Below are 53,750 nucleotides of genomic sequence, written 5' to 3' on the forward strand. Positions count from 1 at the left end.
CCGTGCGGGCCGCCCTGGCCGGCCGCACCAGCTCGCCGTCGGTGGGCCTGGCCAACGTCGACGAGCGGCTGCGCACGGTCTACGGCAACGACCACGGGCTGGTCGTGGAGACCGCCCCCGGCATGGGCACGAAGGTCACGCTCCGGATCCCGAAATTCACTCCCACCACGGTGGACTGAACGTCCGTAGACTTGCGCGGTGAGGTTTCTCAACGATCTGCAGCCCAGTCACGACCTGACCTACAACGACGTCTTCATGGTGCCGGGACGCTCGGACGTGGCGTCGCGCTTCGACGTCGACCTGTCCACGACCGACGGCACCGGGGCGACGCTGCCCCTCGTGGTCTCCAACATGACGGCCGTCTCGGGTCGACGCATGGCCGAGACGGTGGCCCGCCGCGGCGGCATCGCGATCCTCCCGCAGGACATCCCCCTCGACATCGTCGCCGAGACGGTCGGCCGGGTGAAGGCCGCGCACACCGTCTACGACACCCCGGTCGTGCTCACGCCCACGATGACCGTCGGCGAGGCGCTGAGCCTCGTCCCCAAGCGGGCACACGGCGGTGCGGTCGTGGTCGACTCGCTGAGTGGTCCCGAGCTGAAGGTCGTCGGGGTGTTCACCCCGAACCAGGCACACGAGATCGACCGTTTCGCCCAGGTTCGCGAGGTCATGCTGACGGATCCCTTCGTGCTGGAGGCCGGCGGCGACCCGCGCGAGATGTTCAACCAGCTGTCGGAGCAGCACGTCCCGTTCGCCCCGGTCGTCGACGGGGGCGCGCTGGTCGGCGTGCTGACCCGCAAGGGGGCGTTGCGCTCGACGATCTACACCCCCGCCACCGACCCCGACGGCCGGTTGGTCGTCGGCGGCGCGATCGGCATCAACGGCGACGTCCGGGCCAAGACGGAGGCGCTGATCGAGATCGGCGTCGACGTGCTGGTCGTCGACACCGCCCACGGTCACCAGGCCAAGATGTTCGACGCCCTGCCGCTCGTGGTCGAGGTGCGTGAGGCGCACGAGGCCGCCACCGGGCGCCGGCTGCCCATCGCCGCCGGCAACGTGGTCTCGGCCGACGGGGTGCGCGACCTGGTGGCCGCCGGTGCCGACATCGCCAAGGTGGGCGTCGGGCCGGGCGCGATGTGCACGACCCGCATGATGACCGGCGTCGGCCGACCGCAGTTCTCGGCCGTGCTCGAGTGCTCCGCGGCCGCGGCCGAGCTGGGCGCCCACGTGTGGGCCGACGGAGGCGTGCGCTGGCCGCGCGACGTCGCCCTCGCCCTGGCCGCCGGTGCTGGCAGCGTCATGATCGGGTCCTGGTTCGCGGGCACCCACGAGAGCCCCGGCGACCTCAAGCTCGGCGCCGACGGACGGGCCTACAAGGAGTCGTTCGGGATGGCGTCCTCGCGCGCCGTGGCCAACCGCACGCGTGACGCGGCCGGCTTCGAGCGTGCCCGGATGGCACTGTTCGAAGAGGGCATCTCGACCTCGCGGATGTTCCTCGATCCCGAGCGTCCCGGCGTCGAGGACCTGATCGATCAGATCACCGCCGGCGTCCGCTCGTCCTTCACGTACGCCGGCGCCCGCACCCTGGTCGACTTCGCCGAGCGCGCCACCGTCGGCCTGCAGTCCAGCGCCGGCTACGACGAGGGCCGCCCCCTGCACGCCTCCTGGTGAGCCGCCGGGGGGCGGTGAGTTGGGTCCCACCACCCCGCGGAGGGCGGTGAGCTGAGTCCCACGGAGACCGGCCCAGTGGGACTCAGCGCACCGCCCCTCGAGCGGTGCCGACCACCGGGACCGGACCGAAGAGCGAGAACCAGGTCCCGCCGAACACCGGCGCCGATCCGTCGTAGCCCCGCTCGGCGAGTCGACGATGGATCTGCGTCATCGTCGCGCGGGGTGACGCCAGCATCGCTGCGGTGACCTGGAGGTAGTCGACTCCCAGCCTCCGCAGGTCCGCGTACCGGGCGATGTCCCGGGCGAACTGACGCACGTCCTCGGCGTGCTGCCGTCCCTCGTACTCCAACGCGAACCGCCAGCGCGGGAACAGGTGGTCGACGACGGCCACCTCTCGCCCGACCTCGTCGATGACCGGAGCGTTGATCTCCGGCTCGGGCAGGCCGCAGGCCACGATCAGCGCGCGCAGCTCCGACTCCTTCGGTGAGCGCGACCGCTCCTGGAGCCACGGGAGCACGGCGTGGACCTGTTGGGCTCCCGGACGCCACGGGTGCTTGAGCGCGACGTGATGGATCTCGTCGATCGTGGCGTGCTCCTGGGCGAGCAACCAGTCACCGATCACGACCAGATCGAGCAGTCGGAGATCGGCGCAGCACTGCACGAAGGCCGCCGCCGGGGTCACTCCCAGGCCGTCGCGTGGCGGCATCGCCACCGTCCGGTGCAGGAAGATGCCTTCGGTGTCGATGTGATGGTCGCCCATGACCGTGAAGTGCAGCGGATCGGTCGGGCCGCGCTCCAACCCCAGTGCCTGGATGCGCGTCACGTGACTCAGTGCTGCACGTGGCGTCAGGGAGAGGACCGCCGCCTGGATGCGCTGCTCGTGCGTGAGCGCCGTCGCGGTCCACACGTTCGGGAACACGCGCGTGAAACGCCGGCCGACGAGCAGCTTCGGCGAGAGGCCGGCTTCGACGAACTGATCTCGGCGGAAGGGCCCGGAGAGGAACCGAGCAGGGACGGGGCTGGGAGCAGGCATGGACCGATCAGACGCCACGCGGAAGCTCGGGAACAGAGCAGCAGACGCCCTTGTGGAGGACGTCCTCGCGGCCGGCCCGCCTGTGGATCCGCCGAGGGCGGTGAGTTGAGTCCCACCCGGGCTACGTCGGTGGGAGCACGCTCACCGCTACTCCGGGAGCCGTGGGACCAGGCTCACCGCCCTCGGCGGGACCGTCAGCGCAGGATGAGGGCAAGCCCGCGGGCGAAGGAGGCGTCGAGGTCGGGGTCCTCGGAGAGGATGCCGACCTGGGCGGCCTGCCGGTGCATCTGCGTGGCCTGGGTGTGGCCGAAGACGTAGAGCAGCACGGTGCGCGCCACGTCGGCGGACGTCAGCGCCGCGAGCTCGTTCTCGAGGCGTGAGTCGCCCAGCCGGAAGGCGGACGCCGTCGCCACGACGTCGGCGCCGTCGCGCACCGCGAGCATCGCGTCGCGCAGGGCGTGGGCGGCCTTCTCGGGGTCGGACCCGACCTCGACGCCGGCGACGATGCGGTCGGCCATGAGGGCCAGCAGCGTCTGCTTGTCCGGGACGTGGTGGTAGAGCGCGCTCGGCTGGACGCCCAGCTCGCCCGCCACGCGTCGCATCGAGCAGAACTCGAGGCCGTACTGGCCCAGGACGCGCAACGCCCCGGAGACGACGTCGTCGAGGGAGTTGGCCATGCACCCACTGTATCGGCTAGCCTGAACACCGTTCAGGTGAACACCGTTCAGGAGACCTCATGCCCCGCACCGCCACGGCGAGCCGCCGACTCACGACCACCGACATCGCCCTCGTCGCGGCGTTCGCCGCCCTCATCGCCGCCTGCGCCCTGCTGCCCGCACTGCACGTCGGCGCCGGCCTCGTGCCGATCACGCTGCAGACCTTCGCCGTCCTGCTGTCGGGTGCCGTCCTGGGCGCCAAGCGCGGCTTCCTCGCCGTGCTGCTCTACCTCGCCCTCGGTGCAGCCGGCCTCCCGGTGTTCTCCGGCGGCGCCGCCGGACTGGCCGTCTTCGCCGGCCCCTCGATGGGCTACCTGGTCGGCTTCCCGTTCGCGGCGGCCCTGTGCGGGTTCATCGTCGAGCGGCTGCCCCGGGACAAGGTCGCCACGAGCATCCCGCTGATCTTCGTCGCAGGCCTGTCGTCCAGCGCCCTGCTGATCCACACCTTGGGCATCCTCGGGATGGCCTGGCGCGTCCCGATGGACCTGGGTGCGGCAGCGACGGTCGACCTCGCCTTCTGGCCCGGCGACGTGATCAAGAACCTCGCGATGGCGTCGGTCGCCACGGCCGTGCACCGCGCCTTCCCCGACCTGTTGCCGGCACGCCGGAAGTGATCGAGCTCGTCGAGGCCGGCGTCGAGGGACGCCTGGAGCCGACCTCGCTGCGCCTCGCCGAGCGGCGCGTCGCGGTCATCGGCTCGAACGGGTCGGGCAAGTCCACGCTCGCCCGCCTGCTCAACGGGCTCGTCGAGCCGACGAGCGGACGCGTCCTGGTCGACGGCCTCGACACCCGCCGCGACGGCCGCGAGGTCCGCCGGCGCGTCGGCTTCGTCTTCACCGACCCGAACGCCCAGCTGGTGATGCCGACGGTCGCCGAGGACGTCGAGCTCTCGCTGCGCAAGACCCACCGCGAGAAGGCGTCGCGGACGGCGGCCGCCCTCGCCGTACTGGAGCGCTTCGGCCTCGCCGATCTCGCGCAGCGCAGCGTCCACGCCCTCTCCGGCGGCCAGCGGCAGCTGCTCGCGATCGCGACGGTGCTGGCCACCGATCCCGCCGTGCTCGTCGCCGACGAGCCGACCACGCTGCTGGACCTGGCCAACACCCGCCGCGTCGGCGAGGTGCTGCTGGGGCTCGAGCAGCAGCTGGTCCTGGTCACCCACGATCTCGAGCTCGCGGCGCGGTGCGATCGTGCCCTCGTCGTCCACGCGGGCGCGATCGCCTTCGACGGCCCGGCCGCCACCGCGGTCGACCGGTACCGGACGCTGGTGTCGTGAGCGCCCCGCTGGGCGTCCACCAACCGGGGACGTCGCTGCTGCACCGCACCACGCCCGGCCCGAAGCTGGTCGCCCTCCTGCTGTTCAGCGTCGTCGTGCTGATGGTCCACGGCCCGTGGTCCGCCGTCGGGTTCGTGGCGGGGACGCTCGTCCTGGCCACCGTCGCCGGCCTCTCCGCGCGGTCGGTCCTCGCGGCGCTGCGCCGCTTCGCCGTCGTGGCCGCCCTGCTCCTCGCGTTCAACGCGTGGCAGAACGGCTGGCCGCGCGCGATCGAGGTGGTCGGCGACCTGACGGCCCTGATCCTGGCGGCGACCGTCCTGACGGCGACCACCGCGGTCAACGACCTGCTCGACACGATCGTGCGGGCGCTCGGCCCGTTCCGACGCCTCGGCGTCGACCCCGAGCGCGTCGGACTGGCCTTCTCGCTGACGCTGCGCGCCCTGCCGGGAACGCTCGAGCTGGCCGCCGAGACACGCGACGCCGCCCGCGCCCGCGGGCTCGAGCGCAGCCTCCGAGCCCGCACGACTCCCCTGGTCCTGCGGGTGGTCGCCCGCGCCCGCGACACGGGCGACGCCCTGCACGCGCGCGGCATCGCCGACTGACGTCGTCCGTCCACCGCAGTGACTAGGCTCACTCCCATGGGGCGCGCACTGCGGACGCTGGTGGTCGACGACGAGCAGCCGGTGCTCGACGAGCTCGTGTGGCTGCTGGGCCGCGACGACCGGATCGGCACGATCGACACGGCCCGGTCCGGCACGGAGGCGCTGCGCCGCCTCGACTCCGGCGACATCGACCTCTTGTTCCTCGACATCGCGATGCCCGGGCTGACCGGGATCGACATCGCGCGGCTGCTGGGCAAGTTCAAGTCGCCGCCGCAGATCATCTTCGTCACGGCTCACGACGCGCACGCCGTCGAGGCGTTCGACCTCAACGCCGTCGACTACCTGCTCAAGCCGATCCGCGAGGAGCGCCTGCGCGAGAGCGTGCGCCGGGCGGTCGCCGACTCCGACGGCGGCGGCGCGGAGTCCGACGACACGATCGCGGTCGAGCTGGCCGGCGTCACGCGCTTCGTCTCGCGCTCGAAGGTCACCCACGCCGAGGCGCAGGGCGACTACGTCCGCCTGCACACGCTGGACGGGTCCAGCCACCTGATCCGCACGCCGCTGGGCTCGCTGGCCGAGGACTGGGCCGACGCCGGCTTCCTGAGGATCCACCGCAGCCTCGTCGTGAACCGCGCGCACATCGTCGAGGTCCGGATGTCCTCGGGCCGCGCGAGCGTCGTCGTCCCCGCTCCCGGTGGCGGCACGACCGAACTGCAGGTGGCCCGGCGGCACACGCGTGCGCTCCGCGAGCTGATCGGCGAGCACACGCCGTGACGGAGCCGACCCCTCCGGCGGAGCCGTCGACCGGCCGGGTCCGGATCACCAGCCCGCTCTCGACGGCGTCGACCCATGTGCGCCGCACGGTGGGCCAGGAGATCGACGAGGCCACCGGCGTCGGCGAGGTCTACATGCAGTCCCTCATCCGGTCCCAACTGCGCGCGGCGGCCACGGTCGCGATCACGCTGCTGCTGACCGTCGTCAGCCTGCCCCTGGTCTTCCTGTGGGTCCCGGGCCTGAACGACGGCCGGGTCCTCGGCATCCCGCTGCCGTGGCTCGTCCTCGGGGGCGGGGTCCATGCCGGCGTCATCGTGCTGGGCTGGCTGTACGTGCGCCACGTCGAGCGTGCCGAGCGCCTCTTCACGCACCTGGTCGAGCCGAGCGACGGCCGTCCATGAGCCCCACGTGGGGGATCGTCGCGGTCTCGCTGGTCTCCATCGCAACGCTCGCCATCGGCGCCTTCGGCCTGCGGATCAGCCGGACCACGAGCGACTTCTACGTCGCCTCGCGGTCGGTCTCGCCGGTCCTCAACGGGTCGGCGATCAGCGGCGAGTACCTGTCGGCCGCCTCCTACCTGGGCATCGCGGGACTCGTCCTCACCCACGGCGCCGACATGCTCTGGTACCCGATCGGGTGGACGGCGGGGTACCTGCTGCTGCTGGTGTTCGTCGCCGCACCGCTGCGGCGCTCGGGCGCCTACACGATCCCCGACTTCGCCCAGGTGCGCCTGCAGTCGGTCGCGGTGCGGCGGGTGTCGACCGCGCTCGTCGTGGCGGTCGGGTGGCTGTACCTGCTGCCGCAGTTCCAGGGAGCCGGGCTGACCCTGCAGGCCGTCCTCGACGCGCCGCGCTGGGTCGGCACCGTGCTGGTGGCGGCCATCGTGACCCTCAACGTCGTCCTGGGTGGCATGCGCTCGATCACGTTCGTGCAGGCTTTCCAGTACTGGCTGAAGCTGACCGCGCTGCTCGTGCCGCTGATGTTCCTGCTGCTGGCGTGGTCGCGCGACGGCCGGCCGGCCGCGCAGGCGTCGGCCGACTGGTGGACCCCGCTCGGCGTCGCCACCCCCGAGGCGATCTACGGCACCTACGCCGTCATCGTCGCGACCTTTTTGGGCACGATGGGCCTGCCCCACGTCGTGGTGCGCTTCTACACGAACCCCGACGGCCGGGCCGCGCGACGCACGACGCTGATCGTGATGGTGCTGATCTCGGCCTTCTACCTGCTGCCGACGTTCTACGGCGTGCTCGGACGGGTCTACGCCTTCGACCTGATCGCCTCCGGCCGCGCCGACACCGTCGCCCTCGAGCTGCCGAGCCGGCTGATCGCCGGGTCGGGCGGCGAGCTCCTGACCGCCCTGGTCACGGCCGGGGCGTTCGCCGCGTTCCTCTCGACCTCGTCGGGCGTGACGATGGCACTCGCGGGCGTGGTCGGCCAGGGCCTGAGCGACCACGGGCCGTGGCGCGGCCGGCTGTCGTCGATCGCGGCGCTGCGCATCGCGGCCGCGGCGTGCGTGGCCGTGCCGCTGAGCCTGGCGTTCGTCGCCGAGCCGATCCCCGTGGCCAGCTCGGTGGTCTTCGCCTTCGCTCTGGCGGCCTCGACGTTCTGCCCCCTGCTGGTGCTCGGGATCTGGTGGCGGGGGCTCACCTCGGCCGGCGCGATCGCCGGACTGATCGGCGGCGGCGTGTGCGCCGGTGCCGCGCCCTTCGTCACCCTGGCCCTCGACGTCGACGGCTGGTGGGGCACGCTCATGAGCCAGCCGGCCGTCTGGTCGGTCCCGATCGGGTTCGGGCTGATGATCGCCGTGTCACTCGCGACGCGATCACGGATCCCCGCCACCGTGGGGCGCACGATGGTGCGCCTGCACACGCCGGAGCGGGTGCAGGTCGACCGGCGGTTCTGAGTCAGACGCGGCGCGAGGTGTCGAGCCGGTCGAAGGCATCGAGGACCTGGCCCATCGTCGGCTTCTCGATCGTCGCGACCGGCGCCTCGGCGCGGCCCTCGCGCTCCTGGCGCAGGTGCCGCTTCACCGTCGACGTGGAGCAGCCCAGGCGCTGGGCCAGCTCGCGGCAGGTCTCGTCGGGATGGGCCTTGCGGGCCCCCATCACCTCGGCGTGGTCGACCGGTCCGCCGCCCACGCGGGCGGTGCCGTACGGGCTGGTGTCGACCTGGACCTCGATGCCGAGCTCGCGGCGCATCGTGCGGCGCTCGGCCTCGCTGGTGCACGCGAGGAACCCGGCGACGTCGACGTCGACGACGGCACGGTAGAGGCAGTCGGCCAGGACCGCGCAGCCGGCGCAACGGCGGTGGGCCGCGTCGCGCTTGGAGAGGTAGTCACGCCACTGCTCGACGGTGACGTCGCGGCGGCCCGGCGGGTTCAGCAGGGTCTCGTCCTGGTACATCGCCGGCGCCATGGCGCACGGTGGGAGGGTGGGCCTCATTGCCATCTCCTGGAGTTGCTGATGACTCCAGTCTAGAGGTACATTCCGCTCGTTTCGGAAGGTGTGACCTGTTCGTTGCCGTCGGTTCCGTCACCCTGGGGGCCGCCGGGAAGGGCGAGCCGCATGTTCTGCAGCTGGCTCTGCGCCTGCACCTGCTGGGCGTACAGCGCGGCCTGGATCCCGTGGAAGAGTCCCTCGAGCCAGCCGACCAGCTGGGCCTGGGCGACCCGCAGCTCGGCGTCGCTCGGAGCCTCGGCACCGAAGGGGAGGCTGAGCCGCTCGAGCTCGTCGACCAGCTCGGGCGCCAGGCCGTCCTTGAGCTCGTCGATCGACTGGTGGTGGATCTCGCGCAGCCGGGACCGGCTGGCCTCGTCGAGCGGAGCGGACTTCACCTCGTCGAGCAGCTGGCGGATCATGCCGCCGATGCGCATCACCTTCGCGGGCTGCTCGACCAGGTCGGTGAGCGGCGTGCGGGTGGGCTCGGAGTCCTGCGCGGCGGCCACGGGCTGGCCCTGGGGGTCGATGATCCGGTCGTCGGTCATGGGCCCCAGCCTAGGCCGGGGAACCAGACCGCACGTCTCGACCTCAGCCGCGCAGGTCGAGCACGACCTTGCCCACGTGCGACGACTCCTCGAGGATCCGGTGGGCGTCGGCCACCCGCGACAGGGGCACGACCTCGTGGACGATCGGCCCCAGCCGGCCGGCCTCGATGAGCGGCCAGACCTGCTCGACGAGCTCGGCCACGATGGCCGCCTTCTCCTCCGCGGGACGGAAGCGCAGCGACGTCGCCGAGATCGTGCCCTGCTTCGCCAGCAGCGCGCCGAGGTTCAGCTCGCCCTTCATCCCGCCCTGCATCCCGATGACGACGATCCGTCCCCCGCGAGCCAGCGCGGCGACGTTCTGGGCCAGGTACCTGCCGCCGATGATGTCCAGGACGACGTCGGCGCCGCCGACCTCGCGGCACGCCTCGACGAAGTCGTCCTCGCGGTAGTTGACGACGACGTCCGCACCCAGGCCGCGCACGACCTCGGCCTTCTCGGCACTGCCGACCGTGGTGACCACGGTGGCGCCGAAGGCCTTCGCCAGGGGGACCAGCGTCGTGCCGATGCCGCTGCCGCCGCCGTGCACGAGCAGCGTCTGGCCCTCGGACAGCCCGGCCAGCATGAAGACGTTCGACCAGACGGTCGCGTAGGTCTCGGGGATGGCGGCTGCATCCACCAGCGAGACACCCGCCGGCACGCGCGCGACCTGACCCGCCGGAACGACGACCCGCTCGGCGTACCCGCCGCCGCTGAGCAGCGCGCAGACCTCGTCACCCACGGCGACGGACGTCACGCCCTCGCCGACCTCGGCCACGACGCCGGAGCACTCGAGGCCGATGACGTCGGTCGTGCCGGGCGGCGGCGGGTAGTGCCCCTGCCGCTGCAGCAGGTCGGCCCGGTTGACCCCGGCCGCGGCGACGGTGATCGCCACCTCGCCCGGTCCGGGCTGGGGGTCGGGCAGTTCGGCGACGACGAGGCTGTCGGGGCCTCCGGGTTCTTCGACGATCACGGCTCGCATGGCCTCCACGGTAGTGACCGGCACACTGGTGCGTATGCAGGTGACGCTCGTGCAGCTGGCCGCTGACCTCGACCCGGCCGCCAACCGTGAACTCGTCGTGGACTCGTTGCGCACCGTCGACGGACAGGACCTCGTGGTGCTGCCGGAGGCGATGATGCACGACTTCGGCCCGCCGGAGCACGACCTCGCCGCCGCGGCCGAGCCGCTGGACGGGCCGTTCGTGAACCTCCTGTCGCAGCAGGCGAGGCGCCTCGGCTCCACCATCGTCGCGGGCATGTTCGAGCGGACCGACGACCTGCCGTACAACACCCTCGTCGTGCTCGGCCCGGACGGCGAACTGGTCACGACGTACCGCAAGATCCACCTCTACGACTCGTTCGGCTACCGGGAGTCCGAGCGGCTGCGCGCCGCCGACATCGCCCCGGTCGTGATCCCGGTCGGCGACCTCTCCCTGGGCCTGATGACCTGTTACGACCTGCGGTTCCCGGAGCTGTCACGGGCGTTGGTGGACGCCGGCGCCGAGGCGTTCGTCGTGCCCGCCGCCTGGGTCGCGGGCGAGCACAAGGTCGAGCACTGGCGCACGCTGCTGCGCGCGCGGGCGATCGAGAACACGGTCTGGGTCGCGGCCGCCGGGCAGGGCGGGTCGCGCTACAGCGGCCACTCCTTGGTCGCCGATCCGTGGGGAACTATCGTGGTCGAAGCCGCCGGGGGGAACGAGCAGGTCACCGCGCAGATGACGGTGGACGCCGTGCGGCGGTCCCGCGAGGTCAACCCCTCGCTCGCCAACCGGAGGATGCAGACGCCGTGACGATCGCCCAGCCGGGCCGACGACGCCTCGACACGTCGGTCCCGACCCCGTACGAGGTCGCGACCCGCGAGCCGCGCGTCGCCTCCCGTCGATGGTCGCGCCTGCTGATCCTCGCGACGTTCGTCCTGTGGGTGCTCAGCACCGCGGGTGCGGCGACGTCGATCGCCGACGTGAACGCACCGTCGTGGCTGTGGCGGCCGTCGGCTGCCGCGCTGCTGGTGGCGTTCTCCCTGATCCTCACGCACCGGGTCGGCGGGTACATGCGCATCTGGGTCAGCCTCGCGATCGTCCTGGCCGCGCTCGCCGTCGTCACCGAGGTCAACGGGCTCCTCGCGGCGGCTGCGGGGGCCACGGCCGTGCTGTCGGCCGTGACGTCGGTGGTCTTCACCCGACCCGCCGACAGCCTGCTCGAGGTGCTGCGGGAGTACGTCGTGATGCTGTCCCTGGCGCTCAGCGGCGCCGCCGGCGTCGCCGCGTGGAACGCCACGGTGGAGGTCCGCCCGTTCGGCCTCATGGTCATGGCCGTCTCGGTGACCTTGGCCGTCGCGATCGTGTGGCGGCTCGGATCCGGCCTCCACGGGCTGGGCCGCAACCAACTGAAGATCCTCATCGTCGTCGCCGTGCTGGCCGTCGGCCTGTTCTACTACGGCAGCTTCGTCCGCACGGCCGGCTCGCCCGCGCTGAAGAACCTGCTGGACGACACGATCGTGTGGCTGCGCCAGAACATCGGCGGCGTGCCGCGCCCGTACGAGTTCCTCATCGGCTTCCCGGCCCTGGTGGTCGGCACCTCGATGCGCTCCCGGTACCGCGAGGGCTGGTGGGTCTGCGTCTTCGCCGTCGTCGGCACCGTGATCGTGGCGAACTCGCTCATCGACCCGCGGGCCTACCCCTCGTACTTCGCGCTCTCGACGCTCTACAGCGCGATCATCGGCCTCGTGCTCGGGCTCGTCGTGCGCGCCGTGTTCTTCCGGCCGCGCGGCGGTCGTGCGGCCCGAGCGGTGCAGCAGTCCCGCCGTTCCGAGCCGAAGCGGCTCGCACCCCTGCGCTGACCCCCGCGGACGCGCACCACCTTCCGCCGCCGCTGCCCACTTTTGGAACTCGTTCCACGTCGGATGGGACGTTCACGGTGAAACGAGTTCCAAAAGTGGGGGTGGGGCGATCCCGCATCCGGACGTCTCACGGCCGCTCTGCGAGAATCGCTCCAGGAGTCGTCGCCTCGGCGGTGGCCCTGGAGGGGTGCCGGAGTGGCCGATCGGAACCGCCTTGAAAGCGGTCGCTGGCAGCGATGTCAGCCGCGGGTTCGAATCCCGCCCCCTCTGCGTGACTCGTTACCGACTCGACCGGGCGCACCTGATGGTGCTCGCCGGCGCGTGCTTCATCGTGGCCGCCATCAGCGTGGTCGTGGCCTTCCTCGCGGCGGGCGGGGGCACCCTGTCCACCGGGGTGGTCATCGTGGCCGCGATCGTCGCCGTCGTGGCGCTGCTCGTGGCCGCGATCGCCAACCTGCGGCCTCCCGTGGTGCTGACCCTGGACCTCGCCGGCTACCGCGCGCGCGGCCGCCACGGCGACGGCACCTGGAAGCAGGTCGAGTCGGTCGAGGTCGACGACGGCCTGCTGCGCTTCACCGACGGCGCGGGCGCCGTCACCGCGTTCCCGCTCAGCCTCATCGACCGCACGCGCCGGGCCGAGCTGATCCGCGAGGTCTACGACCGGCTCAACACCGCGAACGGCTACCGCCGCTTCGATCCCACCGGCGGCAGCTGACCCGGGAACGACAAAGGTGGAGCAGGATCACCTGCTCCACCCTTGGTTGGCGGAGATGGAGGGATTTGAACCCTCGAGAGGTTTGAACCTCAACCCGCTTAGCAGGCGGGCGCACTAGGCCACTATGCGACATCTCCAGACAACCGGATCAGGATACCCACCCCGACCCCCAGTCACCGAATCAGGGCGAGCGCTTGACGATCGAGGAGCCTCGCTCGTGGAATTCCGAGGGCAGCTCCGCCAACGGCGTGGCCTCGTGGGGATGGTTCCGCATCCCGTCCAGGAGCAGGGCGCGCATCCGCTGGGCGAGCCATTCGCGGTTCTCCGGCGCGGCCGTGTGGACCGCGCCGAGCATGAGCGGAGCGGCGCTGAGGTCGGCGACCGACAGGTCGGGGCGTGCCATGCCCTCGGCGATGGCCCGTTCCACCAGCGACCGCAGGGTGCCCACCCACCGGTCGGTGGGACGGTAGTCCGGGTCGTTGATCGCCTGACGGCGCATGACCTCGGCCACGATGCGCCGGTCGATCATCACCTGCGTGGCCTCGTCGAGGACGAGCTCGATCCCCTCCCAGCCCGACTCGATGAGCAAGGCCCGCTCGGCGATCTCGTCGAAGAGCGCGATGTGCCGGTCGTAGAGCGCGCGCCACAGCTCCTCCTGCGAGGCGAAGTTGCGGTAGAGGGTGCCCGTGCCGACCTTCGCCGCCGCCGCGAGCCCGTGCATGGGTGCGTCGAGGCCGTTCGCGGCGAAGTAGACCTCGGCGGTGTCGATGATGCGTTCCCGGTTGGCCACGGCGTCGCGGCGCATCGGAACACGGGGCGTTTCTGACATCGGATCCAACCTAGCGCGAGAGCGCGGAACGGGAGTTGCCTCACCCAATTTCGCACCTCGGCAGGGTTCACGGTAGACTCGTCGAGGCCCGTGAGGGCGTGCGCCCGTAGCTCAACGGATAGAGCATCTGACTACGGATCAGAAGGTTAGGGGTTCGAATCCCTTCGGGCGCACCACGACCCCCGGTCGACCATCAGGTCGGCCGGGGGTTTCTTCGTTTCCAGCTCTTCGCCACCGTGGAACATCCTTGGCGGTCCTTGTCAGTGACTCCTGAGCAACACGCGCATTCCGTCACGAGCGAGGAAAGGTCTGTGTCAGCCTCTTCGCATGGAAACCGCTGCCATCACCGCCTGGACCCTGATCCAGGAGATCCCCATCCCCGCCGACGTGACCAATCTCCTCGTCGAGGGCGAGCAGGCGGTCGCGGCGTTCAAGACGTTCCGCGACTCCGCCGTATTCACCACCAAGCGCCTCATCGTGCGTGATGCCCAGGGGATGACGGGCAAGAAGGTCGAGGTCTACTCGCTTCCGTACAGCCGCATCGACATGTGGTCCTCCGAGAACGCCGGAGGGGTGTTCGACCGCAACTCTGAGCTGGAGCTGTGGACCAAGGCCGGTCACATCAAGATCAAGCTCGACAAGAAGATCGACATCCGCCGACTCGACCAGCTCATCGCCTGGGCAGTGCTCAACGCCTGAGACATGGCGCCCGCCGGGTCCTTCTCGAGATGCGACCGCTGACCATCCGTGTTGGCATGGAAGCGAAAGCAGAGTCGAGAGGAAGGCTGGAGTCATGGGACTTGATGACAAGTTGAAGAACACCGCTGAAGACCTCACCGGCAAGGGCAAGGAAGCCACCGGCAAGGCGACCGACGACGAGAAGCTCGAAGCCGAAGGCAAGGGCGACCAGGCCAAGTCCGACCTCAAGCAGGCCGGCGAGAACGTGAAGGACGCGTTCAAGCACTGAGCCGCACCCCCACGACGAGGGCCCCGGGAATCGCTTCCCGGGGCCCTCGTCGTTGCGCTCGTGGCGCGGATCAGATCGTCGGCGGCGCCGTCGTCCCGGTCGCGCCGGTCGGACCGGTCGGGGTCGTCGGGTACGTGGTGCCGGCCGTCGGCTGGCCCGGCGTCGTGTACGTCGAGGCGGTGTACGTCTGGTCGTCGGCCATCTTGGCCTTGACGAAGGCCGCGATGCCCGCCACGCCAGCCGTCAACAGGCCGACGAACGCGAACTTCCGCAGGCCGACGAACCGCTGGCGCTTCTGGATCGGGAGCTTGTCGCTGACCTCGTTCGGCAGCTTGTCGACCAAGCCGTCGCGCAGGTCGAGGAGCTCGTTCTTGTCCGGGAGACGCTCGATGAGGTCGTCGCGCAGCGCCAGCCATTCGGACCGGTCGGGGAGTCGCTCGATGAGCTGATCCTTCAGCTCGCGCAACTCGGCCGCGTCCGGCAGCTGCTCCACGACGGTGTCGACGTGGTCCTTCACGCTCTTCTTGCCCTTGCCCACAATGGCTCCTTCGCACAGATGTCGTCGGACTTCCATCGTGGCTCACGACGGGGTCAGTCGCACCTCGGCTCCCTCGATGACGACGTCGGCGGGGTCCTTGTCGGGCCGCAATCCGCGCCAGCTGGCGTGCCGCAGGCTCCCGTTCGGCGACCAGTCTCCGTAGACGACCTCGCCGACGACCCGGGGCGTCACCCACGTCGCGTCGCGGGACGCCGCGGTCTCCACCTCGTCGACGAAGGGTGACGTCTTGCGGGTCAGACCGTCGAGGAGCTGGCGCAGGCGCAGGCGCTCGGCCTCGGTGAATCCGGTGCCGACGCGACCGATGTACCGCAGGCCTCCCTCGACGGGGATCCCGAGCAGCAGCGAGCCGATCCCCCGCCCGCCCTTGCTGGGCCGCCACCCGCCGATCACGACCTCCTGCGCGTCCTGGTTCTTGATCTTGAGCCAGTCCGTCGAGCGCGCTCCCGGCACGTACGGCGCGGCACGGCGCTTGGCCACGATCCCCTCGAGCTTGTGGCGCCGACTCAGCGCGACGGCGTCCTCGAGCGACCCGCCGTGCGCCGGCGGCACCTGGACCAGCTCGCCGTCGAGCTCCAGCTCCTCGAGCGCCTCGCGCCGGTCGTCGTAGGAGAGGTCGCGCAACGAGGCCCCGTCGTGCTCGAGCAGGTCGAACAGCATCATCCGCGCCGGCACGGTGCGTCGCAGCCGCGCGACGTCGGCCGACTTCGTGACCCCCATCCGCTGCTGGAGGCGGCCGAAGCTGGGCACCCCCGCGTCGTCGAGCGCCACGATCTCCCCGTCGAGGACCGCGTCGAGGCCGAGCGCCGCGAGCTCTTCGACGAGCTCGGGATAGCTGGCGCTCACGTCGTTGTGGTTGCGCGAGTACAGCCGCACGCTCTCTCCGTTGACGACCGCGACGCACCGGATCCCGTCCCATTTCAGCTCGTACGCCCACCCGTCGGCGGACGCGTCCCTGCCCCCGGCGAGCACCGCGAGCATCGGCGGGACGAAGCCCGCACGGCCGGACTCCGTGGCCGACGCACCCCGGGACGGGGTGGCGGGAGCCGGGGGCGACGCGGCGGGCTGCTTCGCGACCGACTGCTCCTTCATCAGGTGGATGAGCCAGTTCTCACCGGTCTTGATCAGGGCGAGGCGCTTCGATCCGCCGAGGCCGCCGTCCGGCGACCCGTGCAGGGTGGCGATCACCTCGTGGTCGTTCCACTTCTCCAGGTCGTAGTGGCCGTGGTCCCAGATGGTGACGTGGCCGGCGCCGTACTCGCCCTTCGGGATGTCGCCGGCGAAGGTCGCGTACTCCAGCGGATGGTCCTCGGTCTGGACCGCGAGGTGGTTGCCCTTGGCCGAGTCGGGGACGCCCTTCGGCAGGGCCCACGACACGAGGACGCCGTCGCGCTCCAGGCGGAAGTCCCAGTGCAGACGGCTCGCGTGGTGCTCCTGGATGACGAAGATCGGGTCACCGGTCCGTCCGCGGACCACCGAGTCCGGCACGGGCTCGGGCGTCTTCGCCGCATCGCGCATCGAGCGGTAGGTCGCGAGCCGGTCGGTCACCGGCGCCGCCAGGGACGCCATCGGGTCGCCCCGCTCGGCGAGTCGTGCCGGCACCTCGTCGATCGTCAGGTGGCGGAGGTCGTCGTCGAGCTCGTCCCAGTCGCGCGGCACGGCCACCGTCGGATGGTCGCGCCCCCGCAGCGAGTACGGCGAGATCGTCGTCTTGTTGCCGTTGTTCTGGCTCCAGTCGACCAGGACCTTGCCGTGCCGCTTCGCCTTGGACATGTCACTGACGACCAGCTCGGGCATGACGCCCTCCAGCGCCTGGGCCACCTGCTTGGCGAACGCGTTGATGTAGTCGGAGTCGTGCTCGCCGTCCAGGGGGGCGAACAGGTGGATCCCCTTGCTGCCGCTGGTGACCGGCACGCACTCGAGCCCGACGTCGGACATCAGCTCGCGGGCGGCGTGGGCGACCTCGACGCACTCGGGCAGGCCGGCGCCCGGCCCGGGGTCGAGGTCGATGACGAGTCGGTCGGGGTTCTGGGCGACACCGGTGGCGTCCACCCGCCACTGCGGGACGTGCAGCTCCAGCGCCGCCACCTGACCGGCCCAGGCGAGGTCGGCCACGGACTCGAAGATCGGGTAGGTGTTCGTGCTCGTGCGGTGCTTGATCGAGACCCTGCGGATCCAGCTGGGGGCCGAGTCCGGCAGGTTCTTCTCGAAGAACACCTGCGCGTCGGAGCCGGTGCCGTTGACCCAGCGCTTGCGCGTGATGGGCCGTCCCGCCAGGTGCGGCAGCAGCCACGGCGCGACCTGGACGTAGTAGGCGATGACGTCGGCCTTGGTGGTTCCCGTGGCGGGATACATGACCTTGTCGCTGTTGGTCAGTCGCAACAGGCGACCGTCGACCGACACGGTCTGGGGAGACGTCCCTGCCATCGATCGTCCCCCTTCCCCGTACGATTGCCTTTCCACATTCTGAAGGAGCGGCCGTGAACGTGCCCGATTTCTTCTCCGAGGTCGCGCTCGACCTGCACGAGCAGCCGACGACGGAGAAGACCGTCGAGTTGATCACCGAGTACGCGAAGGTCGCGGCCGAGTGTGACGACGCCGGCATCATGCTCGTGCACAGCCGCACCCGCATCGAGACCGCAGCGTCGACGTCCGATCGTGTCGCCCTCTCACACCACCTGCAGCGCGACCTCGACGAGGGACCGTGCCTCGACGCCCTCGAGTCCGGGGGGAGCTTCGTCACGAACGACGTCCGGCTGGACCCACGCTGGCCGAAGTGGGGACCCGCGGTGGCCGACCTCGGGATCCACAGCGCCATGAGCGTGCTGCTGGAGACGCGCGACCGCCGCTACGGCTCCCTCAACCTCTACGCGGAGCGATCCGGCGCGTTCGACGGCAACGACCTCGCCACCGCCATGATCTTCGCCCGGCACGCATCGGTGGCCCTGGCCAACGCCCATCAGGAGCAGGGCCTGCTGACCGCGATCGACGCCCGCAAGGTGATCGGCCAGGCGCAGGGCATCCTCATGGAGCGGTTCGACATCGATCCCGACCGTGCCTTCGACGTGCTGCGCCGCTACTCGCAGAACCACAACCAGAAGCTGCACGCCGTCGCGTCCTGGGTGGTCGACAACCGCAAGCGGTCCGTCCACGAGTTCCCCGACGACGTGGCCGCCCAGGGCATCATCACCACCTGAGTCAGGCCGACGACTTCTTCTTGGCGGCCTTCTTCTTGGGCTTCTCGGCGTCGCCCTTGCGCGCCTCGACGCTGCGCCGCAGCGCCTCCATCAGGTCGACGACCTCGCCGCCCTCGTCCTCCTGCTCGCCGAAGGTCGCCTCGGTGTCGATGCCCTCGCCGGCCTTCTGCTTGGCCTCGATGAGGGTCTTGAGCTGCTCCTGGTAGTCGTCGGTGAACTGGCTGGCGTCGAAGTCGCCCGCGAGCGACTCGATCAGCTGCCCCGCCATCGCGAGCTCCTTCTGGGTGACCTTCGTGGCGTTCTCCAGCACCGGGAAGTCGGCCGTGCGCACCTCGTCGTCCCAGAGCAGGGTCTGCAGCACCAGCACGTTGTCGCGCACGCGCAGGGCGCCCAGGCGGGTGCGCTGGCGCAGGGCGAAGGTGACGACCGCCGTCCGCTCGGTCTCCTCGAGCGCCTGGCGCAGCAGCGCGTAGGGCTTGAGCGCCTTCTCCTCGGGCTCGAGGAAGTACGGGTTGCCCAGCCGCAGCACGTCGATCTGGTCGTCCGGCACGAACTCCACGACGTCGATCTCGTGGCTGCGCTCGGCCGGGAGCGACTTGAGGTCCTCGTCGGTCAGGACGATCGTCTTCTCGCCGGCGTCGTAGGCCTTGTCGATGTTCTTGTAGGCCACGATCTCCTTGCAGATCTCGCACCGGCGCTCGTAGCGGATGCGCCCGCCGTCCTCGTCGTGCACCTGGTGCAGCGACACGTCGTGGCTCTCGGTGGCGGAGTACACCTTCACCGGCACGTGGACCAGGCCGAAGCTGATGGCACCCTTCCAGATGGCTCGCATCTGGTCAGTATCCGCCCTCAGCGCCGCCAGCGCGAGCGCTTGGACGCGGCACCGGCCGGCCGCTCGATCGGGACGAAGCCCGGCGCGTAGGGCTCGAGATCGCCGACACGCTCCTCCAGCTGCGCGACGGCCCGCGGGAGGTCGTCGAACGTGACGCCCGCCAGCTGGTTGGGCGAGAACCGCCACCACGCCAGCTCCAGCAGCCGGTCGCGGGTCTCGGGGTCGACCCGGTCCCGGATCGGTCTGGCGGGGACGCCGCCCACGATCGAGTACGGCGCGACGTCCTCGGTGACGACCGCGCCGGCGGCCACCACGGCGCCGTCGCCGATCGTCACGTCGCGCAGGATCACGACCTTCGCGCCGATCCACACGTCGTTGCCGACGACGGACGGCTCGCCGCGGAACGACGGGCGGCCATCGGCCTCGGGGTCGATCACCTCGGAGGCGTCGGCGGAGAGGTGCCAGCCCCACGTCGCCTTCTTGTACTGGAACGAGTTCACGCCCAGCCACGTCAGCGGGTGGCCCGTGGCCCCGATCAGCACGTCGGGCGCGAACTCGCAGTACCGGCCGATCGTCGCGGACTGCGACTCCATCCCGTGGGCCAGGCTGGTGAACGCACCGACGGTGGTCAGGCCGCCGCGGACCACGAGGTCGCCGAGCATCCGGATGGGCGGCTCGGCCAGGAGCCGTGACGATCCGACGAGCCGCAGTCCCTCGGTTCCTCGCGCATGCTCAGCCACGTCCGTCAGCCTAGGGGCTGCGGCGCGCCCGTGGCCCGCGTTACACCGCCGCAACCCGGGCACGGAACAATGAGTCCCATGGCGTTCCTGCTGCGCGTGGAGCTTCCCGACGTCCCGGGCTCCCTCGGCGCACTCGCGACGGCCCTCGGTGGGGCCGGAGCCGACATCGAGGCGATCGAGATCGTCGAGCACCGCTCGGACGGCGTCGCGGTCGACGACGTCCTGCTGGAGCTCCCCCCGACCGTGATGCCTGACGCGCTGATCACGGCCTGTCAGGGCCTCGAGGGCGTGCACGTGCACTGGATCAGCCGGTACACCGCGGGCGCCAACCTGAGCATGGACCTCGAGGCGGTCGAGGCGTTCACCGACGAGCCCGACCTCGCCATCGAGCGGCTCATCGAGGTCATCCCGTCGACGTTCCGCACCGACTGGGCGCTCGCCGTCGGCCCGGGTGAGGACGGCGCCGCGTTCCTGTTCGGGTCGCCGGCCGCCCCGCGCGTCGTGCCCGAGTGCGACGCGTGGCTGGCCATCGAGCACGCGCGGTCGCTGGACGAGGTCGCGGCCTGGGACTCCACCGTGCTGGCGGGCTCCCCGGGCTCGACGCGCTCGGGCACCCCGTTCTTCGTCGCCGTGGGCCGACACGGGGGCCCGGAGTTCCTGGCCTCCGAGATCGCCCGCCTCGGCCACATGGTGTCGCTGGCCGCCTCGGTGCAGACCGAGGGCGACTGACCTACCGCTGGTCGGTGACCGGCGTGTGGGCGTGGTGGTAGCGACCCAGCGCGTTGACCTCGGCCTCCATCGCCGGCACGGTCTTGCGCGTCAGCAGCCGGATGTACGGCGTGGTCGCCGGTGAGTTCACGAACGCCTTCATCCAGTTCGCCAGCAGCACGGCCTTCGGCACGTAGACCCGGCTCTTGCGCTTGGCCAGACCGATGAGGATCTTCTCCGCGCAGGTCTCGACGTCGGTGGTGGTGTTGGCCGGGTACGGCAGCTTGCCGCGGATCGCCTTGAACGACGGCAGGTCGGCCTCGGCGTTGCGGACGATGTCGGTGTCGATCCACGACGGGTGGCAGATGCCGACCTTGATGCCCAGGTGCGCGACCTCCTGGCGCAGCGCGACGCCGAGCGCCTCGTTGCCGGCCTTGCTGGCGCTGTAGGCGCTCAGGCCCGCGATGTTGGAGAACGCCGCGAGCGAGGACACGACCAGCAGGTAGCCCTTCGTGCGCTCGAGGTGCGGCACCGCGTACTTGGCCGTGCGGAACACCCCGTTGAGGTTCACGTCGATCACGCGCTCGAAGGCGGCGTCGTCGATCTGGCGCACGGTGCCGTACGAGGCGATGCCCGCGTTGGCGACGACGTGGTCGAGGCGGCCGAAGTAGGCGGCCGCGGCGTCGATCGCGGTCCTGACCTCGTCGCTGCTGCGGACGTCGGCCTCCCACCAGGCGGCCGACTCGCCCAGCTCATCGGCCAGTTGGGTCATGAGCTCGGGCTCGAGCCCGACGAGGGCGACCCGGCCGCCGTGCGCGACGTACGCGCGGGCGACGTGGGCGCCGATGCCGCGAGCCGCGCCGGTGATGAGGGCGACTTTGCCGCGGAACTGCTGGGGCTTCAGAGAGGACATGCGGTCAAGATACCGTCGGTATGTGGAATGTGTCACCCTCGATGTCATATTGGCGCCCCTTCCCGGGTGAATCACGTAACGCAGGGTTAACGTGACCCACCTCATGTCCGGGGCCCTGACGATCCCGGCTATCCTCTGCGGGATGAGCACCCCTCCACCCGAGCTCGGCTCGATGCGGATCGGCGTCGTCAAGGAATCCGCCCCCGGCGAGACGCGAGTTGCGGCGACCCCGGCGACGGTGAAGCAGCTGACGGGCCTCGGTTACGTCGTCACCGTCGAACGCGGCGCTGGTGAGGCCTCGAGCTTCACCGACGCGGCGTACGAGGCCGCCGGAGCGAACATCAGCGACAAGCCCGACACCTGGGCCAGCGACGTGATCTTCAAGGTCAACGCTCCCACCGAGATCGAGATCGCCCTCATGCTCGACGGCGCGACGCTGATCAGCATGATCAGCCCGGGCCTCAACCCGAAGCTCGTCGACACGCTCGCGACCCGCCCCATCACCGTCATGGCCATGGACGCGGTGCCGCGCATCTCGCGCGCCCAGTCGATGGACGTGCTGTCGTCGATGGCCAACATCGCGGGCTACCGCGCAGTGGTCGAGGCGGCCCACGAGTTCGGCCGCTTCTTCACCGGTCAGGTCACCGCGGCGGGCAAGGTGCCTCCGGCCAAGGTCCTGGTCGCCGGCGCCGGCGTGGCCGGCCTCGCCGCGATCGGCGCGGCCTCCAGCCTCGGCGCGATCGTCCGCGCCACCGACCCCCGTCCCGAGGTCGCCGACCAGGTCAAGTCGATCGGCGGCGAGTACCTCGAGGTCGTCGTCCCCGACGAGGACAAGGAGGTCTCCTCCGACGGCTACGCCAAGGCCACCAGCGAGGCCTACGACAAGCGCGCCGCCGAGATCTACTCCGAGCAGGCGGCCGACGTCGACATCGTCATCACCACGGCCCTGATCCCGGGCCGTCCCGCGCCTCGGCTCATCACCGCCGCCGACGTGGCGACCATGAAGGCCGGCAGCGTCATCGTCGACATGGCCGCCGCCCAGGGTGGGAACGTCGAGGGCTCGGTCGCCGGCCAGAAGATCGTCACCGACAACGGCGTGACGATCCTGGGCTACACCGACCTTGCGGGCCGCCTGCCCACCCAGGCCTCGCAGTTGTACGGCACCAACCTCGTCAACCTGATGAAGCTGCTGACGCCCGGCAAGGACGGCCAGATCGTCCTCGACTGGGACGACGTCGTCCAGCGCGGCGTCACCGTCGTGCGCGACGGTGAGAAGACGTGGCCCCCGCCGCCCGTGCAGGTCTCGGCGGCCCCGGCGCCTGCGCCCGCCGCCGAGCCCAAGCCGGCGCCCGAGCCGAAGAAGCCGGTCAGCCCCGCGGTCAAGATCGGCGCGGCCACCATCGGCGTGCTGGTGTTCCTGTGGGTCCTGGCCACCGCGCCGGGCGAGCTGCCCCAGCACTTCACCGTCCTGGCCCTGTCGATCGTGATCGGCTACTACGTGATCGGCAAGGTGCACCACGCGCTGCACACCCCGCTGATGAGCGTCACGAACGCGATCAGCGGCATCATCGTGGTCGGTGCCATGCTCCAGATCGGCGACGACGACGCGGTGATCCGCGCGCTGGCCTTCGTGGCCGTCCTCGTCGCCAGCATCAACGTCTTCGGTGGTTTCGCCGTGACCCGACGCATGCTCAGCATGTTCTCGAAGTGAAGGGCTGACCTGTGACCGCCTTGTCCCTGGCCAATGCCGCGTACCTCGTCGCGGCCCTGTTGTTCATCCTCAGCCTCGCCGGCCTGAGCAAGCACGAGACCGCCCGCCGTGGTGTCGCCTTCGGCATCGCCGGCATGGCGATCGCGCTGGTCGCGACGTTCATCCTCGTCGCGAAGTCCGAGCCCGGCATCGGGCTCGTGCTGCTCATCGTCGCCATGGTGATCGGCGCCGCGATCGGCCTGTGGCGCGCGCGCATCGTCGAGATGACGGGCATGCCCGAGCTGATCGCCCTGCTGCACTCGTTCGTGGGCCTCGCGGCCGTCCTGGTCGGCTGGAACGGCTACCTCGAGTACCGCGACGAGCCCAACGACCTGCCCGGCGACGCCGGCACCTTGCTCGACATCCACAACGCAGAGGTCTTCATCGGCGTCTTCATCGGTGCCGTCACGCTGACCGGCTCGATCGTGGCCTACCTCAAGCTGAGCGCCAAGATGAAGAGCGCCCCGCTCGTGCTGCCGGGCAAGAACTGGATCAACCTCGGCGCCCTGGTGCTGTTCGTCGCGCTGACGATCTGGTTCGTCGTCAGCCCCGCCCTGTGGCTGCTGATCCTGGTCACGGTCGTCGCGCTCGCCCTCGGCTGGCACCTGGTCGCCTCGATCGGCGGCGGCGACATGCCGGTCGTCGTCTCGATGCTCAACAGCTACTCCGGCTGGGCCGCGGCCGCGTCGGGCTTCCTGCTCGGCAACGACCTGCTGATCATCACCGGCGCGCTCGTGGGCTCCTCGGGTGCCTACCTGTCGTACATCATGTGCAAGGCGATGAACCGCTCGTTCATCTCCGTGATCGCGGGCGGCTTCGGCATCGAGGCGGGCCCGTCCGACGACACCGACTACGGCGAGCACCGTGAGATCACGGCCGAGTCGGCCGCCGAGCTGCTGGCCGGCGCGAAGAGCGTCGTCATCACGCCCGGCTACGGCATGGCCGTGGCGCAGGCGCAGTACCCGGTCGCCGACCTGACCGCGCGCCTGCGCGAGAAGGGCGTCGACGTCCGGTTCGGCATCCACCCGGTCGCGGGCCGCCTGCCGGGGCACATGAACGTGCTGCTGGCCGAGGCCAAGGTCCCGTACGACATCGTCCTGGAGATGGACGAGATCAACGACGACCTCGCCGAGACCGACGTCGTGCTCGTCATCGGCGCCAACGACACGGTCAACCCGGCCGCCGCCGAGGACCCGACCAGCCCCATCGCCGGCATGCCCGTCCTGCACGTGTGGGAGGCCAAGCACGTCATCGTGTTCAAACGCTCGATGGCGGCCGGCTACGCGGGCGTCCAGAACCCGCTGTTCTTCCGTGAGAACAGCCAGATGCTGTTCGGTGACGCCAAGGACCGCGTCGAGGACATCATCAAGGCCCTCTGACCGCTACCCGCCTCCGGCGGGCCAGATGTGTAGCGCTCCCCACCTGTTTCGGCCCCTCGAGGCCGGATCCGGGTGGGGAGCGCTTCACATCTCAGCCGTTCGCGGCCTGCAGCTGCGAGCGCACGGAGACGGCCAGGGCCAGGGCAAGCACGCCCGCGGACGTCAGGAGCGCGACCCGTAGGCCCGCGTCGCCCCCGTGGCTCGACGCCGTGAGGCCGTAGACGGTCATCAGCGCGGCCGTGCCGAGGGCCGAGCCGATCCGCTGACCCGTCTGCAGGGCACCGCCGGCGGCGCCGCCCACGCTCGGCGGCACGTCCCGGAGCGTCAGCGCCTGGTTCGGGGAGACGACGCCGCCGCCGCCCAGCCCGGCGATGAACAGCAGCGGGGCGAACGTCCACCACAGGGCCGTGGTGCTCTGCCCCGGGGCGACGACGGCGATCGCGACGAAGCCGAGGATGATCACCGCCAGCGCGGCGAGCGTGACCTTGCGACCCACGCGACTGACCAGCCGCCCCGCGGGCGTCGACGTGAGTGCGGCGCCGAGCGCGAACGGGGTGAGCAGGAGTCCGGTCTGCAGGGCGCTCAGGTCGCGCTCGCCCTGGAGCCACACCGACGAGACCAGGAAGACCCCCGTGAAGCCCGCGAAGTACAGCGCCCCGATCACCACCCCGCTGCCGTAGGTGGGCAGCTCGCCGAGCATCTCGACGTCCAGCAGCGGCGCGCGATTGCGGGACCGCACGGACCGCTCCCACCGCACGAACCCGAATGCCAGGGGCGGCACCGCCAGCACCAGCAGCAGCGGCAGCCCAGCGCCCGACTCGGCCTCGATGAGCGGGAACAGCAGGCACAGCACGGTCAGTCCGAGGAGGACGGCGCCGACCACGTCGACGCGCTCCCGGTCGGCGTCGCCGCGGGCGACCGGCACCAGGCGTCGCACCGCGACCAGGGCGACCAGGCCGACCGGGACGTTGATCAGGAAGATCAGCCGCCACCCCAGATCGTCCCCTGCGAGCGCGATGACGGCGCCGCCGAGGACCGGACCGATCCCGGACGCCACCGAGACGGTCAGACCGAAGTAGCCGAACGCGCGACCTCGCTCCGCCCCGGAGAAGAGCTCCTGGATCAGCCCCGAGCTCTGGGGCGTGAGGAGCCCGGCGGCTGCCCCCTGCACCAGCCGCGCTGCGACGACCAGGCCCGCACTCGGCGCCAGGCCGACCGCGGCACTGGCGAGCACGAAGGCGATGAGGCCGACCGTCATCAACCGACGGCGACCGTACGCGTCTCCGAGGTGTCCGCCGGCCACGAGGACGAGACCGAACGTCAGGGCGTAGCCGGAGACGACCCACTGCACCGTGCCGGTCGTGGAGTCGAGGCCCTCCCGGATGGACGGGACCGCGACGTTGACGACCGTGACGTCCAGCAGGGTCATGAACCCGACCACGAGCGTCACGGCCAGGATCCGCCAGCGGCGAGGGTCGGGCTCGTCGACCGCGATCGGCTCGGGGCCGCCGCCCGTCGTCTCGTCGCCCACCCGACCACTGTGCCGCCGGGCGCGTCACCTGTCCTGTCGAGCGCCCGCGATCTCGTCGCGCAGGTGGGCCTTCATCGGCTCGGGGGCGAAGCTGGCATCGACCGCGGCCGTGGCCAGCGCCCGCAGTCCGGCCTCGTCGAGGTCGAGCAGCTCGGCCGCGATGGCGTACTCGTCGTTGAGCGTGGTGCCGAACATCGGCGGGTCGTCCGAGTTGATCGTGACGGTGACGCCGGCCTCCACCAGGGCGGCGAGGGGATGCTCGTCGAGCGACGGCACCGAGCGCGTGCGCACGTTGGACGTCGGGCACACCTCCAGCGCGATCCCGTCGGCCACGAGCCGCTCCATCAGGGCGGGGTCCTGGGCCGCGGCGATGCCGTGGCCGATCCGCTCGGCGCCGAGCGTGTCGATGCTGTCCCAGATCGACTGCGGACCGGTCGACTCGCCGGCGTGGGGCACGCTGTGCAGGCCGGCGGCCCGGGCGCGCTCGAAGTGTGAGGCGAACTGCGGACGCGGCACGCCGATCTCGGGCCCGCCCAGGCCGAAGCCCACCAGGGAGCCCGGACCGAGCCGCAGGGCCGTGTCGAGGGTGACGTCGGCCGCGGGGAGCCCGGACTCGCCGGGGATGTCGAAAATCCACTGCAGCGCGACGCCGAAGTCGCGCTCGACGGCGGCGCGGGCGTCCTCGATCGCCTCGACGTAGGCCTCGGCCGCGATCCCGCGCACGATCGACGTGTACGGCGTCATCGTCAGCTCGGCGTACCGCACGTTCTGCGCGGCGAGGTCGCGCCCGACCTCGTGGGTCAGGGTCCAGATGTCCTCGGGCGTGCGGAGCAGGTCGACCACCGAGAGGTAGACCTCGATGAAGTGTGCGAAGTCGGTGAAGGTGAAGTACTCGGCGAGCGCCGCCGCATCGGCGGGCACCGGCGAGTCGGGGTGGCGCTCGGCCAGCCGGGCGACGGTGTCGGGCGACGCCGAGCCGACGTGGTGGACGTGCAGCTCGGCCTTGGGCAGCGCCGCGATGAAGTCCTGCATCAGTCGACGATGCCGTAGAGCCGGTCCCCCGCGTCGCCCAGGCCCGGCACGATGTAGCCGTTCTCGTCGAGGCGCTCGTCGAGGCCGGCGCTGAACAGGTGCACCGGGACGTCGATGTGGGCGGTGTCCCGCTCGAGCCGCTCGATGCCCTCGGGCGCCGACAGCAGCGTGATCGCGGTGATCTCCCGGGCGCCGCGCGCGACGAGGAAGTCGATCGCCATGGCGAGGGTGCCGCCCGTGGCCAGCATCGGGTCGAGCACGTAGCACTGGCGGCCGTCGAGCCGGTCCGGGAGCCGCTCGGCGTACGTCTCGGCCTCGAAGGTCTCCTCGTTGCGGATCATGCCCAGGAAGCCGACCTCGGCCGTGGGCAGCAGCCGCTGCATGCCCTCGAGCATGCCCAGGCCCGCACGCAGGATCGGCACGACCAGCGGACCGGGGCTGGTGAGCCGCACGCCCTGGGTGGTGGTGAGGGGCGTGGTGACCTCGACGGTCTCGACACTGACCTCACGGGTCGCCTCGTACGCCAGCAGCGTGACGAGCTCCTCGGTGAGCCGACGGAAGGTCGGCGAATCGGTGCGCGCGTCGCGCAGGACCGAGAGCTTGTGGGAGATGAGCGGGTGGTCGGCGACATGGACACGCATGGGTCGAGGGTAGCGGCCGTGTGCGGACGTCTGTCACCATCGCAGGGTGGCCGAGGACGATGTCGACTTCGTGATCGCCGCGTACCGAGACGATGGTGCGTGGACCGTCGTCGAACTCCCGCCACGGCTGGGCGAGGATTTCGAGGGATTCACCGACGCCCTCGCGCGATTCCCGTCCGACGTCGGCGTCCTGGGGCTGGCCTCGGTCAACGACGACTTCTTCCTGATCGTGCGCCGCAGCGGCGACCACGTGCGCGCCCTGCTCTCCGACGCCACCGCGGTGTGGGACTGGCCGGTCGCGGCCGACCTCGCCGAGCTGGTGAACGCCCCGGACGGGGACGAGGAGCCGGTGCCCGTGGGCGACCTCGAGATCGTCAGCGACCTGGGCCTGGCCTCCGTCGAGCTCAGCCTGCTCTGCGACGACGACGATCTCTTCCCCGACGAGGCGCTGGCCGACGTGGCCGAGAAGCTGGGCTTCGGCGAGCAGTTCGAGGCGATCGTCGGGTGACCTGGGACCCGTTCATGCGACGGGCCCTCGAACTGGCTCGTGAGGCTGCCGACGGCGGCGACGTGCCGGTCGGTGCGGTCGTCGTGCACGAGGGCCGGATCGTCGGCGAGGGCCGCAACACCCGCGAGCGCGACGCCGACCCCACCGGCCACGCGGAGGTGGTGGCCCTGCGCGAGGCTTCGCGGTCCCTGGGCCGCTGGCGACTCGACGGGTGCACCCTCGTGGTCACGCTCGAGCCCTGCACGATGTGCGCGGGCGCCCTGGTGGCGGCCCGGGTCGACCGCCTGGTGTTCGGCGCCTGGGACGACAAGGCCGGCGCCGTCGGGTCGCTGTGGGACGTGGTGCGCGACCGGCGCCTCAACCACCGCCCCGAGGTCCTCGCCGACGTGCTCGCCGCCGACTCCTCCGTGCTGCTGCGCTCCTTCTTCGGTCGCTGACAGTCTCAGCCGCCCCCGGGAATAGTCCGCGCCGGCCCACGTTTTAGTAGTTGAATGTTTAACTAACTTCTGGGAGACTGAGGTCATGAGCAGCATGCAGATCGGCATCTTCACCGTCGGCGACGTCACGACGGACCCCACGAACGGCACGACGCCCAGCGAGCACGAGCGCATCAAGAACACGGTCGCGATCGCGAAGAAGGCCGAGGAGGTGGGCCTCGACGTCTTCGCGACCGGCGAGCACCACAACCCGCCGTTCGTCCCGTCCAGCCCGACCACGACGCTGGCCTACATCGGCGCGCAGACCGAGAAGATCATCCTCTCGACCTCGACGACGCTCATCACGACGAACGACCCGGTCAAGATCGCCGAGGACTACGCGACGCTGCAACACCTCGTCGACGGCCGCATGGACCTCATGCTCGGCCGCGGCAACACCGCCCCGGTCTACCCGTGGTTCGGCAAGGACATCAGCAAGGCCGTCGAGCTGACGATCGAGAACTACCAGCTGCTGCAGAAGCTCTGGAGCGAGCCGGTCGTCAACTGGGAGGGGAAGTTCCGCACGCCGCTGCAGGGCTACACCTCGACCCCCGCGCCGCTGGACGGAGTCGCACCGTTCGTGTGGCACGGCTCCATCCGCACGCCCGAGGTCGCCGAGCTGGCCGCCTTCTACGGCGACGGCTACTTCGCCAACAACATCTTCTGGCCGAAGGAGCACTACATCCGGTTGATCAACTTCTACCGGCAGCGCTACGCCCACTACGGCCACGGCACCCCCGAGCAGGCCATCGTCGGTCTCGGCGGCCAGTTCTTCATGCGCAGGAACAGCCAGGACGCGGTCAACGAGTTCCGGCCGTACTTCGACAACGCGCCGGTCTACGGCCACGGCCCGAGCATGGAGGACTTCACCGAGCAGACGCCGCTCACGGTGGGCAGCCCCCAGCAGGTGCTGGAGCGCACGCTGGCGTTCGCGGACTACTTCGGCGACTACCAGCGCCAGCTGTTCCTCGTCGACCACGCGGGCCTGCCGCTGAAGACGGTGCTCGAGCAGCTCGACCTGCTCGGCGAGATCCTGCCCACGATGCGTGCCGAGTTCAACGCGCGCCGCCCGGCGAACGTGCCGGACGCCCCCACCCACGCCGCTCGCGTCGCCGCGCGCGACGCCGCCCTGAACGAGGAGGTCTCGGCATGACGCGTCTCGTCGCGCTGTCAGCGGGCGTCGGCGAGCCGTCGACCACGCGCATGCTGGCCGACCGGCTCGCCGCGGCCTCGGGCACGGCGCTCGGCGGCGCCAGCATCGAGGTGGTGAACCTGCGCGACTTCGCGCACGAGATCACCGATGCGGCGCTCACCGGCTTCGCGGCGCCCCGGCTGCAGCACGTGTACGACCAGGTCGGGGCGGCCGACGCGTTGATCGTCGTCGTCCCGACGTTCAAGGCGTCCTACCCGGGCCTGTTCAAGTCGTTCGTCGACGCCCTCGACAACGACGCCCTGATCGGCAAGGTCGTGCTGCTCGCGGCCACCGGTGGCACGGCGCGCCACTCGATGGTCATCGACTTCGCGCTGCGTCCGCTGTTCGCGTACCTGCAGTCCGTGATCGTGCCGACGGGCGTGTTCGCCAGCCCGCACGACTGGGGCTCCGCGGGCGAGGGCACGCTGCAGAGCCGGATCGAGCGCGCCGCGGGCGAGCTCGCCAGCCTGCTCGCCGGCGCGGGCTCGGGCCGCTCGAAGGACGACGAGATCGACCTGTTCAGCGAGACGATGCTGTCGATCAGCCAGCCCGACTGACTCCCCGCCCTCAACTCCACTTTTGGAACTGGATCCACGCGATCTCGTCCAAATGACGTGAATCCGGTTCCAGAAGTCGGGAGGGGCGCGGGTCGAGTCAGGCCGCGGCGCGCACCAGCAGCGCGAGGGTCGGCACGCAGGTCACGGCCAGGAGGGCGGCGTTGAGGCGTCGGTGCTCCCACAGGATCGCGGCGTACTCCCGCAAGATCGCGCTGGGCCAGAAGTAGAGCGCGGTCCGCGCTCCGAGGCCGTAGCCGTCGAGTCCGACCTGCCGGAGCAGCAGGGCCGCCCTCAGCACGTGGTAGTCGTTCGTGACGACCGCGAACCGACCGCCGTCCACCCCGTGCCGGGCAGCCACCTGCGCGCTGAACCTCAGGTTCTCCTCCGTCGAGGTCGACGCGTCCTCGAGCCACAGCAGGTCGCGATCGACACCTGCCTCGACGAGGTGGTTGGCCATCGCGACCGCTTCGGGCACGACCTCGTCTGACCCCTGCCCACCGGAGCAGATCAGGTGCGTGTCCCGGCCCCGGGCACGGGATCGGTCGAGTGCCTCGCGGCCTCGGTCCAGACGCGCGGCCAGCAACGGCGTGGGGCGGTCGCCGCGGAGTCCGGCGCCGAGCACGATCACCGCGTCGACCGGGCGGGCCCAACGCCGGGCGGCCCAGCCGTAGAGCAGGCCGTAGCCGACGAAGGCGACGAACAGGACGGCCAGGTACGTGACGGGAGCCGCGAGGGCGACGAGCCAGAGGAACAGCTCACGCGCGACGTCCGTGTGGTTCTGGTCGACCCACCAGACCGTCAGCACGAAGGCGCAGAATCCCAACACCCCGACCCCGAACACGAACGAGAGCAGGTGGGCCGGACTGCGGCCCTCACGCCGGACCATCGCGATCCCGTTCGCGACGCTCGCCACGCCGAGCACCAGCAGCGCGGCGTAGGCGAGCAGCAGGACGCCGAGCATCGCCCACGCGAGCGGGAGCGGATCGTCGGAGTCGTCGAGCACCAAGGCCGCTCGACCGAGGACGCCGATGGTCGCAAGACCGGCCGCGAGCGCGATCAGCACCGCGATGCTCAACCGGCGCGGGTCACGCCACGCGAGGACGCCCGCGGCTGTCGCCAGCAACGCCACGAGTGCCCACCCCACGCGTCGGACTCTAGTCGGCGCGGCGCCCGAGAACCCCGATTGGGACGGAACCGGGTCGCTGACGTAAACTCCTCGGCGGTGGCGTGTCCGAGCGGCCTAAGGAGCACGCCTCGAAAGCGTGTGTGGGTTCACGCCCACCGTGGGTTCAAATCCCACCGCCACCGCCAGCGTGACCAGAGCCCCCGTCGAGTGCGAACTCGACGGGGGCTCTCTCATCCCCGAACTCCCTCCCTCGGCGATCCGCGCCGATAGGATCGCGGCCACCCCCGGGAGGAGGAGGAGACCGTGCACGTCCGCACACCCGTCGCACCGTGGCTCGTCGTCGCGGTGCTCGTCGCCGTCGCAGCGGCCGCGGTGATCGCCTTGGACGACTCGGACAGCGACGTCACTCGGGCTTCGGTCCGGGGAGACCTCGCCTCGCTGCCCGGGATACCGCTCGTTCTTCCCGACCAGGTGCCCGAGGGCTACTCGTGGCAGGGCCTGGACTCCCACGAGATCGACCCCTCGGGTCGGGTCGTCGGTCGCTCGTCGACGTTCGCGGCATGGGGGAACCTCGATCACGCGCCGACCGTGCAGGTCTGCTCGCACACGCCCGCGGTGCAGACCTGTCCCCGGGGTGACTGGTCGATCGAGCGGAAGGTCGACGGACTGGGCGTGACGATCGCCTTCATGGGCGGGCAGCGCGACCGCGCCGGAGACACGGCGTTCTGGGAGTCCGTGCGACTGTCGGACTCGCTCGACGTCTCCTGGCTGGACGAGGGCTAGGGAACGCGCGAGCTGACGCCGCCGCTCAGATCTCCTGGAGCCGCGGCGCGGTCTTCTCGGCGAACTCGCTGACCCAGCCGACCGGGTCGGGGCCGTGCGGCGAGACCGAGACCGACTGAATGCCGAGCTCGGCGTAGGCGGCGACGTCCTCGAGGAACTTCTCGGGATCCTTCACGGCGTCACCGGGCGACTGCAGGGTCCGCAGGATGTCGGCGGGGTCGCGGCCCACGTCGGCGCAGTGCTGGTCGAGGACCTCGAGCTTGTGCTTGATGACGTCGGTGCCGGCGGGGAAGAGGTTGCAGGCGTCGCCGTACTCGGCCACGAAGCGCAGCGTCTTCTTCTCGCCCATGCCGCCGAGCAGGATCGGCGGGTGCGGCTCCTGGATCGGCGCGGGATGGCAGATCGTCTCGGCGAGCTGGTAGTGCTTGCCCTCGTACGCGCCGTCGTCGTCACTCCACATCTGGTGGATGATCTGCAGCGTCTCCTCGAGCCGCTCGAACCGCTCCTTCATGTCGGGGTACGGCACGCCGAGACCGTGGTGCTCGCGCTCGTACCAGGCGGCGCCGAGTCCCAGGATCGCGCGACCCCCGGACAGCACGTCCAGGGTCGTGGCGATCTTCGCCAGCAGGCCCGGGTGCCGGTACGTGACCCCGGTGACGAGCAGGCCCAGCTTCACGCGCTCGGTCACGCCGGCCAGGTAGCCCAGGGCCGTGTAACCCTCGAGCATCGGGTCCTCGGACTTCCCGACGGTCTCCATCTGGAAGTAGTGGTCCATCAGGGTGACGGCGTCGGCACCGGCCTGCTCGGCCCGGCGCGCCGTCTCGGCGAGGGTCGGGGCGAGCGACTGCGGCTCGCCGGGGATCGTGAAGTTGTAGACGTGAACGCTGAAACGCATTCCTCAGCCTAGGCACGCTTCGACGACGCCGTCGACCGCTGAGCGGTCGCAGAAGTCGACGCGACGCGGTTCCAGGGCGTCGAGCATGGCCTGCTCCTCGGTGGTGCGCTCCTGCTTGGCCTTCAGGCTGCGGCGGATCGCGGCCATCATCGACCGCTCGAGCAGGCTCAGCCGATCGCGGTCCAGCGCGCCGCGCACGTGCCGGACGGCCAGGCGGTCCCGCAGCTCGGGCGAGAGCTTCGACGCCACCAGCTCGTCGCGCTTCGTCGACAATGCCGGGTCGCTCAATCCCACGGTGACGAGCACCCAGCGCGTCGCGGTCTCGAGCTCCATCGCGCGACGCAGGTCGCCGATGCCGCGCAGCTGCGGTCCGTAGATCGAGGCGCAGAACACCACCGTGCCCTGGGCGGCCAGTCGCTGAGGGGTGACGTCGTCGACCGCGGCGACCGGGGCACCGAGCGCCTCCCCGATCCACTCGGCGTACCGCTGGGCGGAACCGTACTTCGAGGCGTGCACGACGAGGGTGGTCACGTCCCGAGGCTAGGCGGCCGGCGGGGTCACCCGTCAGTGCCGCGGCCCCCGGTAGGTTGGCGCCGTGACCACGCGCCGGCTGCTGCTCGTCAACGGGCCCAACCTGAACCTGCTCGGCACGCGTGAGCCCGAGATCTACGGCTCCGAGACCCTCGATGACGTCGAGGCCCTGGTCACGGAGGCCGCCACGGCCCACGGGTACGAGGTGCGGTCGGTCCAGAGCAACCACGAGGGCGTGCTGATCGACGCGATCCACGCCGCCCGCGAGGACTGCTCCGGCATCGTCATCAACCCCGGCGGCCTGACGCACACCTCCGTGGTCCTGCGAGACGCGCTCTCGGGCGTGGCGCTCCCCGTGGCAGAGATCCACATCTCCGACGTGATGGCGCGCGAGCCGTTCCGCCACCACTCGTACGTGGCGGACGTCGCCGTCGTTCACGTCATCGGCGAGGGCGTGCCCGGCTACCGCACGGCCACCGATCGCCTCATCGCGCACATCGCCGGCCGATAAGATCGGTCCACCGACGACGGCTGGGAAGGGGATGATGTGACCTCCCACGACCTCGACGTCATCCTGCTGACGGGGTCGGGAGTCCTCATCCTCGCCGTGCTGGCCGTGCGGCTCTCGGTGGGCATCGGGCTGCCGTCGCTGCTGATGTACCTCGGCCTGGGCATCCTCATCGGCTACGACGGGGCCGGCGTCCAGTTCGCCGACGCCAACATCGCCCTGGTGCTGGGCCTGTCGGCGCTGATCCTCATCCTCGCCGAGGGCGGCCTCACCACGAACTGGGCGCGGATGAAGCCGTCGCTGGGGCTGGGCGTCCTGCTCGCCACACTGAGCACCTCCCTGAGCGTCGTCATCGTCGCCGGGGGCGCCCACTACCTGTTCGGCCTGGACTGGCAGCTGGCCGTCCTCATCGCCGCGGTGCTCTCACCCACCGACGCGGCCGCCGTCTTCTCCGTGCTGCGCACCGTGCCGCTGAAGTCGCGCGTCTCCGGCGTGCTCGAGGCCGAGTCGGGCCTCAACGACGCCCCGATCGTCGTCCTCGTCACCGCGATCAGCGTCGGCGAGATCGGCGAGTACGGCCCGGCGGGCTTCTTCGCCCTCGTCGTCTTCGAGCTGGTGATCGGCGCGCTGATCGGCCTCCTCGTGGGTGCCGGCGGGGCGAAGCTGCTGCGCCGCGCCGCGCTCCCGGCCGCGGGCCTGTACCCGCTCGTCGTGTTCGCCATGACCGTGCTGGCCTACGCGCTGGCGGCCACCATCCACGCCAGCGGGTTCGCCGCCGTCTACGTCGCCGCGGTGGTCCTGGGCAACACGGAGCTGCCCCACCGGTCGGCCACGCGCTCGTTCGTCGAGGGCATCGGCTGGCTCGCCCAGATCGGCCTGTTCGTCATGCTCGGCCTGCTCGTGCACCCCAGCGACATCGCGCTGTGGCACCTCGGCGTCGGGGTGGGGGTCGGCGCCCTGCTGACCTTCGTCGCGCGCCCGGTGTCGGTGGCCGCGTCGGCCGTCTGGTTCCGCGTCGGCTGGCGCGAGCAGCTGTTCATCAGCTGGGCCGGCCTCCGCGGCGCGGTGCCCATCGTCCTGGCCACCATCCCGCTCGCCAACGGCGTCCCGCACTCGATCGACCTGTTCAACATGACGTTCGTGGCCGTGGTCGTCTACACGATCATCCAGGCCGGTCCGCTGGGCCGATTGGCGCGGTGGTGCGGCGTCGAGACCGACCGGGGCCGCGACGTCGAGATCGACGCTGCTCCCCTCGAGCGCATCTCGGCCGACCTGCTGCAGATCCACGTGCCGCCGGCGTCACGCCTCGCCGGGGTCGAGGTCGGCGAGCTGCGGCTGCCGCAGGGCGCCTCCGTCACGATGGTCGTGCGCGACGAGTCCACCCTCGTGCCGCACCGCACGACCCGGATCCTGGTGGACGACGAGCTGCTGGTCGTCACCACGCGCGACCTGCGCGAGCAGGTCGAGCGACGGCTGCGCGACGTGGCGCGCCATGGTCGCCTCGCCGGCTGGGACCTCGACCCGCGCGCCGACCGGGACGCCTAGCCACCTCGGTTCGCTACGGCAGCGTGATGGCCGGGACGCAGACCGACACGTCGCGGCTGGCCTTGACCTTCGTCTTGGCCTTCTTCAGTCCCTTGTAGTCGGGGCCGATGAGGACCGAGATGCCGTCCTCGGTCTCGAAGTCGGGGGCCGCCTTGGCGACCTTGCCCTTGAACTGCTGGGCGACGAGCTTGACCCGGGGGTCGTCGGGGTCGGGCGCGAGGACCGTGACGTTCTTGACCTTCACCCGGCCGGGGTTGTTCTTCGCGACGCCGCCGAGGAAGCCACGGCGCTCCAGGTTGATCTTGACGCGGTTGGCGATGCCGGCGCGCTTGCTGGAGTTGTAGACGTGCACCATGACGAGGTTGCTGCTGAGCACCTCGCCGCGGGCGACCTTCTTGATCTCGCAGGTGGCCTCCTCGGCCACGGGCTCAGGCTTGGAGAAGGCGAGGTTGACGCCCAGGAACGTCCCCGCGACGAAGACTCCTGCCGCGCCGAGGACGACGAGACGCTCGATGGCTCTGCTCATGCCTGCTTGCCGATCGTGTGGACGCGGGCGTGGACCATGGTGCGCTGCTGGAGCGCGGCACGCAGTGCGCGGTGGAGGCCGTCCTCGAGGAAGAGCTCGCCCTTCCAGCCGACGACGTGGGCGAACAGGTCGCCGAAGTAGGTGGAGTCGGTGTCGAGCAGCGTCTCGAGGTCGAGGGTCGTCTTCGTCGTCGTGAGGTCGTCGAGGCGGACCTGGGTGGGCGCGATGGCAGCCCACTGACTCTGGGTCAGTCCATGGTCGGGGTAAGGCCGCCCGTCCCCCACGCGGCGAAAGATCACCCGCCCAGTCTAAGGGGCCCGCCACGGCAAAGTTCGCGACCGCCATGCCGGCCTCGGGGAACTAGCCTGAGCACATGACCGACACCGAGCCCTCCGCCGACGCCGTCGCGGCCGCTGCCAAGACCGCCGCCGACGCCCGGATCGCCGCCGACGAGGCGCAGCGCCGGGCCGACGAGCTCGCGGCAGCGGCAGCGGCGGCCCAGGAGGCCGCGCAGCAGGGCGCCGCCGAGGCACCTGCCGCCGCGCCGGTCGCGAGCGAGCAGGCCGACGCGATCCGCGCCGGCTACACGTTCGACGGGCTGGCGCTCGAGATCGGCGCGCTCGTCGAGAACGGCGAGCCGCGCGCGGACGTCCCCGTGCGGATCCCCTTCGCGATGCTGAACCGCCACGGCCTCGTCGCAGGAGCGACGGGCACCGGCAAGACGAAGACCCTGCAGGTGCTCGCGGAGCAGGTGTCCGCCGGTGGCGTGCCGGTCTTCGCCGCCGACATCAAGGGCGACCTGTCGGGCATCGCGACGCCGGGCACGCCCAGCGAGAAGCTGCTGGCACGCACGCAGAGCATCGGCCAGGACTGGCAGCCGCTCGCCGCGCCCGCGGAGTTCTACTCGCTCGGCTCGAAGGGCGTCGGGGTGCCGATCCGCGCCACCGTCGAGTCCTTCGGCCCGATCCTGCTGGCCAAGGTGCTCGACCTCAACGCCACGCAGGAGTCGTCGCTCTCGCTGGTCTTCCACTACGCCCGCAAGACGGGCCTGCGCCTGGTGACGCTCGAGGACCTGCGGGCCGTCGTGGCGCACCTCGACAGCGACGAGGGCAAGCCCGAGCTCAAGGCCATCGGCGGCCTGTCGAGCGCCACGGTGGGCGTCATCCTGCGTGAGCTCGTGACGTTCGCCGACACCGGCGCCGACGCCTTCTTCGGCGAGCCGGCGTTCGACGTCACCGACATCCTGCGCACGAGCGAGTCCGGCGCCGGGGTCGTGTCGCTCCTCGAGGTGCCCGGCGTGCAGGACCAGCCCGAGCTGTTCTCCACCTTCCTGATGTACCTGCTGCGCGAGCTGTTCGCGACGCTGCCCGAGGTGGGCGACACCGACAAGCCCAGGCTGGTCTTCTTCTTCGACGAGGCGCACCTGCTGTTCAAGGGCGCGTCGAAGGACTTCCTCGAGATCGTCGTGCAGACGGTGCGCCTGATCCGCTCGAAGGGCGTCGGCATCTTCTTCGTCACCCAGACCCCCAAGGACGTGCCCGACGACGTGCTGGCCCAGCTCGGCTCGCGCGTCCAGCACCAGCTGCGCGCCCACACGCCCCAGGATGCCAAGGCGCTGAAGGCGACCGTGTCGACCTACCCCCACTCGGGCTACGACCTCGGCGCCGTGCTGACGCAGCTGGCCACGGGCGAGGCGATCGTGACGGTCATGAACGAGAAGGGCGCGCCGTCGCCCGTGGCCTGGACCCGCGTGCGGGCCCCGCAGGGATCGATGGAGCCCACCCCCGCCGAGACGATGCACGCGGCCGTCGCCGCCTCGCCGCTCACGGCGAAGTACGCGCCCGCCCCGTCGGGTGAGGGCGCCGCCGCCGTGCTGGGCGCCAGGACGAAGGCGGCCACCGAGGCCGTCGCGGCCGAGGCCGAGCGCCAGCGCGCGGCGGAGGAGGCCGAGAGGCTCGAGAAGGACCTCGGCCGCTCGCGTTCGACGAGCACCGGCACCCGACGTCGAACCCGCACGTCGACCCGGATGTCGCCGATGGACCGCGCGATCAACGAGGCCAGCCGGACGGCCGCCCGCGAGATCATCAAAGCCATCTTCAAGAGGAAGCGGTGAGCCCATGCACGCACGAGTCCTGAGGACCGGGACGGCACTCGTCCTGTCCGCCGGGTTGGTCGCGCCGACGCTGGCCGGCGTGCCGGCGCAGGCCGCCGAGACGACCTACGTGAAGAAGAAGGTCGTCATCGGCACCAGCCACGAGGGGCGCAAGATCGTCGCCTGGTTCCGCGGCGACCCGAACGCGAAGCGCACGCTGCTCATCGTCGGCCAGATGCACGGCGACGAGCCCGCGGGCCGCAAGACGGCCCAGCACGCCGTCAAGCGGGTGAAGCCCAAGCGGGGCACCGGGCTCTGGATCATCCCGACGATGAACCCCGACGGCGCGGCGAAGGGCCGGCGCACCAACGCCCGCGGCGTCGACCTGAACCGCAACTGGCCCACCAGCGGCTGGATCAAGGGCACCAAGGGCTCGCGCACCTACGGCGGCTCCAAGAAGGCCAGTGAGCGCGAGACGCGCGTGATGATGAAGTTCCTCAAGAAGCACCAGCCGCGCTACATCACCTCGCTGCACCAGCCGCTGAAGGGCATCGGCAAGTCCGGCAAGGACGTGGCGTTCGAGAAGCGCCTCGCCAAGGAGCTCAAGCTCAAGCGCAAGTACTTCGGGGTCGCCCAGGGCAAGGGCACCTCGCCGACGATGACCGGGTGGTACAACCGCTACCACGGCAAGCGCGGCACGGCGATCACGGTGGAGTTCGGCAAGAAGCCGTCGAGCGCGTCCGTCAAGGGAGCCAGCCGCGGCCTCATGCGCGCGGCGCGCGTACACCCCTAGGAATGAGAGGACCCCTCGCGTACCCGACAGGGACCACTGACCCTTGCTGCATTCCTGCCCTGGGGGAGTTGGGTGATGTGCCGCCACGCGAGGGGCTGGACACCAATATACGGGCCCGCCGGTGACACGGGGAGCCGACCTCCGCCAGCGACGCGATCCGATCCCGATTGGCCCGGCTCCGCGGGTGCCACGTAGACTCCCTCGCGGAGGATTCGCATAGTGGCCTAGTGCGCTCGCTTGGAAAGCGGGTTGAGTGAAAGCTCTCAGGGGTTCGAATCCCCTATCCTCCGCCAGTGGTTGAGCGCCTCTGACCTGCGAAGACATCTCCCGGGTCGGGGCGCTCACCTGCTTCATGTGCTGAGATAAGTGCTAAGAGCCTCTGAGATACGCCCGGAACGAGTCAGAACGGTGGCTCTTCAGCCTTGACAGGCGTCGCGACTTTCCGCTGCGACTCGACAATCCGGTCCGTCAGTTCGATGGTCGACAGGTACACCCAGAACACCCAATCGAGGTAGTCGTCCGCGTAGTCCGCCTTCTGGTCGGCGCGTTGATGGCGAATTGCGAACTCGTTGGCGATCTGGAAGAGCGCTCCCTCGTCCTTCTTGAGGAGGTTGTCCTTCAGGTGCTGGCGCCTCCGCTCAAGCACTCCAGACAGCGACACACAAGCCGCCCTCTTGTCGAGCCGGGATGCGCCACGAGCGCGGAATTGCGCGATGGCGTGTCGGACTTCCGCGGCGTCATCGTCGTGCTGGTTCGCATTGGCAGAAACTCGCTCCAGAGTCCGCAACACAAGTTCGTCTCGGTCATCCCCTGGAGCGCGGACCAGTCGCCCCCTGTCTTCGCCTGAATCCGCCAGCGCTAGCCCAAGGTCGCCCTGCGCGAACAGGGCGTTGGTCTTCCAGCGGTAAATCCCCTGACCAACTCCCGGGACGTAGTCATCGAAATGCCAGCCGCAGTTGCCGTAGGTGTGGTCGTATCTCAACCGGGGACGCGCAACCAGGTCGTGAATGACCTCGACAAGTGTGTAGAAGTCGTCGACACCCAAGGGCGACTCTGACGTAAGGGGCCACGCAATCCGAAGACCCGCCCGCCTCAACACCTCTGACTCGATCTTGCGGTCAGGCGGCGGTACCGGCTCGCCGTCCACGCACTCCTTCGGCGCCACTCTGGAGAGGAATCCGAGCCTCTGGAATTCGAACATCTCCGCAGCCCACTCCCGTTGCACTTCGAGCATGGACAGCATGGCCGCAGGGGCATCCGGCCGGGTCCGCGCGTTCCAATAGCGCGCTCGCTCCGTCGGGAACTGGTCGACGTCGTTCGCCAGTTGAGTCAAGTAGGTACGGTCCTTCGGGGCCCCACCCCAGCCAGTGCTCCGTAACCGACGCTCGAACTCCTGCTTGGGCTCCGGACCATCGAAGGCGTCCTCCAGCAGGATCGCTCCAGCCGTTTCGTAACCGGCGATCGACGCGATCGCTCGGGACTCCGCAGCGAATACCTCGCGAGGCCAAGTTAAGTGGAACTCGGGGCCGTACGAATTCATCCCCGAAGGCTAGCGCCGGTTGCACTCCCACGATTGGTTCTATGTCCCAGAACGTGCGCCAGTTTCCAAGTCTCCCTCGGTTCAAGTCACCGTCGGCGGGCGGCGAATCGCCGGCTGAACTCTCGACTTGCGCGTAGCAACTATGAGCCCTCAAGGTGCGCCGCAAAGCGATCCGCCGCAGCCTTCTGCATCGTCGGGGTCACGTGGCTGTAGATGTTCATCGTCGTCGTGATCGTCGAGTGTCCGAGTCGTTCTTGGACGACCTTGGGATGTTCTCCCAGTTCAAGCAGCAGGGTCGCGTGCGTGTGCCGCAGGCCCTTGAGGGTCAGCGCCGGCAGGTCGATGAGGTCGTCCTGCGCTCTCCGGACGCGGTACCTCCAACGCCGGCTGATCTCGTTGGGCGACCGGATCTCGCCCGCGTCGTTGCCGAACACGTAGGCGTCGGCCCGCGCGAGGTCGAGGGAGATGGTTCCGCGCGTGGTCTTGTACGACTTGAGCACGGCCAGCGTCTCGGAATCGAGGTCGATCACGCGCGCCGAGCCGGTTTTCGTCGTCTTCGCCTTGTTGCGCACCGTGACGTCCGCAGCGCGCCTGATCGCGAGCCGGCCGGTCGCGAAGTTCAGGTCCGCCCAACGCAGCGCGAGTGCCTCGCCGCGGCGAACTCCGGTGTAGGCGATGGCGTGCCACAGCGGGAAGAGGTCGTCGTCGAACACGTCCCGATTCCACCGCAGGAACGCATGGAGCTCGACGCCCGTCCAAGTAAGAATCTCGGGGCGCTGAGCCCGGATCTGTGAGGCGCGCGGGGCGTTGACCGTGCGCTTCTTTCGGGCCGGGTTGATCGCGATGATTCCTTCGTCCACGGCTGCGTCGAGGATCGCCCCGAGGACGACGTGGACCTTGTTGACCGTGTTGGCCGCCAGCGGTGTGCCGTATCCCCGCTTGTCCCGCCGGCCAGAGGCCTCCAGTTCTCGGTAGTGCCGCCCGATTCTGGTGGCGGTCAGGTGGTCGAGCCGGATGTCGCCGAGCGCCGGGACGATGTGGTTGCGGATGATCTTCTCGTAGCCCAGCATCGTCGAGGCTTCGAGCCGCAGGGACGCACACCACGACGTGGCGAAGCTGCCGAGAGTTGGCACCCTCCCTTGGAACCGCTCGTTCTGGGCTCGCTTCTTCAGCGCAGCGGCCAAGGCGTCCTGCGCCTCCTCCAGGTTCTTGAAGCCACCACGGGTCAGCCGCGTGTCACCGAGTTCCGGCTGTTCGGGGTCCTTGGGGACGTAGATCTGGAACCGCCACCGTCGGCCCTGGCGGGTGTCGTAGGCGGTGATCGACCCGGCGTGGCGAGACCGGGATCGGCGCTGGCGGTTCGCCGACGCCTGTTCGTCACCTCGGGTGGACGTTGACTGGGTCATGGTGTGTCCGTGCTTGGGGCGGGCCCCCAGCGGCTCGGGTCTTCCTGCACAATGCGATCGGCGGCGGCGGGATCGAGCGCAACGATTCGGGCCTTGATGAAGAGCAGTCGATCTTCGTCCTTGGCAATCCGCGCCTCGTACTCAGCAGCCGTGGTGATGCCCTCATCCTGGCCCTTGGCCACGTGCATCTCGACCAGATTCTTGTTGAGCTCAATGCGGCGTCGTGTCGACTCCGCCTGCCCGTACCAGAACCACACGAGTCTACCCGCGATGAGCGGGCTGAGATCGCGCATCCATGCCCAGATCTCCTCGTCGAGATAGTCCCCGTCCGGCAGACCCGTCGGCGCCGGGGCATCCTCGGGCGGGGTAAGGAGCGCCGCCGGTGTCGTGTCCAAGACGTAGGCGAACACAACAAGATCGTCGACGTCGACACGGCGCTCTTCGTTCTCGATCTTGCTGATCGCGGAGTGAGAGATGGCGCGGCCCGCTCGTTGGACCCGTGACGCAAGTTCGCGCAGGTCCAAGCCCGCGCTCTGACGTGCACGTCGGAGGTTGGCCGCCACGTGGGCATTGGTGTTGCCGGCTGGGTTCCCACGTTGCCGCTGTTTCATATAAGAACCATACAACGCGATACTTGACACAGCAACTCGAGGCGCCTAGATTCGAAGGACTCCATTACTGGAGTCAGATGAGGCGGGGGCAGGCATGCAGCCGAGCACGGTGACGATCGACCAGATCCGCAGTTCTCGCAGCCTGGTCATCACGCGAGTGGAAGCAGCGGCGGCGCTCGGCGTCGACCCGCGCACCGTGACCGTGGGGATCGAGAACGGCAGTATCCCCTCGGTCCGACTCGGCAGGCGAGTCGTCATTCCACGCGAGAAGTTCCTGCGGCTGTTCGACCCGAAGGACGCGTGACTCAACCTGCGCGGTTCGGCTGAACATAAAGGTGAGCGGCTCTGCCGCATTTCTCGCTTAGATGCCTTAAAGTAGAAATGTGGTCATGAGAGGCAACGCTGATGGGTGAGTACATCGAGCGTCTGTGGCGACCCGATGACGCCGGTGGACTGAGCCGCAAGGACCGCACCCCTGGGCGCTTCCTGGCGTACGTGCCGGACGAGCTGGGGGATCACCTCCCGATCCTCGGAGCCGAGGCGCAGGAGGCCGCGGAGGACGCGCTGGCCGTGTTGGCGCGCGCCGACGAGCGGATCGGGGCGGGCGGCGGCTACCTGAACCACCTGCTGATCCGCTCCGAGTCCATCTCGTCGTCGTGGATCGAGGGAAACCGGGTCACCCCGAAGAGACTGGCGATCGCCGAGCTGCTGCATCACGGCCCCCGGCAGGCCCTCGACGTGGTGGCCAACGTGCGGGCCACGGAGTCGGCCATCGCGGATCTCGCGGAGCGGGACCACCCGATCACGACCGAAGACATCGTGACGCTGCAACACCTCATCGAGCCGCGCCTCGACCGGGGTCTCCGCCACGAGCAGAACTGGGTCGGCGGTGCCGGGTGGTCTCCGTTGCGTGCCGACTTCGTCCCGCCTCCCGAGAGCGAGGTGCCGCGCCTCGTCGCCGACCTGGCGCGCTTCCTCACAGCGACAGCGGGCAATCCGGTGGTGCGCGCAGCCATCGCGCACGCGCAGTTCGAGACGATCCACCCTTTCGTCGACGGCAACGGCCGCACCGGACGTGCGCTGATCCACACGGTGTTGCGTCGCGCCGACGCGGTCCGGCACACCCTCATCCCGATCAGCACCGTGCTCGCCGGCGACACGGACAGCTACATCGCCGGCCTGACCGGATACCGATCCGATCCACCCCAACTGGATGCATGGGTGACCGGGTTCGCCCTCGCTACCGAGCGCGCCACCGGCAATGCCGTGCGACTGGCCGAGAGCATCACCGCCCTCGATGAACAACTCCGCGACGAGTTGGTGTCCTTCCGCCGCGACCGCGGCCGAAGTCCGGCAGTGCCCCGTCGCGACGCGGCAGTGTGGCGGATCCTGGAGTCGCTGGCCGCAGAGCCGGTGATGACGGCCGAGTCGGTCAGCACCAAGTTGAACGTGTCGCCGGCGGCGGCCCACCGAGCGCTGACCGAACTCGCCGAGGCACAGATCCTGGGCCGGACGACCGACCGAGGGCGTCTGGTGTGCTGGACAGCCGACCGGCATCTGGCCCTGGTCACCCTCACTGAACGGAGCAACCGCGTCGGCGGTGCCGACACACGCGATCGCCGGCCCCGTCGTGGCTCGGCGGCACCCCAGATCAATGCGTTCGATCGACCCCGGTCGGCCCAACGGACCGATCCCGGCATCCAAGGCCCCTGAAGCTCGGGCCAGGCGCACCTACAGCGAAGGACCTCGATCCGGCGACGGATAGCGGGAGTGGCCGCGGTCCGACTCGCGGGCACGAACGACGCGGGCACGCTCCTCGACCTCGTGCCGCGCGCCGGCCCGTTCGGCGATGTAGTCGGCCGCATCCGCCACCCTGACCGCGGCGATGGTCGCGAGGTCACGGCGCGCTGCGTCGATGTGTCGCTGCCACCACGAGATCTGCTCGGCGGGCCTGATCGGGCGACCCGCAGCGCCGAACAGGCGGAGTCGCAGCGCGGCACGTTCGTCCTCCTGCGTGGCGAGCGTCGCTCCCAGCGCTTGCCACGCCGCGGCAAACTGCTGTCGTGCGCGAACCACTCGCGGGTCGGAGTCGGCGACCCGAGCGGCTGCTTCGTGAGCCCAGCTCGGGACGGATTCGCGGTGGTCGGGCAGCCGCCCCCACCGGTGCCGTCCGTGTTCCTGGATACTGGCGCATTGAGCCGACGCGTCCTCGACGGCGCGGGCGGCCGTTCGGCGTGCCCAACCACGGGTGGCGCGTTGGGCGGCTGATGCGGTCCACAGCCGTTCTCGTGCGTCGAGGTACTCCGTGCCGTCGATGACGGCCTGCTCGATCAGCGGGGCCGACACCTCCGACTCCGTGCTCGTCACTCGCGCTTGGGCGGCGTCGACCTCGGCGTGGCGATGCTCGATCTCCGCCTGGTGCTCGCTGCCTTGCTCGGCCAGGACGATGTCGACCTGCTTCCACCACTGGACCTGGTCGGCGGCGTGGTCGACCAGCGCGGCGAGCCGGCTCCGTTCGGCGTTGACGATCGCGACCGGGCCACGGTCGACCAGACCTGCGACGGCTTCGGCCGCCAACGCGGTGGCGTGAGCCAGCCCTCGGTCGGCGCGGTCGCGCTGCGCGGCATCGATGAACTGGTCGCGGGCGTCGGTTAGGTCGGAGGCGACAAGATGCAGCAAGTTGTTCCCGCGTCCTCGGGTCATACCGACGTACACACTCGAGGCGTTGAGACCGTCGCTCACGATCGTGTGCGACCCGGTCGCGGTGATGCCTTGGACGCCATACGCGGTGCAGGCGTACGCCAGGTGTGTGTGCTCGCGCACATAGGCGGCCGGCAGCGGCACCGTGCGCTGGATTCCTCCGCCCGGTTCTGCCGGTCGCACCCAGACGGCGCCGTCGTCGTTGACGTACTGCACGCGCCACATCTGGCGGTTTGCGACAGAGATCGCTGGGTCGTTCCGGCGGGTCTGGAGCAGGTCGCCAACCCCGATCGGCAAACCGTCGTTTCCCACCGCGATGCGTGTGTCGTCGACCAGTCCCGCTGCAACGCCGCGCTCACGGATGGCCTCGTTGAGCTGCCGTGCTTCGTCGTTGGACGCCACCGTGATCGACTCACCATCTCGGGCCTGCGAGGCGACCAGATCGTGTGCCGCGTCGGCGTCGGCGTGCAGACGGATCAGCCCGAGTCGGTGGAGCTCGTCGAACACCGCGCCGGGGTCGCGACCGTCGCGCATCCGGACGGTCAGGGTGGCGTACTCGGGGTCGGTGAACCGATGGACCTGTGCCATGTCGATCGTCCGGCCGCGCAACTCGGCGGCGATGTTGAGCACGCCTCCACGTCCGACGGCGGGCAGCTGCGCGCGATCACCGACCAGCGCGATCTTCGCACCGGCCTCGTTGGCCACGGTCAGCAGCGCGATGGCGGTCCGCTGGTCCAACATCCCGGCCTCGTCGACGACGATCCTCTCCCCGGCCTGCACCGCGGCGTGAAGTGGGATGCCGGCGTACGGCACTCCCGTCTGCGGGTCGGGCTCGCCGACTGCGAGGCGGGTCCAGACGCCGTCGGCGTTCCAGCGCCAGCCGTGGGCGTGGACCAAGGCCGCGACCGACTCGGCTTCGATGCCCAGCTCACGGTGCGCGACCTCGGCGGCGACCTTGGTCGGTGCGACCACCCGCACTCGCCCGCCCTCGGCCCTGATCGCCTCGATGGCCGTCGCGAGCATGGTCGTCTTCCCGGCACCGGCAGCGCCCTCGACGATCACCAGGGGATCAGTCGAGGCGACTACTGCCGCTGCCCGCACCTGATCGGCGTCCAGTTCCTGCCGCAGCGATGCGGCATGGACGGTGGCGTCGGGGAGCTCTACCGAGTGGTCGGCGACGCGCGCTGTCAGCAGGTCCCGCAGCCGAGTCTCGTCAGCGACGACCGCGAGCGAGGTCCAGTGCGCGACGTGCTCCGGCATGGGCGCCTCGGGCGGCAGGATCGAGAAGCAGTCGCTTGCTGCCAGGGCGGTCGCGAGCTCGATGAACTCGCGCAGGTCAGCCGGGGCGGCCCGCACCCCTGACTCGTTCACGACCCGTGCCACCTGCTCGCCGATGGTGTGGGTGGTCCACGCCGATGCGGTGGCGGCGCAGCGGTTCAAGGCTCGCGAGGCGACCTGTTGCGCCGACAATTCGTCGAGCGAAGCCGCCGCCAGCCGTCGCTGCTGCACCAGGGCATCGGGGTCGCAGCCTGCCGCGCGCAGTTCGGCGACCCAGGCAGACTCCTCGCGCAGCGTCGTGGGCTTCTTCGCCGGACGATCAAGCGCCCACGCCCGGGCACGCAGGCGCACCGCCACCGCCGGGCCGATCGCTTCGCCGGGGTGGTCGTCCTGCCACCCATCCTCAAGCCGTTCCAGATTGCGGCACACCTGTTCGGCGCGCTTGCTCATGGCGCGATTGAACGGCTCCAACTCGACGACTTCACCCGAGACCGGGTCCAGGGTCAGACCCCGGCGGTCCAGCACGGCCGCGAGCTCCGGATGCGCGGCCAACACGTCCGTCCCGAGTGCCCGGATCGCTCCTTGCTGCTTGAACAACGCCGCGGTGTCCAGGCCACGCCACTGACCGGCAGCCCACACGCGAGTGCCGATCTGGAGATGGACGTGGCGGTGGGGATCACCGGCGCGTGAGGTCCGGTGCGCCACCGCGACGGTCTGCAATCGCTCGACCGGCACGACCTCCTGACGTCCCCGAGGGCCCACGCGAGTGACCGAGTGGCGGGCCAGCCAGTGCTGGATCTGCGCCACCGCGTCCTGCTGCGCGGTGCCCAGCGCTTCCGAGACGTCCGGATACAGGGCGGCTGCGATCGACAGGCTCTTCGGAGCGTTGACCACCATCTCGGCGAACCGCGGTGAGCCGCGGCGACCATCCCCGGACAGACGTGGAACACCCATCGACCGCGACGTCATCGGATTGGTCCAGTCGACCCACCCCGCGTAGGTGGCGGGATCCAGATCCCGCGAAGCAACCACCGCGCCCGCGCCGTCCAGCGTGGTGAACGAAGCCACCGAACCGTCAGCACCCAAGTAGTAGTCATCGGCCCGTGAGCGCTCAGCCTCGACATAGCGGCGCGCGTCAGCGCCGCTACCTCGAAACAAGATCACTCCGCCGTGCATGCTCCGCTGCGTTTCTAGTATCGCAAAATGTGTATCTACCACGGTAGCATACGTCCATTCGAGTCGAGAAGCGAATTTCGAGGCGGTTGACGCGATCGACGTAGTAACGGCGGTGGCGTTGGCTCCGTCGATGGCGTCGCAGCTGATAAGTCCGACCTGGAGCTCCTCATAAATTCCCAGGACGGCAAGGTGTGGCTGGTTTGACGAGCGGGCGCAAGTGATGGTCACGGACCACCGCCACCCGATATCAACGTTCTCCGCAGAACCCGCTGGTCGCCTCTTGTCGATGGCCGTCGGGGAGATGACGAACATGAAGGAGTTGCTTGCTGCCGCCGCCGGGACCTTCGTCGTCGCTGCCGGGGTGACCACTTTGGCGGGCTCCGCTTGGGGCGATGAGTAACCTCCTCCGGCCGAACCGACCGCCTACGTCGCCGCCTCTGGGGTGACCCCTGATGGTCGTACATACGGACCACTTGCCGATGATCTGAAGGCCGCGGTTCCGTATCTGGTGAGCGTGCACGGAGACCACGGAGGATTCGGTTACACGGAATCCGACTTGGTGTTTGCCGAGCCGCCCGCCGACTTGGGGCCCGACGACCCGGGACCCTCGGAGTACGTAGAGAACAGTCCCAAGACTGTTCCCCGTCTACGCCGAGGATGGCAAGACGCGGATTGACACGTTCACCTTGAGCGAGCCGGTTCACGAAGCGAGCCAGGACTAACCAATCGATCCGGATCTCACGAAACCCGCATGTTCTCTGGCGCGAGATTGCGGCTTCGTCGACCACGACCAGCAGCCTGACGCGATCACCCAGAGACGCGAGTTCTCGCATCTAAAATTCGCAATCTGGGACGAAGCAGACTCCACCAGGTCGCGGTGATCCACGAGCTCGGCCTCAACCGGTGCCGGCAGTCGAGCGAGCCTCGTCAAGTGGCGCTCGACCACACGCTGCCCGCCGGCCGACAAACGATGGAAGGCCAGGAGCGCAGCTCGAAAGGGTCGCCCGTGCCGAGCTCGTGCCGTAAACGAAGAACACTCCCGAACGCCGTGAGAGTTTGGGAGTGTTCTTCGTTCTTCGGGGCTGCCCGGCTAGTGCAGTTCGACTTCCAAGTCGGTCCAGTAGTCCGTGATATTCCGGATCGGAATGAAGAAGGTGCGTCGCCAGCAGTTCCCACCTGGGCTGAAGGCGGTCGACGGGCATGAAACCCTGTCTGCCGCAACGTCGTAGATGCCTGCCGAGATGATGCCTCGGACTCCGGCCGAGCCGTCTGCTCGGACCCTATAGACGGGTCCGCCGCTGTCTCCGTGCGTGCTGGTTGCGGAATGTCGGAACGCTTCACGATGTGGCCGTTACAGATGCTCGACGAGTCTCCAGGGCACAGAATCTGGGCTCCCATCTCAGTCACTAGCGCGTTGCAGTGGTCCCCGGAGTTTGCGCCTCCAGTGCAGAGCGCATCCCCGGCGGCACTTCCTCCCGCGCCGGTAACCCATCGCGAACTCGAACTCCCGTAGCCGCCGGACCAGACCTTGGGGCTGGTTCCGCCCTCTGGATCGATTCGCATGGCGTCGATAGAGGGGTGACGTACCGTGACGTTGGTGCCTCCTGACGTAATCAGGGTGCCTGCCGCGGTCCGCCATGCGGCGTTGCCGCCTGGGTCACAGTGAGCAGCAGAGATCAGCCGACCGTATCCACCCGGAGTCACTGCGGCGACTCCCAGAGAGCAAGTCGAGTTCGTACTGTCTTTGCGCATAATTCCAGCTCCGAACCAAGGGGAGCTGTCGTTCTGCCGGGCGAGGCCGGTTACTGACGCTTGGCGGCCGTGACGGGAGTCCCCGCGATCCGTTCCAAGTCAGCCTCCAGCTCGTTGGTTGACCGCGTGTCGTCGGCCTCGCCGCGAACGCTTGCCTTGAGGCCGCTGAAGTCTTCGGCGGGCGTGACGTACGCGATCAAGGGCTCACCACTCTTGGCCCGCGCGTTGAGCAGGAGGGCGGCTCCAGCCTTTCTCAGTTCATCTTCTGAGTACTTGGACTTGCGGATGATCAGTTCGGTCCCGGCGGGAGGGTTCTGCTGTAGTTCAGCGAGTTCCGCAGGAACTTCGCCCTTCCAGTTGAGGACCACGGTGGAGGGGTCGCTGCCTGCTTGCAGCGATGCTTCGTATCCGAGGATGTCGTGCAGCGCTGTGGTCAGTTTTTCTGTGTTCTCCGCGGTCCGGATGTCGTCGAGGCTGACTCCGTCTGGGATGGAGGTAACGACGGTGTCGTCCTTCGCTTCCAGCTCGGTCACCGAGTCATCTGGTGAAGGCAACCCGCTCGGCAGCGCGACAGCGCCGGCGGGGATCAGCAATAAGGGCGCAATCGACGCCAGCACTACGAATCGCTTCATGAACTTTCTCCCTTGTGGATACGCGCGTAACCATGCTCCGCCGCAAACGCCTTGTCAATCGAGGTCCTGGCGGGCACACCCCAGACACCGCGGCGTTCACGAGAATGGTGACCTCGTTGAACATCGGGAACGATGAACCCGAAACGGACCAGAAGGAGATGGCCTAGATCGCCGCGGAAGAGCGCCAAGCCCTTGGCTTCGGATTGATGGACCCTTGGACCCCTGCCTCCTCGCGGGCAAGTGGGGGCATCCCGGTGTACCCAATCACCGCCCTTGTCGAGGACGAACGGCCCCGACGCGACCATTGAGCACTTCCAGACCACAAGTCTATGCGGGGGTCCGCCGCCCTGATCCCTGTCGGTCGAAGCCGGATCATTGTCGAGAACGACAGCCACCATACCGTCCGACGACGATCGAGCGTGGCGCACGAGATGAGCCACCACTCGCTGTCTTCCCCGAGGGAGTCCTCTGCTTCAGACCACGACAGGCTGTGCAGCACGACCGTAGAGAAGCTGGCCCTCTTTATGTCCGGCCAAACTTCTAGCACCGAAGGCCGCCTGCAAGAAGCTCGCGTTCCGCCGGGCCGACAACGCCACGGTGGCCGCTACGTTCAACATCAGCACCCAGATGGCTCAGATGCAGATGAAGGGTCCACGAACATACGTCAACACGCTCTGGCGAAGCAGGCGCGCGCGCAGGCACCGTCGTAGACCGCCAGCGTGACTACTTGGCTTGTGGGTGACAGCCAGCGGATCGGGTGTGACTCTCCTCAGACGAAGTTACGGGGACGGGGCAACGTCGAGCAGGTCAACCGGTGCACCGGACACGACCGAGACCACTCTGAGAAGCTCTTTCCACAATTCTGGGCGACCCCGGGCGAAGGGGCGGGGTCCACGACCTGCTTTCGAGCCCTCATCGACGAGCAAGCCGGCCGCAACAAGACGGAGCAAAACCGGCCGCACGACGCTGTCGGAACGGCCGATCGCGGCAGCCACCTGCCTCGTCGTCACCGTTCCGTCGGGGGCTGCAAGCAAGATGTGGGCAGACGCCAGCACCTCCGAGAACGCCGCGTTGTTGAACAACGCGGCAGACACGCTCCTAGCATCAGCGAACTGCCCCTGCATCACAATAGTGTAGGTGACGCGAACTACGTCACGCGTTACACGCCACGAAAGAGGCCAAGATGACCTTGCTTCATTCTGCCGCGCGCACGATCGTGCCCCCCCGGTCCCTTGCCGGCCGGGTGCTCGAGGGGCAGGGACACCTTCGCTACCTCGCCACCCCTGACGGCCTACGCGACGCCTCTCAAAGGATCGCAGACGCCGCGATAAGCCTCGGATGCTCCAGCGTCGCGTCCGTGTCACAGCACGCTGCCGGTCCTCTCGCAGCCGCAACGCTTCTGAACCCAGACCTTCAACTTGTCTCGATGGACCATCTCTGGGCAGGAGAAGTCGACAAACTACTACTCGTCGAGACGGTTGCGGTCTCGGGACACCAGGTCCGAGCCGCTATCGAACGAGCGCTCGAAGCTGGCGCGACTTGGGTGGGTGTCGTCATTCTCTTTCCTGTCCTGGGGACAAACGAGCTCGGACTCGTTGAGGCGTTCGGGCTCGCAGCGGCAGACGCCGTGTACGTTGCGGCGTAGGGCCCGGTCTCCACGATCCGGGGAGTTCAGAGGGCACAAGCAACGAAGGCAGCCCCAGCGGCGTCCGCATCAGCCGCGCCCGCCAGTGCCTTGCCCTTCATAATCAACTCGGGGCCTCTCAGGCCAACCACATTTCCGAGCACACGCTTGTCGCCCAACGTGACGAGGTGTGTTGCCCCACGCAACACACCGACTGCTGCACCCTCACCGCGTAGCCGTAGCTTCGTTTCCTTCGTCAGACCGGCGCGTGCCGCGAACCCGGCCTCCATCAACGCGGCAGCACGGATGGGGTGTACCTGAAGTTGCGAGGACAACGCCTGCACAAGATCGAGCAACTGAACCTCGGGTTCCGTCCCGGCAGTTGTCGCGTACTCGAAGCGCCTCGAGACCGCCATCTGGTCAGCCTCGTCGATAACCACTCCGCGCAGCACGGGACAACCGTGCTTGATTCTTACGGTGACTCCGACCACAAGCGCCATTCCGGCACCGTACTCTTCCGGAGTGAACTCCGTCAGTACGGCCGTGGTGGGGGACCTGTTCGCCGGCAGGTACCTGATCGAAGCGCGTCTCGGAGACGGCGCCTACGGCGAGGTCTGGCGCGCCAAGGACCGGCACCGAGACCAAGTGGTCGCTCTGAAGATCCTCTCGAGCACCCAGCCGGACGACGCTTGGCAAGAAGCTCGACGCCTCACCGAGCTTGAGAGTCCCAACATCCTGCGGGTCAGCAACGCCGACCTCGCGATCGACGTTCCGTACATTGCATCAGCGCTAGCTACCAGAGGTACCGCTGCCGATGAGATGAAGCCGCTCGGGATGGCGCCTGCCCGGGCAGTGCACCTGATCCGAGGCACGTTGCGAGGCCTGCAACTGTGCCACGATCGGAGGATTCTTCACCGCGACGTGAAGCCGGCGAACATCTTCATCGGAGGGACAGGCGACGCCCAGCTGGGAGACTTCGGCTGTGCGGCACTAATGGCACCCGACGATACCGGCAACCCGCACGGCGACCCGGACATCAGAGCACTGGAGGTCCTGAAGGGCGGTTCGTGCACGAGAAGTTCGGACATTTACAGCGCCGGCCTCTCCCTCTACGCGATGCTGACCGGGTCGCTGCCGTTCTCGTTGGCCGCCCTGGGTGACTTCAAAGCTCTTAGGGAAGCCGTCACAGCCGGGATGCCAGATGTGCGAGACGTTGCTCCTCACGTCAGCCTCGGCCTCGCGCAGGTGGTACGGAAAGCCACTGCGCCCAAGCCAGCGGACCGGTACGGAACGGTCGCAGAATTCAGCGCTGCGCTCGCCAAGCACGCAACTGCCCACGCGGACATCTGGCGAGTTGAACCTTCGTCGGCTGCGCACTTGGACCACGTGGGGCACGACCGCTGTTGGACGGCCGTTCGTAGGCACGATGCTCAGATGATTTACGTCTGCGTCGACCCGTCTGGTCGAAAGTGGGACGTGTTGGTGCGGCGTTCGAGCGGCCGGCGCGCGAACACCCTCTGCCGCAGCGGTCTGAACTCTTCGGCTACGACTGTCCACCTCCGGAGAATCTTCGATAAGCTGCGCTGATCCGCTGGACGCATCGTGCATCGCCAAGAGTCGGGCTCCGGGCCCGCCGCATTCCCTCGCTGCGGCGCAGGCTTCCGCTTCGCTCCCATGTGCTAACTCAGGTGCTACCGACGGTGTAGATCTACGAATCCAGATGAATCTCTCCGTTGCGGCAGCGAGCTCTTTTCCCTCCGTTTCTGGGCGTTGTCGTCATGC

At 69.5% G+C, this 53,750-nt stretch carries 56 protein-coding genes, 5 tRNA genes and 1 other RNA gene (1 of these 62 running past the window's edge); 34 read left to right on the forward strand and 28 right to left on the reverse strand.

Annotation, left to right across the window (positions count from 1 at the left end):
* Positions 1 to 179, forward strand: partial view of a sensor histidine kinase gene (locus tag AFL01nite_RS05810; RefSeq protein WP_246119605.1) — the 3' portion only. The gene continues 961 nt to the left of window position 1, outside the view; 179 of the gene's 1,140 nt are visible here — the last part of the coding sequence; its start codon lies off the left edge, out of view; its stop codon occupies positions 177 to 179.
* A 19-nt stretch (positions 180 to 198) separates the two neighbouring features.
* Positions 199 to 1,671 carry a GuaB1 family IMP dehydrogenase-related protein gene (locus AFL01nite_RS05815; RefSeq protein ID WP_146826393.1) on the forward strand — a complete coding sequence of 491 codons (1,473 nt, stop codon included), beginning with the start codon at positions 199 to 201 and terminating at the stop codon, positions 1,669 to 1,671.
* A gap of 82 nt (positions 1,672 to 1,753) precedes the next feature.
* Here AFL01nite_RS05815 and AFL01nite_RS05820 read toward each other — a convergent pair whose 3' ends face one another.
* Positions 1,754 to 2,704 carry a putative endonuclease domain-containing protein gene (locus AFL01nite_RS05820; RefSeq protein WP_146826395.1) on the reverse strand — a complete coding sequence of 317 codons (951 nt, stop codon included), beginning with the start codon at positions 2,702 to 2,704 and terminating at the stop codon, positions 1,754 to 1,756.
* Positions 2,705 to 2,898: 194 nt separating this feature from the next.
* Positions 2,899 to 3,381, reverse strand: a complete 483-nt coding sequence (locus AFL01nite_RS05825) for a TetR family transcriptional regulator (RefSeq protein WP_146826397.1) — start codon at positions 3,379 to 3,381, stop codon at positions 2,899 to 2,901.
* Positions 3,382 to 3,440: 59 nt separating this feature from the next.
* Here AFL01nite_RS05825 and AFL01nite_RS05830 point away from each other — a divergent pair, with 59 nt between their 5' ends.
* From AFL01nite_RS05830 to AFL01nite_RS05855, 6 genes are read left to right on the forward strand one after another with little or no spacing between them, the layout of a single operon-like run.
* Positions 3,441 to 4,034 carry a biotin transporter BioY gene (locus tag AFL01nite_RS05830; RefSeq protein ID WP_146826399.1) on the forward strand — a complete coding sequence of 198 codons (594 nt, stop codon included), beginning with the start codon at positions 3,441 to 3,443 and terminating at the stop codon, positions 4,032 to 4,034.
* Entirely contained in the window at positions 4,031 to 4,693 is a 663-nt protein-coding gene (locus tag AFL01nite_RS05835; RefSeq protein WP_146826401.1) for an energy-coupling factor ABC transporter ATP-binding protein, read from the forward strand. The genes AFL01nite_RS05830 and AFL01nite_RS05835 overlap by 4 nt, the downstream gene beginning before the upstream one ends.
* Positions 4,690 to 5,295 carry an energy-coupling factor transporter transmembrane component T family protein gene (locus AFL01nite_RS05840; RefSeq protein WP_246119606.1) on the forward strand — a complete coding sequence of 202 codons (606 nt, stop codon included), beginning with the start codon at positions 4,690 to 4,692 and terminating at the stop codon, positions 5,293 to 5,295. Before AFL01nite_RS05835 ends, AFL01nite_RS05840 begins: the two co-directional genes overlap by 4 nt.
* 36 nt (positions 5,296 to 5,331) lie before the next feature.
* Positions 5,332 to 6,069 carry a LytR/AlgR family response regulator transcription factor gene (locus AFL01nite_RS05845; protein ID WP_146826403.1) on the forward strand — a complete coding sequence of 246 codons (738 nt, stop codon included), beginning with the start codon at positions 5,332 to 5,334 and terminating at the stop codon, positions 6,067 to 6,069.
* Positions 6,066 to 6,470 (forward strand): DUF485 domain-containing protein, encoded by a 405-nt coding sequence (locus AFL01nite_RS05850; RefSeq protein ID WP_146826405.1) that lies wholly within the window; start codon positions 6,066 to 6,068, stop codon positions 6,468 to 6,470. The genes AFL01nite_RS05845 and AFL01nite_RS05850 overlap by 4 nt, the downstream gene beginning before the upstream one ends.
* Positions 6,467 to 7,972: a sodium/solute symporter gene (locus AFL01nite_RS05855; RefSeq protein WP_146826407.1), complete on the forward strand. Its 1,506-nt coding sequence runs from the start codon at positions 6,467 to 6,469 to the stop codon at positions 7,970 to 7,972. Before AFL01nite_RS05850 ends, AFL01nite_RS05855 begins: the two co-directional genes overlap by 4 nt.
* Before the next feature lies 1 nt (position 7,973).
* Here the strand turns inward: AFL01nite_RS05855 and AFL01nite_RS05860 are convergent, their stop codons facing one another.
* Genes AFL01nite_RS05860 through AFL01nite_RS05870 form a run of 3 tightly spaced genes read right to left on the reverse strand, consistent with a single transcriptional unit; the run spans position 7,974 to position 10,070 of the window.
* Complete coding sequence (locus AFL01nite_RS05860) at positions 7,974 to 8,510, reverse strand: WhiB family transcriptional regulator (RefSeq protein ID WP_186813831.1); 537 nt, start codon at positions 8,508 to 8,510, stop codon at positions 7,974 to 7,976.
* A gap of 32 nt (positions 8,511 to 8,542) precedes the next feature.
* The gene (locus tag AFL01nite_RS05865) at positions 8,543 to 9,052 is read right to left on the reverse strand and encodes a bacterial proteasome activator family protein (protein WP_146826411.1); all 510 of its coding nucleotides are present in this window, start codon (positions 9,050 to 9,052) and stop codon (positions 8,543 to 8,545) included.
* Between the two features lie 43 nt (positions 9,053 to 9,095).
* Positions 9,096 to 10,070, reverse strand: coding sequence for an NAD(P)H-quinone oxidoreductase (locus AFL01nite_RS05870; protein WP_146826413.1), 975 nt, complete (start codon positions 10,068 to 10,070; stop codon positions 9,096 to 9,098).
* Positions 10,071 to 10,104: 34 nt separating this feature from the next.
* On the opposite strand from AFL01nite_RS05870, the gene AFL01nite_RS05875 reads away from it, so the two are divergent.
* The 4 genes from AFL01nite_RS05875 to AFL01nite_RS05890 all read left to right on the forward strand — a co-directional run bounded on the left by AFL01nite_RS05875 (position 10,105) and on the right by AFL01nite_RS05890 (position 12,642).
* The gene (locus tag AFL01nite_RS05875; RefSeq protein WP_146826415.1) at positions 10,105 to 10,878 is read left to right on the forward strand and encodes a carbon-nitrogen hydrolase family protein; all 774 of its coding nucleotides are present in this window, start codon (positions 10,105 to 10,107) and stop codon (positions 10,876 to 10,878) included.
* Positions 10,875 to 11,927, forward strand: coding sequence for a hypothetical protein (locus AFL01nite_RS05880; protein ID WP_146826417.1), 1,053 nt, complete (start codon positions 10,875 to 10,877; stop codon positions 11,925 to 11,927). Before AFL01nite_RS05875 ends, AFL01nite_RS05880 begins: the two co-directional genes overlap by 4 nt.
* Before the next feature lie 181 nt (positions 11,928 to 12,108).
* Positions 12,109 to 12,197, forward strand: a tRNA-Ser gene (locus AFL01nite_RS05885).
* Position 12,198: 1 nt separating this feature from the next.
* Positions 12,199 to 12,642, forward strand: a complete 444-nt coding sequence (locus AFL01nite_RS05890; RefSeq protein WP_146826419.1) for a hypothetical protein — start codon at positions 12,199 to 12,201, stop codon at positions 12,640 to 12,642.
* A gap of 47 nt (positions 12,643 to 12,689) precedes the next feature.
* Here AFL01nite_RS05890 and AFL01nite_RS05895 read toward each other — a convergent pair.
* Together AFL01nite_RS05895 and AFL01nite_RS05900 are read right to left on the reverse strand one after the other, a co-directional pair.
* A tRNA-Ser gene (locus tag AFL01nite_RS05895) sits at positions 12,690 to 12,779 on the reverse strand.
* A gap of 44 nt (positions 12,780 to 12,823) precedes the next feature.
* Complete coding sequence (locus AFL01nite_RS05900; RefSeq protein ID WP_146826421.1) at positions 12,824 to 13,471, reverse strand: TetR/AcrR family transcriptional regulator; 648 nt, start codon at positions 13,469 to 13,471, stop codon at positions 12,824 to 12,826.
* A gap of 100 nt (positions 13,472 to 13,571) precedes the next feature.
* On the opposite strand from AFL01nite_RS05900, the gene AFL01nite_RS05905 reads away from it, so the two are divergent.
* From AFL01nite_RS05905 to AFL01nite_RS05915, 3 genes are all read left to right on the forward strand, one after another.
* A tRNA-Arg gene (locus AFL01nite_RS05905) sits at positions 13,572 to 13,647 on the forward strand.
* 151 nt (positions 13,648 to 13,798) lie between these two features.
* Positions 13,799 to 14,170, forward strand: a complete 372-nt coding sequence (locus AFL01nite_RS05910) for a PH domain-containing protein (RefSeq protein ID WP_146826423.1) — start codon at positions 13,799 to 13,801, stop codon at positions 14,168 to 14,170.
* Positions 14,171 to 14,264: 94 nt separating this feature from the next.
* The gene (locus tag AFL01nite_RS05915) at positions 14,265 to 14,438 is read left to right on the forward strand and encodes a CsbD family protein (protein ID WP_146826426.1); all 174 of its coding nucleotides are present in this window, start codon (positions 14,265 to 14,267) and stop codon (positions 14,436 to 14,438) included.
* 70 nt (positions 14,439 to 14,508) lie between these two features.
* Here the strand turns inward: AFL01nite_RS05915 and AFL01nite_RS05920 are convergent, their stop codons facing one another.
* Complete coding sequence (locus AFL01nite_RS05920) at positions 14,509 to 14,976, reverse strand: hypothetical protein (protein WP_146826428.1); 468 nt, start codon at positions 14,974 to 14,976, stop codon at positions 14,509 to 14,511.
* Positions 14,977 to 15,018: 42 nt separating this feature from the next.
* Positions 15,019 to 17,421, reverse strand: coding sequence for an ATP-dependent DNA ligase (locus AFL01nite_RS05925; RefSeq protein WP_146826430.1), 2,403 nt, complete (start codon positions 17,419 to 17,421; stop codon positions 15,019 to 15,021).
* Between the two features lie 53 nt (positions 17,422 to 17,474).
* On the opposite strand from AFL01nite_RS05925, the gene AFL01nite_RS05930 reads away from it, so the two are divergent.
* On the forward strand, positions 17,475 to 18,191 hold the full coding sequence (locus AFL01nite_RS05930; protein ID WP_146826432.1) for a GAF and ANTAR domain-containing protein: 717 nt from the start codon (positions 17,475 to 17,477) through the stop codon (positions 18,189 to 18,191).
* Position 18,192: 1 nt separating this feature from the next.
* On the opposite strand, the gene ku is transcribed toward AFL01nite_RS05930, so the two are convergent.
* Positions 18,193 to 19,023, reverse strand: coding sequence for a non-homologous end joining protein Ku (gene ku / locus AFL01nite_RS05935; protein ID WP_146826433.1), 831 nt, complete (start codon positions 19,021 to 19,023; stop codon positions 18,193 to 18,195).
* Positions 19,024 to 19,040: 17 nt separating this feature from the next.
* Entirely contained in the window at positions 19,041 to 19,763 is a 723-nt protein-coding gene (locus AFL01nite_RS15690) for a DapH/DapD/GlmU-related protein (protein WP_186813832.1), read from the reverse strand.
* Between the two features lie 78 nt (positions 19,764 to 19,841).
* Here AFL01nite_RS15690 and AFL01nite_RS05945 point away from each other — a divergent pair, with 78 nt between their 5' ends.
* Positions 19,842 to 20,492, forward strand: a complete 651-nt coding sequence (locus tag AFL01nite_RS05945) for an ACT domain-containing protein (RefSeq protein WP_146826435.1) — start codon at positions 19,842 to 19,844, stop codon at positions 20,490 to 20,492.
* Position 20,493: 1 nt separating this feature from the next.
* On the opposite strand, the gene AFL01nite_RS05950 is transcribed toward AFL01nite_RS05945, so the two are convergent.
* Positions 20,494 to 21,384, reverse strand: a complete 891-nt coding sequence (locus tag AFL01nite_RS05950) for an SDR family oxidoreductase (RefSeq protein WP_146826437.1) — start codon at positions 21,382 to 21,384, stop codon at positions 20,494 to 20,496.
* 172 nt (positions 21,385 to 21,556) lie between these two features.
* Between AFL01nite_RS05950 and AFL01nite_RS05955 the strand changes: the two genes are divergently transcribed.
* Together AFL01nite_RS05955 and pntB are read left to right on the forward strand one after the other, a co-directional pair.
* Positions 21,557 to 23,095, forward strand: a complete 1,539-nt coding sequence (locus AFL01nite_RS05955; protein WP_146826682.1) for a Re/Si-specific NAD(P)(+) transhydrogenase subunit alpha — start codon at positions 21,557 to 21,559, stop codon at positions 23,093 to 23,095.
* Between the two features lie 11 nt (positions 23,096 to 23,106).
* The gene (gene pntB, locus AFL01nite_RS05960; protein ID WP_146826438.1) at positions 23,107 to 24,513 is read left to right on the forward strand and encodes a Re/Si-specific NAD(P)(+) transhydrogenase subunit beta; all 1,407 of its coding nucleotides are present in this window, start codon (positions 23,107 to 23,109) and stop codon (positions 24,511 to 24,513) included.
* 91 nt (positions 24,514 to 24,604) lie between these two features.
* On the opposite strand, the gene AFL01nite_RS05965 is transcribed toward pntB, so the two are convergent.
* From AFL01nite_RS05965 to upp, 3 genes are read right to left on the reverse strand one after another with little or no spacing between them, the layout of a single operon-like run.
* Positions 24,605 to 26,044: an MFS transporter gene (locus tag AFL01nite_RS05965; protein ID WP_246119607.1), complete on the reverse strand. Its 1,440-nt coding sequence runs from the start codon at positions 26,042 to 26,044 to the stop codon at positions 24,605 to 24,607.
* Positions 26,045 to 26,068: 24 nt separating this feature from the next.
* Positions 26,069 to 27,076 (reverse strand): adenosine deaminase, encoded by a 1,008-nt coding sequence (locus tag AFL01nite_RS05970; protein ID WP_146826440.1) that lies wholly within the window; start codon positions 27,074 to 27,076, stop codon positions 26,069 to 26,071.
* Positions 27,076 to 27,717 (reverse strand): uracil phosphoribosyltransferase, encoded by a 642-nt coding sequence (gene upp, locus AFL01nite_RS05975; protein WP_146826442.1) that lies wholly within the window; start codon positions 27,715 to 27,717, stop codon positions 27,076 to 27,078. The genes AFL01nite_RS05970 and upp overlap by 1 nt, the downstream gene beginning before the upstream one ends.
* Positions 27,718 to 27,763: 46 nt before the next feature.
* Here upp and AFL01nite_RS05980 point away from each other — a divergent pair, with 46 nt between their 5' ends.
* From AFL01nite_RS05980 to AFL01nite_RS05995, 4 genes are all read left to right on the forward strand, one after another.
* Positions 27,764 to 28,225: a tRNA adenosine deaminase-associated protein gene (locus tag AFL01nite_RS05980; RefSeq protein WP_146826444.1), complete on the forward strand. Its 462-nt coding sequence runs from the start codon at positions 27,764 to 27,766 to the stop codon at positions 28,223 to 28,225.
* Positions 28,226 to 28,239: 14 nt separating this feature from the next.
* Positions 28,240 to 28,662, forward strand: coding sequence for a tRNA adenosine(34) deaminase TadA (gene tadA, locus AFL01nite_RS05985; protein ID WP_146826686.1), 423 nt, complete (start codon positions 28,240 to 28,242; stop codon positions 28,660 to 28,662).
* 94 nt (positions 28,663 to 28,756) lie between these two features.
* Positions 28,757 to 29,854 (forward strand): LLM class flavin-dependent oxidoreductase, encoded by a 1,098-nt coding sequence (locus AFL01nite_RS05990; protein ID WP_146826688.1) that lies wholly within the window; start codon positions 28,757 to 28,759, stop codon positions 29,852 to 29,854.
* Entirely contained in the window at positions 29,851 to 30,450 is a 600-nt protein-coding gene (locus AFL01nite_RS05995) for a CE1759 family FMN reductase (protein ID WP_146826446.1), read from the forward strand. The genes AFL01nite_RS05990 and AFL01nite_RS05995 overlap by 4 nt, the downstream gene beginning before the upstream one ends.
* Positions 30,451 to 30,547: 97 nt before the next feature.
* Here AFL01nite_RS05995 and AFL01nite_RS06000 read toward each other — a convergent pair whose 3' ends face one another.
* Entirely contained in the window at positions 30,548 to 31,594 is a 1,047-nt protein-coding gene (locus AFL01nite_RS06000; RefSeq protein ID WP_146826448.1) for a YdcF family protein, read from the reverse strand.
* A gap of 77 nt (positions 31,595 to 31,671) precedes the next feature.
* Between AFL01nite_RS06000 and AFL01nite_RS06005 the strand changes: the two genes are divergently transcribed.
* Both AFL01nite_RS06005 and AFL01nite_RS06010 read left to right on the forward strand, forming a co-directional pair.
* Positions 31,672 to 31,761, forward strand: a tRNA-Ser gene (locus tag AFL01nite_RS06005).
* Positions 31,762 to 31,879: 118 nt separating this feature from the next.
* Complete coding sequence (locus tag AFL01nite_RS06010; RefSeq protein WP_146826450.1) at positions 31,880 to 32,359, forward strand: DUF4148 domain-containing protein; 480 nt, start codon at positions 31,880 to 31,882, stop codon at positions 32,357 to 32,359.
* A 25-nt stretch (positions 32,360 to 32,384) separates the two neighbouring features.
* Here the strand turns inward: AFL01nite_RS06010 and AFL01nite_RS06015 are convergent, their stop codons facing one another.
* Together AFL01nite_RS06015 and AFL01nite_RS06020 are read right to left on the reverse strand one after the other, a co-directional pair.
* Positions 32,385 to 33,254 (reverse strand): LLM class F420-dependent oxidoreductase, encoded by an 870-nt coding sequence (locus tag AFL01nite_RS06015; protein WP_146826452.1) that lies wholly within the window; start codon positions 33,252 to 33,254, stop codon positions 32,385 to 32,387.
* A gap of 3 nt (positions 33,255 to 33,257) precedes the next feature.
* Positions 33,258 to 33,785, reverse strand: coding sequence for a flavodoxin domain-containing protein (locus AFL01nite_RS06020; protein ID WP_146826454.1), 528 nt, complete (start codon positions 33,783 to 33,785; stop codon positions 33,258 to 33,260).
* Positions 33,786 to 33,849: 64 nt separating this feature from the next.
* On the opposite strand from AFL01nite_RS06020, the gene aroQ reads away from it, so the two are divergent.
* Together aroQ and AFL01nite_RS06030 are read left to right on the forward strand one after the other, a co-directional pair.
* Positions 33,850 to 34,296: a type II 3-dehydroquinate dehydratase gene (gene aroQ, locus AFL01nite_RS06025; protein ID WP_146826456.1), complete on the forward strand. Its 447-nt coding sequence runs from the start codon at positions 33,850 to 33,852 to the stop codon at positions 34,294 to 34,296.
* A gap of 36 nt (positions 34,297 to 34,332) precedes the next feature.
* Complete coding sequence (locus AFL01nite_RS06030) at positions 34,333 to 35,838, forward strand: potassium/proton antiporter (RefSeq protein WP_146826458.1); 1,506 nt, start codon at positions 34,333 to 34,335, stop codon at positions 35,836 to 35,838.
* A 13-nt stretch (positions 35,839 to 35,851) separates the two neighbouring features.
* Here AFL01nite_RS06030 and AFL01nite_RS06035 read toward each other — a convergent pair whose 3' ends face one another.
* Entirely contained in the window at positions 35,852 to 36,364 is a 513-nt protein-coding gene (locus tag AFL01nite_RS06035) for a LytR C-terminal domain-containing protein (RefSeq protein ID WP_146826460.1), read from the reverse strand.
* The gene (locus AFL01nite_RS06040; protein WP_146826461.1) at positions 36,361 to 36,663 is read right to left on the reverse strand and encodes a type II toxin-antitoxin system VapB family antitoxin; all 303 of its coding nucleotides are present in this window, start codon (positions 36,661 to 36,663) and stop codon (positions 36,361 to 36,363) included. The genes AFL01nite_RS06035 and AFL01nite_RS06040 overlap by 4 nt, the downstream gene beginning before the upstream one ends.
* Before the next feature lie 74 nt (positions 36,664 to 36,737).
* On the opposite strand from AFL01nite_RS06040, the gene AFL01nite_RS06045 reads away from it, so the two are divergent.
* Complete coding sequence (locus tag AFL01nite_RS06045; RefSeq protein ID WP_146826463.1) at positions 36,738 to 38,477, forward strand: helicase HerA-like domain-containing protein; 1,740 nt, start codon at positions 36,738 to 36,740, stop codon at positions 38,475 to 38,477.
* 4 nt (positions 38,478 to 38,481) lie between these two features.
* Positions 38,482 to 39,249, forward strand: coding sequence for a M14 family metallopeptidase (locus AFL01nite_RS06050; protein WP_146826465.1), 768 nt, complete (start codon positions 38,482 to 38,484; stop codon positions 39,247 to 39,249).
* A 3-nt stretch (positions 39,250 to 39,252) separates the two neighbouring features.
* On the opposite strand, the gene ffs is transcribed toward AFL01nite_RS06050, so the two are convergent.
* An RNA gene (gene ffs, locus AFL01nite_RS06055) (signal recognition particle sRNA small type) lies at positions 39,253 to 39,349 on the reverse strand.
* Between the two features lie 105 nt (positions 39,350 to 39,454).
* Between ffs and AFL01nite_RS06060 the strand changes: the two genes are divergently transcribed.
* A tRNA-Ser gene (locus tag AFL01nite_RS06060) sits at positions 39,455 to 39,542 on the forward strand.
* Positions 39,543 to 39,649: 107 nt separating this feature from the next.
* Here the strand turns inward: AFL01nite_RS06060 and AFL01nite_RS06065 are convergent.
* From AFL01nite_RS06065 to AFL01nite_RS06075, 3 genes are all read right to left on the reverse strand, one after another.
* Positions 39,650 to 40,789 (reverse strand): hypothetical protein, encoded by a 1,140-nt coding sequence (locus AFL01nite_RS06065; RefSeq protein ID WP_146826467.1) that lies wholly within the window; start codon positions 40,787 to 40,789, stop codon positions 39,650 to 39,652.
* Between the two features lie 140 nt (positions 40,790 to 40,929).
* Positions 40,930 to 42,195: a tyrosine-type recombinase/integrase gene (locus AFL01nite_RS06070; RefSeq protein ID WP_146826468.1), complete on the reverse strand. Its 1,266-nt coding sequence runs from the start codon at positions 42,193 to 42,195 to the stop codon at positions 40,930 to 40,932.
* Entirely contained in the window at positions 42,192 to 42,806 is a 615-nt protein-coding gene (locus AFL01nite_RS06075) for a helix-turn-helix domain-containing protein (protein WP_146826470.1), read from the reverse strand. The genes AFL01nite_RS06070 and AFL01nite_RS06075 overlap by 4 nt, the downstream gene beginning before the upstream one ends.
* A 94-nt stretch (positions 42,807 to 42,900) precedes the next feature.
* On the opposite strand from AFL01nite_RS06075, the gene AFL01nite_RS06080 reads away from it, so the two are divergent.
* Together AFL01nite_RS06080 and AFL01nite_RS06085 are read left to right on the forward strand one after the other, a co-directional pair.
* Entirely contained in the window at positions 42,901 to 43,110 is a 210-nt protein-coding gene (locus AFL01nite_RS06080; protein ID WP_146826472.1) for a helix-turn-helix domain-containing protein, read from the forward strand.
* A gap of 191 nt (positions 43,111 to 43,301) precedes the next feature.
* Entirely contained in the window at positions 43,302 to 44,519 is a 1,218-nt protein-coding gene (locus tag AFL01nite_RS06085) for a Fic family protein (RefSeq protein WP_246119608.1), read from the forward strand.
* A gap of 18 nt (positions 44,520 to 44,537) precedes the next feature.
* Here the strand turns inward: AFL01nite_RS06085 and mobF are convergent, their stop codons facing one another.
* The 3 genes from mobF to AFL01nite_RS06105 form a co-directional block, all read right to left on the reverse strand.
* Positions 44,538 to 47,960, reverse strand: coding sequence for a MobF family relaxase (gene mobF / locus AFL01nite_RS06090; RefSeq protein ID WP_146826475.1), 3,423 nt, complete (start codon positions 47,958 to 47,960; stop codon positions 44,538 to 44,540).
* A 1,802-nt stretch (positions 47,961 to 49,762) separates the two neighbouring features.
* Positions 49,763 to 50,344 carry a hypothetical protein gene (locus AFL01nite_RS06095; RefSeq protein ID WP_146826477.1) on the reverse strand — a complete coding sequence of 194 codons (582 nt, stop codon included), beginning with the start codon at positions 50,342 to 50,344 and terminating at the stop codon, positions 49,763 to 49,765.
* Positions 50,345 to 51,123: 779 nt separating this feature from the next.
* Positions 51,124 to 51,468 carry a hypothetical protein gene (locus tag AFL01nite_RS06105; protein WP_146826481.1) on the reverse strand — a complete coding sequence of 115 codons (345 nt, stop codon included), beginning with the start codon at positions 51,466 to 51,468 and terminating at the stop codon, positions 51,124 to 51,126.
* A 233-nt stretch (positions 51,469 to 51,701) separates the two neighbouring features.
* Here AFL01nite_RS06105 and AFL01nite_RS06110 point away from each other — a divergent pair, with 233 nt between their 5' ends.
* A complete protein-coding gene (locus AFL01nite_RS06110) occupies positions 51,702 to 51,989 on the forward strand; it encodes a hypothetical protein (protein WP_186813833.1) in 288 nt (95 codons plus the stop codon).
* Positions 51,990 to 52,015: 26 nt separating this feature from the next.
* On the opposite strand, the gene AFL01nite_RS06115 is transcribed toward AFL01nite_RS06110, so the two are convergent.
* Complete coding sequence (locus AFL01nite_RS06115; RefSeq protein ID WP_146826485.1) at positions 52,016 to 52,468, reverse strand: hypothetical protein; 453 nt, start codon at positions 52,466 to 52,468, stop codon at positions 52,016 to 52,018.
* Positions 52,469 to 52,490: 22 nt separating this feature from the next.
* On the opposite strand from AFL01nite_RS06115, the gene AFL01nite_RS06120 reads away from it, so the two are divergent.
* Positions 52,491 to 53,555 (forward strand): serine/threonine-protein kinase, encoded by a 1,065-nt coding sequence (locus AFL01nite_RS06120; protein ID WP_181753365.1) that lies wholly within the window; start codon positions 52,491 to 52,493, stop codon positions 53,553 to 53,555.
* Positions 53,556 to 53,750: the final 195 nt, after the last annotated feature.

The organism is Aeromicrobium flavum, assembly GCF_007992115.1.
Taxonomy (GTDB): Bacteria; Actinomycetota; Actinomycetes; order Propionibacteriales; family Nocardioidaceae; genus Aeromicrobium; species Aeromicrobium flavum.

What these genes read in the sequence shown, in the direction of transcription:
- AFL01nite_RS05865 (WP_146826411.1), bottom strand. Translation starts at nt 9,052, where the DNA reads ATGACCGACGACCGGATCATCGACCCCCAGGGCCAGCCCGTGGCCGCC.
- ku (WP_146826433.1), bottom strand. Translation starts at nt 19,023, where the DNA reads ATGCGAGCCATCTGGAAGGGTGCCATCAGCTTCGGCCTGGTCCACGTG.
- AFL01nite_RS06070 (WP_146826468.1), bottom strand. Translation starts at nt 42,195, where the DNA reads ATGACCCAGTCAACGTCCACCCGAGGTGACGAACAGGCGTCGGCGAAC.
- AFL01nite_RS05970 (WP_146826440.1), bottom strand. Translation starts at nt 27,076, where the DNA reads ATGCAGGACTTCATCGCGGCGCTGCCCAAGGCCGAGCTGCACGTCCAC.
- mobF (WP_146826475.1), bottom strand. Translation starts at nt 47,960, where the DNA reads ATGCACGGCGGAGTGATCTTGTTTCGAGGTAGCGGCGCTGACGCGCGC.
- AFL01nite_RS06105 (WP_146826481.1), bottom strand. Translation starts at nt 51,468, where the DNA reads ATGCAGGGGCAGTTCGCTGATGCTAGGAGCGTGTCTGCCGCGTTGTTC.
- AFL01nite_RS05945 (WP_146826435.1), top strand. Translation starts at nt 19,842, where the DNA reads ATGGCGTTCCTGCTGCGCGTGGAGCTTCCCGACGTCCCGGGCTCCCTC.
- AFL01nite_RS05950 (WP_146826437.1), bottom strand. Translation starts at nt 21,384, where the DNA reads ATGTCCTCTCTGAAGCCCCAGCAGTTCCGCGGCAAAGTCGCCCTCATC.
- AFL01nite_RS05900 (WP_146826421.1), bottom strand. Translation starts at nt 13,471, where the DNA reads ATGTCAGAAACGCCCCGTGTTCCGATGCGCCGCGACGCCGTGGCCAAC.
- AFL01nite_RS05990 (WP_146826688.1), top strand. Translation starts at nt 28,757, where the DNA reads ATGCAGATCGGCATCTTCACCGTCGGCGACGTCACGACGGACCCCACG.
- AFL01nite_RS06115 (WP_146826485.1), bottom strand. Translation starts at nt 52,468, where the DNA reads ATGGCGCTTGTGGTCGGAGTCACCGTAAGAATCAAGCACGGTTGTCCC.
- AFL01nite_RS06075 (WP_146826470.1), bottom strand. Translation starts at nt 42,806, where the DNA reads ATGAAACAGCGGCAACGTGGGAACCCAGCCGGCAACACCAATGCCCAC.
- AFL01nite_RS05830 (WP_146826399.1), top strand. Translation starts at nt 3,441, where the DNA reads ATGCCCCGCACCGCCACGGCGAGCCGCCGACTCACGACCACCGACATC.
- upp (WP_146826442.1), bottom strand. Translation starts at nt 27,717, where the DNA reads ATGCGTGTCCATGTCGCCGACCACCCGCTCATCTCCCACAAGCTCTCG.
- AFL01nite_RS05875 (WP_146826415.1), top strand. Translation starts at nt 10,105, where the DNA reads ATGCAGGTGACGCTCGTGCAGCTGGCCGCTGACCTCGACCCGGCCGCC.
- tadA (WP_146826686.1), top strand. Translation starts at nt 28,240, where the DNA reads ATGCGACGGGCCCTCGAACTGGCTCGTGAGGCTGCCGACGGCGGCGAC.
- AFL01nite_RS05995 (WP_146826446.1), top strand. Translation starts at nt 29,851, where the DNA reads ATGACGCGTCTCGTCGCGCTGTCAGCGGGCGTCGGCGAGCCGTCGACC.
- AFL01nite_RS06050 (WP_146826465.1), top strand. Translation starts at nt 38,482, where the DNA reads ATGCACGCACGAGTCCTGAGGACCGGGACGGCACTCGTCCTGTCCGCC.
- AFL01nite_RS05915 (WP_146826426.1), top strand. Translation starts at nt 14,265, where the DNA reads ATGGGACTTGATGACAAGTTGAAGAACACCGCTGAAGACCTCACCGGC.
- AFL01nite_RS06080 (WP_146826472.1), top strand. Translation starts at nt 42,901, where the DNA reads ATGCAGCCGAGCACGGTGACGATCGACCAGATCCGCAGTTCTCGCAGC.
- AFL01nite_RS06035 (WP_146826460.1), bottom strand. Translation starts at nt 36,364, where the DNA reads ATGAGCAGAGCCATCGAGCGTCTCGTCGTCCTCGGCGCGGCAGGAGTC.
- AFL01nite_RS06095 (WP_146826477.1), bottom strand. Translation starts at nt 50,344, where the DNA reads ATGAAGCGATTCGTAGTGCTGGCGTCGATTGCGCCCTTATTGCTGATC.
- AFL01nite_RS05860 (WP_186813831.1), bottom strand. Translation starts at nt 8,510, where the DNA reads ATGAGGCCCACCCTCCCACCGTGCGCCATGGCGCCGGCGATGTACCAG.
- AFL01nite_RS05870 (WP_146826413.1), bottom strand. Translation starts at nt 10,070, where the DNA reads ATGCGAGCCGTGATCGTCGAAGAACCCGGAGGCCCCGACAGCCTCGTC.
- AFL01nite_RS05845 (WP_146826403.1), top strand. Translation starts at nt 5,332, where the DNA reads ATGGGGCGCGCACTGCGGACGCTGGTGGTCGACGACGAGCAGCCGGTG.
- AFL01nite_RS05825 (WP_146826397.1), bottom strand. Translation starts at nt 3,381, where the DNA reads ATGGCCAACTCCCTCGACGACGTCGTCTCCGGGGCGTTGCGCGTCCTG.
- AFL01nite_RS06015 (WP_146826452.1), bottom strand. Translation starts at nt 33,254, where the DNA reads ATGCGTTTCAGCGTTCACGTCTACAACTTCACGATCCCCGGCGAGCCG.
- AFL01nite_RS06045 (WP_146826463.1), top strand. Translation starts at nt 36,738, where the DNA reads ATGACCGACACCGAGCCCTCCGCCGACGCCGTCGCGGCCGCTGCCAAG.
- AFL01nite_RS05820 (WP_146826395.1), bottom strand. Translation starts at nt 2,704, where the DNA reads ATGCCTGCTCCCAGCCCCGTCCCTGCTCGGTTCCTCTCCGGGCCCTTC.
- AFL01nite_RS05855 (WP_146826407.1), top strand. Translation starts at nt 6,467, where the DNA reads ATGAGCCCCACGTGGGGGATCGTCGCGGTCTCGCTGGTCTCCATCGCA.
- AFL01nite_RS05925 (WP_146826430.1), bottom strand. Translation starts at nt 17,421, where the DNA reads ATGGCAGGGACGTCTCCCCAGACCGTGTCGGTCGACGGTCGCCTGTTG.
- AFL01nite_RS05955 (WP_146826682.1), top strand. Translation starts at nt 21,557, where the DNA reads ATGCGGATCGGCGTCGTCAAGGAATCCGCCCCCGGCGAGACGCGAGTT.
- AFL01nite_RS05910 (WP_146826423.1), top strand. Translation starts at nt 13,799, where the DNA reads ATGGAAACCGCTGCCATCACCGCCTGGACCCTGATCCAGGAGATCCCC.
- AFL01nite_RS06065 (WP_146826467.1), bottom strand. Translation starts at nt 40,789, where the DNA reads ATGAATTCGTACGGCCCCGAGTTCCACTTAACTTGGCCTCGCGAGGTA.